This window comes from Pseudomonas sp. KH_046_2 (genome assembly GCF_057838985.1).
On the sequence record NZ_CM174480.1, the window covers coordinates 2,323,459 to 2,381,129 of the forward strand.

Sequence of the window (57,671 nt, forward strand, 5' to 3'; positions counted from 1 at the left end):
CTGACACTTTGCGCCGACTGCAAGGCCAGTTGCGCCATGTCCAGTTGCTTGTTCAACGTCGCCACGCGGGCGCGCTCGAGCCAGGCTGAACGCTGGATACGCAGTGAGCCGGATTGTTGGCCGAACCGTTCAAGTTTCACCAATAACCGCAGCCAGGTCTCCCGCTCTCCACGCGCCAGCGCAAGACGCGCCGTCAGCACATGGCTGGTGATAAGGGTGTCAGGCGCGCTGGCCAGACTGAGTTCGGTCGGTACGCCTGCCAGCAGTCGTGCGGCCTGATTCAGTTCATCGCGTTCATGGCGCTCAAGGGTGTCGAGCATATCGGTGACCCCGCTAAATCCAGTCACGATCCTCGGTTTTCCACCGGCCGGCGAGGAGCAAAATCGCGAGACTCAGGGTCCTTCCACCGTACGTTCTTTCGGACGTCATTCGCTTGCTCCGTGAGTTCATACCTTCGACCGTCGATTCAAAGGCGGGCTGCTCATAGCATTGGAAAAGCAGTTCCGAACGTCATCTTCATTCAAGGTAAATCACGCAATGAACCGTCGTATTTCCGCATTGACTGGAACAAGTCGAAGGCTTGATGGTGGCGTCATGTTCGGCAACACACCGCGCTCGCGCTGGTCTGACTGGATCAGTCCCGATCATGAAAACCAGATCCGGCTTGCGTCGCGTGCCTTATTGGTGCAAGAGGGCCAGAAGAACATTCTGGTACTGGCGGGCAGTGAAGCGCTCCTGGCGCCATTGCCAAGAACCTGCCGCTGCCAACAACTCACCAAGGGCTTGCTTGATTCGTTGGCCCAGTACGGTTTGGGCGAGGACGATATTCACGTCGTGGTGCTCGTTCACCTGCATGCGCGGCTGTCGTCGCAACCGCGCAGTGCCATCGCGAACGGCGAAACGCCTCGCCTGTTGTTTCCCAATGCCCGTTACCTCGTGGGCGAGCGTCACTGGGATCGCGCCCGTCATCCGCATCCGCGTGACCGGGCATTGTTCATCTCGGCAATCCTCAATCGGCTGGAAGACAGTGATCGCCTGGTGTTGCTCAAGGGCTCCGGTAGCGATCTGCTCGGCAGTGGTTGGCAATTTCATCTCAGCGACGGTTATACCCCCGGGCAATTGCTGCCGGAAATCGCCATGCCGGGCGGGCCAGTGCTGTTCGCCGGTGACCTGATCCCGGGAAGCCATTGGCTGGAGCTGGCCATGACCAGCGGCTATGACCGCAATCCCGAATGCCTGATTGGCGAGAAAGAACGCTTGCTCGACCATCTGGTGAGCGAACGTGGCCGAATTTTTTTCAGCCGCGATCCGGACGTGGCAATGGTCAAGGTGATGCGAGACAGGCAGTCGCGCTACCTGGCGTTCGACCTGTATCGCGCACTCAGTCAATTCGACAATTGAGGCACTACCACCCACCCGACGTGGGGAGTACTGCGTGCGACGCGAACATCCGAGCATGGTTCAAACGCTCCCTGACAGGACCCTTGCATGACTTCCATGACTGATTCGCCCTATGCCGCCTGGATCGGGCGTAGCGAGCAAACCACTGAGCAGTTGAGTGCCAGCCTGGCCAAACGAATCGCCGCGACACTGGGAGAAACCGCTCCCGCTGCGGGGCAGGCATTACCTGCGCTGTGGCACTGGGCGGCCTTTCAGCCCGCGGTAGCGCAGGAGAACCTTGGCGAAGATGGCCACCCGGCCAGGGGCGGCATCCTGCCTCCTGCGCAGAATCGCAACCGGATGTGGGCGGGGGGGCGCGTGGAGTTTCATGAAGACTTGCGCGTCGACGCTGAAGTCACCCGCACCACGACGGTCCTGAAGATCGAGGAAAAAAACGGGCGTACCGGTTCGCTGCTGTTTGCGACCCTGCGCCACGACTATGTGCAGGACGGGCGCCTGGCGATTCGTGAAGAGCAGGACATTGTCTACCGTGAACCTTCGCCGCCCAGACTCGGCAGCGGCGATGCGTTGCCGCTTGCCGGTTGGCAGGAATCGATCACGCCCAGCCCGGTCTTGTTGTTTCGTTACAGCGCCGTGACCTTCAACGGCCATCGCATCCATTACGACTGGCCTTACGCCACCGAAGCGGAAGGCTACCCCGGCCTGGTGGTGCATGGCCCGCTGATTGCCACCCTCAACCTGCGCGCTTTCTGCCGGGCCAATCCACAGGCGAAGGTGCGTCGCTTTGAATACCGAGGGCTGCGACCGCTGATTTCGCCGCAGCCCTTCATTGTTGGTGGACGCCTCTACGCCCCCGGCAGGGCTGAACTCTGGGCGGGTAACGACGCCGGGGTGGCCCAGCGCGCCGAAGTGATTTTCGACTGATTTTTTCCTGGCCCTCCCATAACAAGAATCGAGGACGACCGATGAACCCCAACAGTGACGAACTCAATGCCATCCGCGAAGGTGTGCGGGCATTGTGCGCCGAATTCGATGTCGCTTACTGGCGTAAAGTCGACGAAGAAAAAGGCTTTCCGGAAACCTTCGTCAAGGCCCTGACCGACGCCGGCTGGCTGGCAGCGATGATTCCTGTCGAATATGGCGGCTCCGGCCTCGGGCTGGCCGAAGCCTCAGTGATCCTGGAAGAAGTCAATCGTTGCGGCGGCAACTCCGGTACCGTCCACGGGCAGATGTACAACATGTTCACCCTGCTGCGAAACGGTAGCGAGGCACAGAAAAACCATTACCTGCCGAAATTGGCCAGTGGCGAGTTGCGCCTGCAATCGATGGGGGTGACCGAGCCGACAACGGGCACCGACACCACCAAGATCAAGACCAGCGCCGTGCGCAAGGGCGACAAGTACGTGATCAACGGGCAGAAAGTATGGATCTCGCGCATCCAGCATTCGGACCTGATGATCCTGTTGGCGCGCACGACGCCATTGGCCGACGTGAAGAAAAAATCCGAGGGTATGTCGATCTTCCTCGTCGACCTGCGCGAGGCCATTGGCAACGGCCTGACCGTGCAGCCGATTGCCAACATGGTCAATCACGAGACCAACGAGCTGTTCTTCGACAACCTGGAGATCCCCGCCGACAGCCTGATCGGCGAGGAGGGCAAGGGCTTCAAGTACATCCTTGATGGCCTGAATGCCGAGCGCACCCTGATTGCCGCCGAGTGCATCGGTGACGGGCGCTGGTTCATTGAAAAAGCGAGTGCCTATGCCCGCGACCGGGTGGTGTTCGGCCGCCCCATTGGCCAGAACCAGGGCGTTCAGTTCCCGATTGCCGAGGCGCATATCGAAATCGAAGCCGCCGACCTGATGCGCTGGCGCGCCTGCGAAGAATACGACAGCGGCATCAACGCCGGGGCCAGCGCCAACATGTCCAAATATCTTGCCGCCAAGGCCTCCTGGGAAGCGGCCAATGCCTGCCTGCAAACCCACGGTGGTTTTGGTTTCGCCTGCGAATACGACGTGGAACGAAAATTCCGCGAGACGCGGCTGTACCAGGTCGCCCCGATCTCCACCAACCTGATCCTGTCCTATGTGGCCGAGCACCTGCTCGAGCTGCCTCGCAGTTTCTAAGGGAAAAAGTCGATGAGTCATACCCATGCACTGGCGGCATTTCTGGCCCGTTTGAGCCTTGCCGACCTGCCGGAACCGGTACTTTCTCGCAGTGAAGATCTTTTCCTGGACTGGTTGGGTTCCGCGCTGGCCAGCCAGGGCGCGCATCCGATTCCGCTGTTCGAACGCTATGCGACGACGATGGGCCCTGGCAGCGGCCCGTCGACCATGCTGGTCAATGGCCAGGGCACTTCGGCGTACTTTGCCGCGCTGGTCAATGGCGCCTCTTCGCATCTGGTCGAGCAGGACGACTTGCACAACAGCTCAGTATTGCACCCGGCCACCGTGGTGTTTCCCGCCGTGCTGGCAGCCGCGCAGGACCTGGGCAAGTCTGGCGCTGAACTGCTGCTGGCGTCGGTGGCCGGGTACGAAGCCGGCATCCGCATCGGTGAATTCCTCGGCCGTTCGCATTACCGGACTTTCCATACCACCGCAACGGTCGGCACTCTGGCCGCTGCCGTGGCGGTCGGTAAGTTGATGAACTTCGATGAAGAGCAGTTCATCAATTTGCTGGGCAGTGCCGGGACACAAGCGGCCGGACTGTGGGAATTCCTGCGCGATGCGGCAGACTCCAAACAGCTGCACACCGCCAAAGCTGCCGCCGATGGGTTGTTGGCGGCGTACCTGACCGCCGATGGTTTGACCGGTGCACGCAACATCCTCGAGGGCGAGCAGGGCATGGCTGCCGGCATGTCCAGCGACGCCCGGCCACGCTGCCTGTCCGATCGCCTCGGCAGCCGATGGGCACTGCTGGAAACCTCCTTCAAGTTCCACGCTTCATGCCGCCATACCCATCCCGCCGCCGATGCTTTGTTGGCGTTGATGCAGCGCGAGCACCTGCAGCATCAGCAGATCGCCAGAGTGATCACTCGTGTGCATCAGAGCGCCATCGATGTATTGGGACGGGTCACGGTGCCGCAGAGCGTGCATCAGGCGAAGTTCTCCATGGGCACGGTACTCGGCCTCATCGCCGTGCACGGCAAGGCCGGCCTGCCCGAATTTCAGCACCTGGCCATGACCGACCCGGCTGTCGCCGAGTTTCGCGACAAGGTGTTGATGCAACTGGATGCCGAAGTCGATTGCGCTTATCCGCAGCGTTGGCTGGGCCGTATTGAAGTGCAGACCACCGACGGGCGCCTGTTACGCGGGGCAATCGATTCGCCCAAGGGTGATCCGGACAACACGCTTTCTCGCCCAGAACTGGAGGACAAATTCCGACGGTTGTTGGCGTTTTCTGGCGCCGTTAATGGCGATCAGGCCGGCGTATTGATCGAGCGCGTCTGGCGTCTGCGTGATGCAGCCCACCTCAACGGTTTGATGGAGATCGACGATGCACAGTGAAAACCTGAACCTGCGTCCGTTGGACGGGATTACCGTGGTCAGCCTTGAGCACGCCATCGCCGCGCCATTCTGCACACGACAACTGGCTGACCTGGGAGCGCGAGTGATCAAGGTCGAGCGTCCCGGCAGCGGCGACTTCGCCCGTGGGTATGACCAGCGCGTGCGCGGCATGGCCTCGCATTTCGTCTGGACCAATCGCTCCAAGGAAAGCATCGCGCTTGATCTCAAGCAGCAGGAAGCCCGGGTCATCCTCGAACAGCTCTTGCTGCAAGCGGACGTGCTGGTGCAAAACCTTGCGCCGGGTGCCGCCGCGCGGATGGGCCTGTCGTTCGAAGCGTTGCACAAGGATTTTCCGCAACTGATTGTCTGCGACATTTCCGGTTATGGTGAAGGTGGTGCCTACGAAGACAAAAAAGCCTACGACCTGCTGATCCAGAGCGAAAGCGGCTTTCTGTCCGTGACCGGTAACGCTGCGGAGGGGGGCATGGCGAAGGCTGGTTGTTCGATCGCCGACATTTCCGCCGGGATGTACGCCTACACCGGAATTCTCTCGGCTTTGCTGCTGCGGGACAGGACCGGGCAGGGTAGTCGTGTTGAGATTTCCATGCTGGAAAGCCTGGTAGAGTGGATGGGCTTTCCGATGTACTACGCCTTTGAGGACGCCACGCCACCGCAACGCACTGGGGCCTCTCACGCGACGATTTATCCCTATGGCCCGTTCCCGTCAGGCGACGGCGGCACCGTCATGATCGGGCTGCAAAACGAGCGTGAATGGGTGCAGTTCTGCGAGCGGGTGCTGCAACGTCCCGAGTTGATCGACGACGAGCGCTTTAGCGCCAACTTTAAACGCTCGGACAACCGTCAGGCTTTGTACGCAATCATTGTCGAGGTGTTCGCACAACTGGATGCCGCGACCGTCGTCGAAAGGCTGGATGCAGCGCAAATCGCCAATGCCCAGGTCAACGACATGTCTGGTGTCTGGGAGCATCCGCAACTGAAGGCGCGAGACCGCTGGACACAAGTCACCAGCCCGGTAGGCACATTGCCGACACTGTTGCCGCCCGCCACCAGTAATGCTTTTGCACCGCGCATGGCCGCAGTACCGGGGCTAGGCCAGCACAGTCGCAGCGTCCTCGCCGAGCTGGGATACAGCGCTGTGGACATTCAACGCCTGAATGAAGCAGGCATCGTTCAGAACGGCTGACAGAGGCAGAAAAATGACCCATTCACTTATTCGCTCGGCGTTGTTCGTGCCGGGCAACCGCCCTGAACGTTTCGCCAAGGCGCTGGCCAGTGGCGCCGATGCGGTCATCATCGATCTTGAGGATGCCGTAGCGCCGGCTGATAAAGCGACGGCCCGCAAGCATCTCGCCGAGTTCATCATGTGGCAAAGGGATGTGCGGTTGCTGGTGCGCATCAATGCCGCCGGCACTGCTGAGCATCAAGCCGATCTGGACCTCTGTCGCCAGCATCCCGATGTCGCCGCGATTATGTTGCCCAAGGCGGAATCCGCGGCTCAGGTCGATCATGTTGCCGGGAGTGGAAAACCCGTCTGGCCGATCATTGAAAGCGCGCAGGGAATGCTTTCGGTCGCAGAGATAGCGGCTTGCGCTGGAGTGCAGGGCCTGACCTTTGGTGCGCTTGATCTGGCGCTCGATCTGGGCATGAAAGCCGGCGGCAGTGCCGCCGACCGTATCTTCGATCAGATCCGTTTCGCCTTGCTCCTGCATTCGCGGGTCAATGGGCTGCAGCCGCCGCTGAATAGCGTTTACCCGGCCTTCACCGACGATTCGGGGCTGACCCATGCGATGCTGCGAGGGCGTGACATGGGCATGGCTGGCGCGTTGTGCATTCATCCGCGCCAGGTGTCCGTGATTCATGCCGTGCTGGCGCCGAGCGCTGAAGAACTGGCGTGGGCGCAGCGTGTATTGAAAGCGGCAGAGTGCGGGGACGCGGCGTTGAAGGTCGATGGAGAAATGGTTGACGCCCCGGTGCTTGGCCGGGCGCGGCGACTGCTGGCATTCGAAACTGTTCGAACTGCCATTTAGCCGAAAATCCGACGGAACGTGGATTTCATGCTGAATGTGTTCGCAGCATGGACCTGGGGGATCACCATGGCGATCATGAAAGCCACTGTCTTCTTCGAAAAAAACGCATCGTGCTGGATGACAAACCCATACCGGAAGTGGGCCTGCTCGACGCACTGGTTTGGTTCACCACCATCTGCGCACGGTTGCTGCACAGGAGCGCCACCCGGTCGCCCTTGCGCAGGCCCAAATTGCCAAGGTCCTTGGCCAGGCGATTGCAACGCTGATTGGTCTGACTGAAGGTAAATGACGCGCAACAGCGTGTAGTTGTTGAAGGTGCTGCTTTGCACCGGGATAAAACCGGCCGGCACTTCCTCTTGGTAGCCCGGGGACAACATTCGGTAACGCGCACCTTGCCCTGATACTCGCCCCGGCTCCCGCTAGATTCAGCCGGCATCGTTGGCGGTCAGCGAATTGAGTTCTTTGGTGGTGATTTTGGCCATAAAATGGGTTACCCCTACTTTTACCCCCACAAATCTTCTGGCTCTCAGTGGAATTCTCACTGAGTCGATGTCTTTTTTGGCTGTCTCCACAATCAGTAAGGCCGTAAGAATATTACGTTTTTTTTTACAGTGGTCTGTTTTGCTCGCAACGATACTGGCCGGCAAAATTGACAGTGCTTATGGCAGTTTCACTTAAGTCCCCAACGGCCTTGAAATCTCACGGAGTGCGTTTTCAGCCCTCAACATTCGAGATGTCGAACGTGAGCGAAACAGGGACTCATGCAACTGTAGAATCCCATCGCAAAACGTCAGCCATGGGATTGCTCGTAGCAGCTGTTGGGATGGTGTACGGAGATACTGGCACCAGTCCGCTGTATACCCTTACCGTACCGGCCATAAATTCATCAGATAGAATGCGAAACGTGCGACCTAGAGAGCGTGGAAGTAATTTACTGAAGTGGGGACGAAACAATCGTTTCAACGATTTACTTCCGAAAATTTCAAAGTTTTACTTCCGAGCGCTTTTTTTATGCACGTTCCTGGGGGTGCTACAGCAAAGCTCGTCACGTTTCAAAACGGGCGCATGGTCACACGCTATCGCGACCGACTGATCGCTCAGGGCGTGGTGGTGGCGAAAGTCACCGGCACCCGTGTGTCGTGCAACTGGAGTGGCGGATTGCTGGACCCGAATTAGTGGCGACCATAAGGGCGGGGTGAAGGCCTACGACGAACCAGCACCGGGTTTGAGGCAAGCCGCTCAATGCCCGGTGTTCCCGCGCCTCAGGCTCTGTGAAATTACTCGCTGGCCTGGACACAATCGCTCGCCGCGCGACGTTCGCAGAGCCGGTAGCGCAAGCGTTCGGCCCAGTAGCGTCCGGCCTCGTTGACATCGCTCCAGGAATCGTAGGTGCTACTCTCGAACAGACCGATGATCGGCCGTCGCGAGCCGACCCGTCGATCGATCTCGGCGGCGATCACTTCTCCGGTTTTGGCGTCGTCTATTTTTCCTTCGATGGTCACTTGCCCGGAAAACGGTGGCTTGCCAGTGGTGTGGGTGATCGTCTGCATTGTCGCAGCCTTGACCCCTGGCACACCGAGCGGGATCGGGATGTAGGAGGCCGCTTTCAACGATGCATCCGCCGCTTCCGCATCGACGATCGCCACCGACACTTGCAGGGTGTCCGGCCCCGGTTGATCGACGATCTGATAGTCCTTGCCCAGTTGTTCGGTCAATTGCTGGTGGAAGCCTTGAACGATGGCGGCGGTGTCGGTCGCGGGCGCATCGTGCAGCTTGGACTTGGGCCCGGCGTACAACTTGATCGGGTCAATGAGCACCTTGTTGTAGCGAGTAAAACTGGCAGCGGAAGCGAATTTCGGGTTGCGGTACAAGCGCAACGCTTCCTTGTCTTCGCCTTCTTTCATTTTCGGGTAGATGTCCCCCAGAAAACCGGAGCCTGTCACGTTCTCCGCAAGGCTGGTGTGCCTGCCTGGCTGCGAGGTCGAAGAACAACCGGCCAGCGTGATCAGGGCGACAGTGAGGGTCAATGTACTCAAGCGTGATTTCATGCAGTTCTTCCTTAATTGCATCATGGTCGACCCGACGGGGTAAAACCCAAGACTCAGGGTAGTCCATCGAATGACCTATGCATTGTGCCCGTCGGGATTTTTCGGGCAACGCTCACCTTTGCACATTGTCGGCACAGGTTTACTACGCTGGCAGCATCTGATGGAAAGTTGGCGCGAAATGCAAAAACCGGATTGCCGAGGTGCATCAAGCTGGCCATGGGTCTGCGTGATCCGAAATTCCAATAACAATTGTCAGAGCAACTGCCTTGAGCACGTTGCAAGGATCTCGTATGACGAAAACAACAATGCCCGTTGGCGCGGGCGGCCAAACCCCGCCGATTCCTGGTTCGGTGTTCATCACCGGGGCCAATGGTTTTATTGGCAAGGCGTTGCTGCGGCGCTACAAGGCGCTGGGCGCGCAAGTACGGGGCATGGATCTGCTTGCCGACCCGGACAACGATGTCGTTGCCGGGGACCTGACCCGGCCACAGATCTGGGCCGAGCATGCCAAGGGTTGCGATTTGTTCATCAATACGGCGGCGGTCGTATCGCTGGCTGCGCCGTGGAAGCGCTATCGAGAAGTGTCGGTACAGGGCGTTCGCAATTGCCTGAATGTCGCGATTGCCGGCGGTGCAACGCGTTTCGTACACATTTCTTCAATTGCGGCGCTGGGCTGGAACTACCCGCAAATGGCCGACGAATCCTGCGATGTGGTGATTGGCAATCAGTATCGCTATGGCGTGGCCAAAGGCGCGAGCGAGCACGTGGTGCTGGCCAGCCATGCGGCCGGTGAGATCGATTGCACGGTGGTACGCCCAGGGGATGTGTACGGTCCGGGCTCGCGCGCCTGGTTGATCGAGCCGCTGAAAATGGCCAAGGCCGGCGCATTGATTTTGCCCAACGGCGGCAAGGGGGTTTTCACGCCGGTGTACGTCGATGATTTGCTCGACGGCATCATGCTGGCGGCGGGCCTGGACCAGGCACGCGGGCATATCTTCCATCTGAGCAGTGCCAGTCCTACAACCTGTAAGGCTTTTTTCGCCAATCACTGGCGCTGGGCCGGGCGCAGCGGCGCGCCGCGCACGCTGCCACTGAGCCTGGCGACAGCGCTGACCCACCTCATCTGGTGGGTGAACGGTTTGTTCAACATCAACAGTGAAGTCACCCCGGATGCGATGTACATGCTGGCCCGCAGCGGCGATATCTCGATCGCCAAGGCGCGGCGCTTACTGGGGTATGAACCGAAGGTTTCGCTGGAAGAAGGCTTGCGCCGCTCCGAGGACTGGTTGCGGGTAAATGGCCAGATCATATCCTGACCGGTTGCTTACTTGAGTGAGCCAAAGGGCAGCCAATGGCTGCCCTTTTTGCATTCATCCACTTCAGCGAGTGTGTTTGTTGAACACCAGCATCGAAGCCAGCGCCGGCATCAACAGCAACGCACCCACCATGTTCCACAGGAACAACAGCACCAGCAACAGCCCCATATCCGCCTGGAATTTAAGGACGGAGAACGACCAGGTCGCAACGCCCAATGCCAGGGTGATGCCGGTAAAGGCCACCGAAGTGCCGGTGGTTTTCAGCGCTTCGAAGAAAGCCGCCTGGAACTTCAATCCCTGGTGCAGAAAGCCTTCAATGCGGCTGTACAGATAGATGCCGTAGTCCACGCCAATGCCCACGCCCAAGGCAATCACCGGCAGCGTGGCGATTTTCACCCCCAAGCCCATTTTCGCCATGACCGCTTCACACAGCACGGTCGACAGGTACAGCGGCGCCATCAAGGCGAAGGTCACCTTCAGCGAACGGAACTCCCAGAGCACCACCAGGCTGATGATCACGAACACCAGGATCAGCATGGTTTTTTCCGATTGCTGGATGGTAATGTTGGTCGCCGCTTCGATCCCGGCGTTGCCGGCGGCTTGCAGGATTTCGAATTCGCCTGTGTCGTAACGGGCGGTGAAGGCATTCACGGCATCGACCACCCGAGTGAGGGTTTCAGCCTTGTGGTCGGCCAGGTACAGGCTGATCGGCGCCACACTGCAGTTGGGGTCGACGAATTCGCCGGGGACATTGGAGCGGGCATTGTTCATGACGAACTGGTCACGGGAAAACTCGGCCCATTTCGGATTGCCTTCGTTGCGCGCCAGAATGTTGAAGCGCATGGCGTTGTACAGCGATTGCACCGACTCCACACCCGGCACGTCGCGCAGTTGCTGTTCGAACTGGTTGGCCAGGTCGGCGGCGGCATACCGTGAACATTGTTCTACCGGGGTCTTGAACATCACCACGAAAACATCGGTGCTGGTGGTGTAGTGATCGAGCAGGTAGGCGTTGTCCTGGTTGTAGCGCGACTCCGGGCGGAACTCCGGGGCGCCTTTGTCGAGGTCGCCGATCTTCAGGTCCTGACGCGCGTAATAGCCGATGCCGAGCAGGATCAGGCTGATCACGATCAGCGCCGTGGCGCGACGCGGCTGAACGATGCTCGCCACCCGGCGAAACACCGGCCACGACGATCGACTGCGCTTGAGTTGTTGACGCAAGCCCCGTGAGCTGACGCCGACATAAGACATCAACACCGGCAATAGGAACATCTTGGTGAAAATCGCCACGAACACGCCGATGCTGGCGGTGATCGCCAATTGCTGGATCACCCCGATGTCGATCACCAGCAAGGTGATGAAACCGACGGCGTCCGCCAGCAGCGCGGTGGTGCCGGGAATGAACAGCGCACGGAAGGTCCGCCGCGACGCTTCGATGGGCGTCACCCCCTGGCTCATCTCGCTCATCATCAGGTTGATGTTCTGCACCGCGTGACTGATGCCGATGGCGAAGATCAGGAACGGCACCAGGATCGAATATGGGTCGAGGCCCAAGCCCAGCAGGCTGAGCAGGCCCAACTGACAGACCACCGTCAGCAGGCAGGTCAACACCGTCACCGCCGTGCTACGCCAGCAACGGCAATACCCATAAAGCAGCGCGCTGATCAGGCCGACGGTCAAGGCGAAGAACAGGGCAATGTCGCTGGCGGCGGCAAGCAGGTCGCCAATGATCTGGGCGAAGCCGATCACCCGAATCGTCACGCCTTGCGCCGCGAAGTGTTCGCGAACCTGGGTTTCCAGCGCCTGGGTGAGGGCGCCGTAGTCCAGCGGCTTGCCGGTTTCCGGGTCGCGTTCGAGCAACGGCACGCGGATGATCGCCGAGCGGAAATCATTGGCCACGAAGCTGCCGATCATGTTGGCGCGCTGGATATTACGTCGCACCTGCTCCAGCGCTTGCGGGCTGCCGTCGTAGGTGTCGGGAATCACCCGGCCGGCGCGCAGGCCTTCGGTGGTCACTTCGGACCACAGGGCATTGGGCGTCCACAAAGACTTCAGATTGCTGCGGTCTACACCGGGGATGTAGAAAATCTTGTCATTGACCTCGCGCAGGGTTTCCAGAAACTCCCTGGTGATGATGTGGCCCTTGGGGTTCTGCACCAGCACCCGCAGGACGTTGCTTTGCGGGCGCAACACGTCTTCGAACTGCAGATAGTTGGCAATGAATGGATGCCCGGTGGGAATCATCCGCGTGAAACTGGCGTCCGGTCGCAACGACAGCGCGGCGATGCCCAGCACCACCGATGCGATCGCGAAAAAAGCCAATACCAGCAGGCGATGACCGAACAGCAGGCGCTCGGTGAAGCCCACGGCACGTTGCATGGCGCCGATCTTGATCGGGTCCTGATGGAGGGGGGCGTTCATTGGGCGTGTTCCTTGAAGGGGATCATGGGCAGCACTTGCAGGCCCGCAGCGCCGACCAGCAACAGTTGCCCGGAGCGGGTCTCACTGACATTCAGTAACGCTGCCTTGCTCGGCGCGCGCCATTGCTCGAAGGTCTTGCCATCGGCGCTGTACAGCAACACACCACCTTGCCCCGCCAGTACCACGGCACCGGAAGACAACTGCTTGACCCCGTACAGGCTGGCTTTGACCGGCAAATCACGAGGCGTCCAACTGACGCCGTGATCATCGCTGACCAGCAGCGTACCGCCGAAACCTGCTGCCAATACCTGGCCGCTGGACAGTTTGGCCAAGGTGTACAGCGAGGCATCGGTCGGCTGTTGCGTGGGTTGCCAGTGCTCGCCGCCATCGGCAGAGCGATAGAGACGGCCACCTTCGCCAGCGACCAGCAAGCTGCCATCGACCAGGCCAAGAATGCTGTTCAGGTGCAGGCGATCAGGGTTATCCAGACCATTGGCCACCTGCCACGAAGCACCGCCGTCGACAGTCTTGAGGAAGATGCCGTAGGCGCCGACCACCCAGCCTTCGCGGGCATTGCGAAACCACAGGCCCAGCAGTGGACGAGAAGGGCCAGCGTCACTGGCCGCCTGCGCGTCATCCAATGCAAACCGGGCATTGTCCAGTTCGGTGGCAAGGTGTTGGTTATCCGGCGCTGCGCTGGAAGCCTGTTGCGCACGGGCCATTTGATTTTCGGCAGCCTCGAGCAGCAACGGGTTGATGGCGCGGCCATCGAGTTGCTTGTTCCAGGAGCGGCCGCTATCGCCACTGTGCAGGACCACACCGTCGTGGCCCACGGCCCAGCCATTTTGTCCATCGACGAATTGCACGGCGGTCAACAGCAGATCGACCGGCACCTTGGCTTGTTGCACCCGGCCGCTGGCATCGCGCAGCAGAATATGACCCGCCGCACCGACCATCACTTGTTGCTCACCGGCAGGCTGGACATCGCTCAACAGCGATTGAGTGGCAAACGCGGTTGCCTGCGACGGGCGCTCCAGGCGGTCGTTCAACGTTGCAGCATTTGCAGCCGTACCACCCAGGCAAAGCAGCAGGGCGAAAGCGGGATGTAGGGGGAACTTGAGTGTCATGGCGCACCCTGTTTTTTTTGGGGGGGGGACGTAAAACGGGCGGCCAGCCTGTGCCAACCGCCCGGCAAGCGAAGTAGGGACTAGCGGCCGCTGCGACGCAGGGCGGCAGTGCTGAAGTCCTTGAGATCGGCCTTGATGCCGAACTGCGCGCGCTTCTCTTCGTTTTCCAGGCCCGAAACGATGTATCGCCGCGCCTGCAAGTCATACGAGACGTCGCTGATGTGAATCGCCGAGAGCACGTCATAGCGCTGCAGGCTATGGGCTTCCTGCACACGCCACAACTCGCCGCGACCGTCATACAAGTCCGCCGCCAGAATCGCCCAGCTGTCTTCGTCGATGTAGAACACGCGCTTGCCATAGATATGACGCTGGCCAGGCTTGAGCGTGGCTTCTACCACCCAGACACGGTGCGGCTCGTAGCGAATCAGGTCCTGATTGAGGTGGTCGGGCTGGATGATGTCACCGTACTTGAGGGTGTGGGAGGCCAGTTTGTAGGTGTTGTAGGCCACCAGCATGTCTTTCTTGCCGACCAGCTTCCAGTCATAGCGGTCAGGCGCGCCGTTGAACATGTCGATCATGTCGTTGGTGCGCAAGCCTTCGGACGTCGCCACCGGCGAGTCGTAGGAAATTTCCGGGGCGCGCAACACACGGCGCTGGCCGGGGTTGTAGGTCCAGGCGAGGCGGGTTTCAGTGGTCTGGTCGATGGGCTCATGCACAAGGTTCTGGCTGCCCGCGACGCTTTCCGGGGAGGTGACCTTGCCCAGGTAATAGTAGAGACGGTTCGGTTCCGGGTTGCCCATGGCCGAGGCCATCATCACCGAGACGTCACGGCGCACCGGGGTGAACTTGCCGTTGGCCTGCACCACCATCTCGGTCGGGTAGTAGTGATAGCCGCCGGCACGGTAGCGGACCATGTGGTTATAGATGGCTTCCAGCCCGGTCTTGGGGATCGGGAACGGCACAGAAGTGCTCTGGTAATTGAGCATGCCGTTGCCATTGTCGGCCAGCGACACTGTAGCCGCTTCCTTGCGGATTTCGGCGTACTCGCTTTGCGGCAGGGCCGCCGTGCGATGGCTCGGATAGACCTGTATCTTGAAGGTCGGGTACTTCTGCAACATGGCCTGATAGCCCGGCGTCAGCTCGGCTTTGTATTGGGCCATGTTGGCCGCTGTCACGGTGTAAAGCGGTTTTTCACTGGCGTACGGGTCGACATAATCCTGGGCCGGGTTGTAACCAGCCGGGGCAGTGCTCAGGCCGCCGCTCCACGCCGGGATGGTGCCGCTGGCATTGCCGGCTTTTTCCGCACCGACCGGGGTCAGATCAGTGCCAAGGCGGGCGATGTCCTTGGTGTCCAGTGCGGCCAGCGCCTGGGCGCTGGCGACACTGATCATGGCACCGAGAAGGGTGAGGCGAAGCAGTTTTTTAGGGTTCATGGTGAAGTCTCGAACTAGAAGCCCATGCGCAGGCTGAGAGAGATGAAGTCCTTGTCGGTGGGAGCGAAAGGAGTGTTGCCGGTGCCCGACCAGGACACCTCGGCGGAGTAGTCCTGCAAGTAGTCGGCGCGCAGGCCGACCGAGCCCAGCAGACGGTCTTCGACGAAGTTGCCGTCGTAGGACCAGCCCTTGACGTCCTGACCGAATGCCATGAACGGCGACAGGTTGACCCCGGCGAACACGCCCGGGTAATTCAACTGGGCACGCAGGCGATAACCCCAGGAGAACTGGCTGGTGTAACCATCCCTGGAGCAGGCGTACTGCTTGTATTGCTGCACGGTGACGCCGGCGGCGCAGCCGGCCGCGCTGCCGGAGGCCAGGTCGCTGCCGTATATTTCCGACTTGTTGTAGCGCCGGTCCGACTGATCAGGCAGGTCGTGCATGTATTTCATGGCGGCTTCGCCCATCAGATTCAGGCTGTCGGCACCGAGTACCTGCGGGATGGACTTGATGAAGCCCAGAGAAAACTGGGAAATCTCCAGACGGTCGTAGCCGTTGTAGACCGAACCCGGAGTGGCACGCAGGGCATCATTGCCCAGGGTCAACGGCTGGCCGATAGCGGCGCCAGTCGCTGCGGCGTTGCCGGCGAAGGCCGGAATCAGGTCGCCGGTGGCCAGTTGCACAGGCTGGTTGGGGCGATAGCTGTACTCACCGAATACCGAGGTGCCCCACAGGTTGGTGGAGAAACTCAAGCCGAAGATACGGATGTCCTCGGGGAAATCGGCAAAGTACGTGGCGTTTCTGGCCGCGTTGCCCGGGGCCAGGTTGGGATCACGCCAACCGGCACCCGCCGGACCGTAAAGGTCGGTGTTGATGCTGGCGTATGGCGAGCGCGAGTGAATGTTCATGGCGTAGGCGCCAAACTCGGTGTCGATGGTGTCGGCGAAGTAGCGCAAGGACACACCGAACTGGCCGCTGTCACGGGGATCGTTGTCCGGAGCACGACCGATGTATTGGCCGGCGGCATAGGAGGCCGGGTCATTGGCGCCCGCGCGCGGAACGCCGTAGCAGCCGTCGGTGATGTAGTCGTTGCTGGAGAAATACGTGCCGCAGCCTTCCAGGGTCGAGGCTTTCCATTGCAGTTGATAGAAGGCTTCCAGGCTCAGGTTGTCAGTCAGGCCGAGGTTGCCGTACAGCATCGGCACCGGCACCAGCGCTTCCTTGAGTTGCGCGCCGGGACGACGCAGGGCCGCGGTATCGACCGGGTTGATGGCGTTGATGCCGTTCTGGAAGAACAGGCCTTCACCCCAGTTGATCACCTGATTACCAGCCCGGGCATTGAGGGGGTGACCGGCAAGGTCAAAGTCGCCGAACACGTAGGCATCGAGCAACTCGATACCCTGGAACTGCGCGAGATCGTCGAAGTGGCTGTCATTGAGCGTGCTGTTGGCTTTGTAGCCGTTGGAAGAATGGCCGAAGTCAACGTTGTGGTGGTTGAGGGTGTAGTCGTACCAGGTCTTGGCGCGGATGAACGCGCCGTAGTTGCGCCAGTTCAGCTCCATTTCACCGAGCACGGTCACAGGGGACGACACCAGGTCGCCCTTGCCCCAGTTCAGGCGGCTGTCATCGACGTTGCGCGCACTGTTGGGGTTGTACTTTCCGGCGTTGCCGCGACCGATGCTGTCGGCGTTGCCCTGGAAGATGTAATTGCTGTTGGGGTTTTCAGCGCTCCACACTGAGCCCACGCTGATACTGCCATTGGCCCGGCCACTGACTTCTCCCCATTGAAACTCAGCCGCGTGCACGGTCTGCATGACCGCCAATGACAGCGGAGTGAGGGCTAGAGCGGTACGGGCCAGCAAGGTGCGACCACGGATTGGGATCATAAGAATGCCCTTCTGATTTTTATTGTCGGGGGCTTGAAACAGGCGCGGTTTACCTGGGGCCTCGGGCCTCTGCATTACGCAGGGGCGACAAGGTGAACAAGCTCGCAGAGATGATGGATAGCGGGGAGGGGGAATTCAGTGCAGATCACGCCAGTGATTTACCAAATGCTGTCAGCGTCACTCTTTGACGCACACACAAGACCTGTGGGAGCGAGCTTGCTCGCGATGAGGCCGGCACACCCAACATGGATGTCGACTGACACTCCGCCATCGCGAGCAATCTCGCTCCCACAGGGTTATTCGTTGAGTGACAGAAATCGGTCAGGACCGCACCTTCTGCTGCTTCAGCCACTGACGTGGGCTGACCCCGAACCAGCGCTGAAAGGCCCGGCTGAAAGCACTCTGGTTGGCATAACCCAGCACCTCGGTGAGTTGCATCAGGGTCATGTCCGACTCTTCCAGATAACGCAAAGTCATGGACTGCCGGGTGTCGTCGAGCAAAGTCTGGAATGAGGTGCCTTGCTCGGCAAGGTGGCGTTGCAGGGAGCGCGGGCTCAGGCGCATGAAGTCGGCGATGTAATCGATGGTCACGCGGCCGCTGGGCAGGAAACTGCGCAGCAGTCGCTGGATGTGGCCGGGCAATTGGTTGCTGTGCAGGCGGCTGATGTTATCCAGGTGCTGTTGCATGAGGCGGTGCAGCGCCGGGTCGGCATCGCTCAACGAAAGGTTCAACAAACGGCTGTCGAACATCCACGCATCGAAGGCACTGTTGAACCGAGGTACCACGCCAAGTAAACGACGATAGCGTACGGGATTGACCGCCGGCGAGTGCTGGAACATCGCCACCGCCGGTTGCCAGCGGTTGCCGAGCAGGGTGCGCATCAACTGGTGCCCGACCCCGACCACCAGTTCACTGACATGGCGGCTGCCGGGCAGGTTTTGCGCCTCGCTGGCGTAGTAGAGTAGGGCATGTTCTTCGGCCTGATGGACCACGACATCGCCATAGTTATCGTGCACATGAAAGTAACGCCCGAGGTCGCTCAGGGCGTCGCCGACGCTTCTGGCATTGCGCACCAGGTACAGCAGCGAGCCGAAGATGCCCACGCCCTGATAGAGACCGAATTCCAGCCCGAATATCGGGTTGGCGCTGGCTTTGCTCGCCAGTTCGAGCACCAGGGCGAAGCGGTGAAAGGAAATCAGCGCGTCCGGATTTTCCAGGACATCATGAGGCAGGCCCGCTTCGCGCAACAGCGCGTCGGAGTTGATGTTCTGGCTGCGGGCGAAGTCGTTGAAACCATGGAGGGATGACGCGCGGGTGAGGTAAGTCATGTTGATTAGCTTGCCTGTGTAGCGGGCCGCGCCGCGGCGCGGCCCTCGGTTGAATCAGAAACGCCAGGTCACGCCGCCGCCGATGATATGCAGTGCGCTGTTGGGGTACTGCCCCGACAGGGTTTCGCCTGAACGTTTGCTCTGCTGCACATCCATGTCGCCGAGCCAGACCAGCGTGTAATTGACATTGACATCCATGTCTTCGGCGAGTTGATAGTGCAGGCCAGTGGCCAGGCGCCAGGTCTCGTTCATCGGGTTGTCGACGGTGCGGTCCTTGTCCTTGACCGCCGAACTGTCGTAGGCCACGCCCATGTTCCAGCGCAGTTTCGGACTGAGCTGGTTCTGCGCGCCGAAGGACAGGTGCCAGGTGTCCTGGTACTGACGGCTCACCGTGCGCGAGGTCGTGCCGGCGACGCTGTCGACGGTGACGCCGATATCACCGAAGTCACTCCAGTCTTGCCAGTTCGCCGAACCGAGCAGGGTCCATTGCTCGTTGAGTTGGTGGCCCACGCTCAGGGTCAACGTCTGCGGGATGTTTATGTCGAGTTCCAGGTTGTCCACGTCCAGACCGGACAGCGCCTGTTTGAGCAACGGATTCTGGATACCCTTGGCGTGTGGCGAATCGTCGAAGTCGAGTTTGACCTTGCTGGTGTAAGCCAAACCCAAGGTCGTGCGCGCATCCAGTTGGTAACGCAACCCCAGATTCAGCCCGACACCCGTGGTGGTGTCCTTGTACTGCAACTGACCATCCTGCTTGAAAGGACTGATCGGCAGCAGCGCATTGTTGTCCACGGCCATTTCGGTGTTGTAGTAACCCACCACCAGGCGTGGACCGATGCCAACCGACAGATCGTCGTTGATCTTGTAGGCGAAGGTCGGTTGCATCGAGATGCCCAGCAGGGTCGATTTCTGGGTGAAGTAACGACCGGCCCAGTCATCGTCGTAGTTCACGCTCAGGCCGAAATTACCGTACAGGCCGAAACCGATGGTGGCGCGGTCGTCGATTTGATGGCTCATGAAGAAACTGCTGCCCGGCAGGATCGGCAGCGGGTTGCCGCCTTCGTTGCCTGAAAAGTCATTGCCGCTGTCGCGTTGGAAACCGAGGTCACCGAATACGGCCTGGCCGTTGAGACTGACCTGAGTGCCCTTGAGGGCGGCGATGCCGGCGGGGTTGGTCATCAGCACGCTCGGGTCGCTGGCCAGCGTCGCCGAGCCGGCATTGGCCAGTCCCGCGCCTTCCTGGCCGACCTCGTAGAGCTGGATGCCGCCCGCCAGCACCTGATTGGTGCCGCCAGCCAGGGCAAGGAGGATCAACGAGTGAATGGACTTCATCAGTTTTTACCCATCACCAATGGCGGTGGCGTCCAGTCACCCTTGATCAGCGCCGCTGACGGGCCGTAGGCGCGGATGGTCAGGGCAAATGCCTGTTCCGGCGCGGGCAGCCAGTTGCCCACTTTGTCTTCCGCCGGGCGCTGGTGCTGGATGTACAGGGTCAGCGAGCCGTCGGCGTTGTATTTCAGGTCTTTGTTTTTGGTGCCGGTCGAGTAACGCTTGATCTCGTTGGCGGCGAAGAAATGCAACTGGTCATACAGGGTCAGCGACCAGAAGCCCGACACCGGCGGCGTCTGCCCGGCCGCGAAAGTCAGGGTGTAGTTGCGTTCGCCAGTGAGTCGCTGGCCGTCGCCGTCCTCTTCGCGGAACAGGTAGGTGGTTTCGTTGACGTGGTTTTCGAAGATGTTGGATTTGGCAATCGCCAGGCGTGTCAGGTAATCGGTGCCGAACGCAGCATTGTTGAACGGACGATTCCAGCCATTGGCGATGCGCACGCCGTTACTGCTCAGGTAGAACAACGGATCGACCAGCTCTTTTTCGCTTTGCTGCGCTGTGTCTTGCAGCACCTTGGCGATGGCCGGATTCGCCTCGCCGGCGGCGATCAGCGCACGGAACTGCGCATACAGCGATTCTTCGCCCGGCAGTGGCGGTACTTCGGCCAGCACACGCTTCAACTGCGCGAAGAATCGTTCTGGCGTCACCCATTTGGTTTCGCCGGCCGGCTTGTCAGCGGCGGCCTTGGGCATCGGCAGCTTCGGCAGCTGTTTCCAGTCGATGGTCTTGACCTTGCCGTCGAACGCCGACAACGGGTACATGGCGATCTGATTGAGCACCGGCTGAATCGCGTCACGATCCTGGGCGGTGTCTGCCATGAATACGCGCGGGATCACCACGCCGGTATTGGTTGGCGAGCGCAACACGGCTTCGACACCTGCGGGTTTATCGCCTTTCCAGTCCGGGCCGACGATCAGGTAGAAACCCGGTTTGCTGCCGTAGATTTTCGCCACCTGGGCAAAGCTGTCGGTGCGCTGGTCGGCCAGTTCGAACATCCAGAAGCGCTCGCCGAAATCCGGGACTTGCAGGATCACCGGGGCTTTGTCCAGCGCCAGTACGCCGAAACCGTAGACCACGTCCTGGTTGGGGTGGGCGACGATGCGGATATTGGGGTCGATGTAGTCCGACAGCATCGCCAACTGATTGACCGGCGCGACCGGTGTCGGGCCGAGCAGGCCGATGGTCGGCACCTGTTCGTACATCATGCGCCGGGTTTGCAGGTTCACCAGCGGCCACCCCCAGGCGTAGGCCATTTGCGCCACGGCGCGGGCGTAACCGGGCGTCATCACGGTGTTGGCCACCGGGCCCTGGGGCATGAGCGTGCCCGTCGCGGTGGCCGGCAGGGCAACCAACAAGCTGCTGATGGCCATGGCGGTCAAGGTCATGCGCATGAATTTTGGTGTGCTGAGCTTATTCAATGGTTTCCACCTGCGGTAGTTCGTAGTTGCCCTCCAGGACTTCGCCCTTGGGTTGGTAGAGCCTGAGAATCATGTAGAACGGTCCCTTGGGAGCCGGCAGCCAGTTGGCGGCGAACTCACCATCGGGTTTTTCGGCTTGTAACGGCACCTCGAACGAGCCGTCGGCACGGACCTTCAAACCCTGGGTATCGGAGCCGAGCTTGTAGCGGGCGATGGGGTTGTCCACCAGCATCTTGTCCACGGCGTTGTAGATCGTCAGCGACCAGAAGGCATCCACCGGCGGCGCACTCTTGAAGCGCAACACGTAACGCTTGGCACCACTGAGCTGCTGGCCTTTGGCGTCGGTGGATCGCAGTGGATACATCGCTTCTTTCTCGCCCTGGCCGCCCAGGTAAGGACCACTGACCAACGCGCGCAGCGGATAGTTGGTGCCGAAGTGATCGAGCCCCGTGGCCCAGGCCCAACCGTTACGCTGAGTCGCCGCCGTGGCCAGCGCCGACACCGCGACTTTCGGGCCGTCGGCCAGTGCGCGCAGCAATCCGGCCTTCTGAGGCGGCGAGAGCCGCGATGGATCGAAGCCCTTGGCGGTCAGGCCGAAACGGGCGAACTGGGCAAACAGCGCCTCGTCGCGCGGGCCCACCGGGTTGTCCTTGAGCGCCGCCGCCAGTTCGCGGAAGAAGTCCAGGCCATCGTCGCTGGCCACCGGTAGCGACGGCAGTGATTGAGGCTTGGGCTGATAGTCGCGGTTGTCGCGTTGCGACAGCGGGCGCAAGGTGAACTGCTGTTGCAGGGCATGCAGCGGTGCGAAGTCTTCGCCGTCCTTGACGTGCAAACGCCCCCAGAGCCAGACCTTTTTGGTGCTGACATCCAGGCGTTTCAATCCCTCGGGCAGGGTGCCTTGCCAGCCCGGTGGGACAAGCACGTAATCGCCTGCGGCGGTGCCGGTGGTACGGCGACCGACGTAGTGCTCCAGCTCCTGCCACATGTTGAACACATCGACCACGTAGTAACGGTCGGCGGTGTCCGGAACGTGCAATACGTAAGGCTCATCCAGTTGCACCACCGAACTGAGGTACAGCGTGTCGTTGTTCGCCGTCGGCATGTCCTTGGCCGCAGGCGTCGCCAGCGATTGCGCCCAGCCCAACTGGTTGAGCGGGGCACGATAACTGGTGGCCGGGCGTGGGCTCGGCACCGAGGTGTAGTCGCGCATCACGCGCTCCATGCGTACCAGCGGATAACCCCAGACGTAGGCGTTGATGCCGTTGGCGTACGCATCCGCTTCCAGCCCGGCAACGATGTTTTCCTGGCTGGTCGGCATGCTCAACAGGATATCGGGCGTGCCCTGGGCGAATGCTGCGCTACTCATCAATCCGCTGCCCAGCAGGATCGTCGCGATGGCGCAGCCTAGCGATATGGATTTTTTCGACATGAAAACACTCCCATGCGCTCGGCGGACGCCCCGAAGGGGCGCCCGGTTTCGCATGTGCTGATAGTGAGAAAAGGTGTTAAGCAGGGTGTCGCGTCAGTTCGACATAGAGGCCATGCCGATACCACCCGCGCCTTTCTGCGACGGCGGGAAGTCCTTCATGCTCTTGGCAAAGGCCTGCATGTAGGGTGCGATGATCGGAATGATCCAGCTGCGCTGCTGCTGCCAGCGGAAATGGTCGCCGGCCTCCGGGGAGCGCTCGTATGGGTCGACCTTGATGTCGATGACCAAACCGCCCGGAATGTTTTTCGCTTCCTCCATCCATTTGTCTTTGATGGCGGTGTGGACTTTCCACTGATCGACCCGCACGGCGTTCATGTGGGTTTCGCCAAAGAAGAAGAACTCGTGGCGGTTCGACTTGCCCTCGGAGTTGGTCAGCATGTCCAACTGGTTGTAGCCGTCCAGATGGTTCTTGAAGGTCTTGTCATCGACTTGCAGGCCGGTGAGCAGTTTCTCTTTGACATCTGCTTGGCCAACGGCGGCCATTAGCGTCGGCACCCAGTCCTCGGAGGTCATGAACTCGCCGGTCCAGGTGTTGGGCTTGATGTTGCCGGGCCAGCGAACCAGCATCGGCACGCGGAAACCGCCGTCCCAGGTCAGGCCTTTTTCACCGCGGAACGAAGCCGCGCCCGAGTCCGGCCAGTGGGACAGGTTGACCCCGTTGTCGGAGGTGAACAGCACGATGGTGTTCTTCGCCAGGCCCTGGTCATCCAGGGTTTTCAGCAATTTGCCCACCAGGAAATCGAGCTGCATGATCGCGTCGGTGTATTCGGTATGGCCGCTTTTGCCCAGCCACTCGTCACTGACGTGGATTTTCTGGTGCATGCGCGACGGGTTGTACCAAAGGAAGAACGGCTTGTCGGCGGCTTTCTGCTTCTTGATCCAGTCAATCGACAGGTCGGTGAACTGGTCGTCGACGCTCTTCATGCGCTCGATGGTCAACGGACCTTCATCGGTGATCTTCTGCTTGCCGACACGACCCCAGCGCGGGTCGACAGTAGCGTCGTCGACGGTGGTGGCCACGGAGTGGATCATGTTGCGCGGGATGCCCGGGAAGTTCGGGTCTTTGGGGAAGTTGGTCATCTCGGCGATTTCCATCACGTTCAAGTGATAGAGGAAGCCGAAGAACTCATCGAAGCCATGGACGGTCGGCAGGTATTCGTTGCGATCGCCGATGTGCGACTTGCCGAACATGCCGGTGGCGTAACCCTGGGCCTTGAGTAGTTGCGCCAGGGTCACATCGCTGTCCTGGATACCGACTTTCGCCCCTGGCTGGCCGACAGCGGTCAGACCGGTGCGAATCGGATACTGACCGGTGATGAACGCCGCGCGGCCGGCAGTGCAGCTCGGTTGCGCGTAGTAGTCCGAGACCATCATGCCTTCCTGGGCGAGGCGGTCGATGTTGGGTGTGGTGACGGCACCGAGCCCACGGTTGTAGGCCGAGACATCCATGGGCGCCATGTCGTCGACCATGATCACGACGATGTTGGGTTTTTCGGCAGCCTGGGTAACGCCCATTGCCGCGAGGCTCAAGCCGATGCCCAGCAGGGCATTTCGAAGTAAGTGCATTTTGAATTCCTGTTCATGCGGGGACGGCAAGCCAGAGCCAGTGTGGTTCAGGTATGGCCGTTGCGCAAAAATGAGCGGCGTGGGTTTAACGCCTGACAAGAGGCCTCAACGCCGCAGTAGGCTGCCGTGTTTGGCATGGCCGACGTAAAACGCCGGCCGGGTGCCAGGAAACAGCCAGAACGGCGTCATTTCGGACGATGGAAAGATGTTCGGGAAACGCGGGTCGCGCTTCGATGGCCCGGCCACGGTGGCTTCCTGAACCATGGAGATGTACTGGTCGACGGCGTTTTCCAGGGTGTTGCCGTTGATGATCACTTCGGTGCCGATCATCCGCGCGTAATCGGCCACGCCGCTGGCACTGGATAGGTGAGGCGCATAGGCATCGACGCTGACGCCGTTTTCGCTGGTCACCCACAGGCCTTCGTCGGTGTGCACGACGATCGAGTGATTGCCTTCGGTGTGTCCCGGCGTATGCATCAGCGCCACGCCGTCACCGAGCATGATCGAGCCGTCGAAACAGATCACCTTGTCTTCCGGTACGCCGGCGATACCGCTCGGGCAATACCAGTCGGCCTGGTAGGGGTTGAGGTCTTTGGTCGACTCCCACTCGCGCCAGTGAACCAGCAATTTGGCGTTGGGGAACAACGCCGGTTCTTTATCGGTGCCCAGCCAGCGGCGGATGTCCTGAGTGTGCAGGTGATCGTAGGTGATGTAGTCGATGTCTTCGGGGCGCAGGCCGAGGCGGGCGAGGATCTGCGGCACGCTGTTCTGGCGGTTGATGATCAGCTTGGTCAGCCAATTGGCCGTGCGGTCCTGAAGGCGCCGGAAGAACGGCGTTTCACCGTTGCGCTCATGGTCCGAAGGGGACACCAGCAACGTCTTGACCCCTGCAGGGGTGTCGAACTGCACGACAAACAGGCGATTCTGGATGTGCATGTACTCGACAAAGCGTTCCCGCGAAAACGCATTGCGCAGGCCATAGCGAACCGGGTAGGGCACTTTGACCAGATTGAACGATTCAAAGTAGCGGGCCTTGGGGCCATTCAACATGTCCTCGCGAAACTGCAGGGCGGCCAAGCGGGTGTCTTCGACGCGCGCCTGCTGGCCGGCAGCGGCACGGGAATCTTCGAAGTGACGGATTTGTTCAAATGCACTCATGTTGCAGAATCCTGTGGGTGATAGGGGGGCGGATCAGTCGTTGAGCTCGGCGCAGTTACCGCGCAGGCGCTTTGCCAGATTGCGGTCGACGATCCAGCGTTGCAGCGAGGTGCATTTGCGCGCCAGTGCACGGATCAGCCTGGCCTTGAACCCAGGCGTGATCATGAATTGCCGGCGCTGAATGCCGCGCAGGATCCCGGCCACGGCCTGATCGACCGTCAGCACCCCGGCGACCGCGTTGAGCGAACGGGTAACCGGGCTGCCGTGTTGGCGCTCGTAATCGAGCAGCGGCGTCTGGATTTCGCCGGGGCAGACCACCGACACGTCGATGCCGCAGAGTTTCTGTTCGGCACGCAGCACTTCGGCCAGACCGACCACGCCGAATTTGGAGGCGGCGTAGGCCGACTGGGTGTAGCTGCCGACAATCCCGGCCAGGGACGCCATGAACACCAGATGCCCCTGAGGCGAAAGGTGCTTGAGGGCACTGGCGGCGAAGTTGCGGCTGCCGATCAGGTTGACATTGATCACCTGCTGGAAGGTCTCAAAGGACAGTTCGGTAAACAGCGCATTGCGCATCAGTCCGGCGCAGTTAAACGCCAGATCCGCGGGGCCCTGCAGGTCATGGGCATTGGCCATGGCCGTGTCGACCAGCACCGGGTCGGTGATGTTCACCTGATAGAAACCCACCGACTGACCCGGTGCGGTACAGGCCGTTTTCAGGCGGACCAGTACCTGCTCGGATATCTGCAGGTCGAAGATCGCGACGCTCGAACCTTGTGCAATCAACGCCCGGGCAAAGCCCAGTCCGATGCCGCTGCCCGCACCGGAAAGGTAGGCAACCCGGGGAACGCGATACTTCCAATTCGTCATGACTCGACCTGCAGAGTAGGAGTTGAGGTTGCCCGGCACAGCCGCATCGGGCGTCAATTCATTGGCCACCAAGTTATCTTTTCGCGCCGTGAACAACTTGATAAATGGCGAATGAAAGTTGATATTTTACGAACGTGCTTGATGCGCTGCCGAAAGCTGCCGCGCCACGGGCGTGGCCGACATGAGCCCGACCCTCCAGTCATTGCCACTCGGTTGCTGATACAGACTCAAGCCGAACTCCGGCAGCACTGCCAGCAGATAGTCGAAAATGTCAGCCTGGATGCGCTCGTAGTCGTCCCATTCGGTGGTGCGGGTAAAGCAGTAGATTTCCAGCGGCACGCCCTGCGCCGTCGTTTGCATCTGGCGAACCATGCACGTCATGTGCGGCGCAATGTCAGGGTGGTTTTTCAGGTACTCCAGGGCATAGGCGCGAAAGGTGCCGATGTTGGTCATCCGCCGGCGGTTGGCGGACAGCGCCGGCACATTGCCCTGGGCTTCATTCCAATGCTTGAGCTCGGATTGCTTGCGGCCCATGTAGTCGCTGAGCAAGCGCACCTGGTTGAGGTTCTGCTCTTCGTCCTTACCCAGGAAGCGCACGCCACCGGCGTCGATGAACAGGCTGCGCTTGATCCGGCGTCCGCCGCTGGCCTGCATGCCGCGCCAGTTCTTGAACGAGTCGGCCATCAGTCGCCAGGTCGGTATCGAGACGATCGTCTTGTCGAAGTTCTGCACTTTGACCGTGTGCAAGGTGATGTCGACGACGTCGCCGTCCGCGCCCAATTGCGGCATTTCGATCCAGTCGCCGACCCGCAGCATGTCGTTGTTGGTCAGTTGCACACTGGCGACGAACGACAGCAGGGTGTCTTTGTAAACCAACACGATCACCGCCGACATAGCGCCAAGACCGGACAGCAGCAACAGCGGCGAGCGGTTGATCAGCGTGGCGACGATGATGATCGCGCCGAGCACGAACAGCACCATTTTCGCCAGTTGCACGTAGCCTTTGATCGAACGGGTACGGGCGTGCGGGGTGCGGGCGTAAATCACCAGTAGGGTATCGAGCACGGCGTTGATGGCCAGCACCAGAAACAGCAGGGTGAACGCCAGCGCGACATTGCCCAGGAAGTTCTGCGCCTTGTCACTCAGCCCCGGTACCACGTTCAACCCGAACTGGACCAGCAGCGAAGGGGTGATCTGCGCGAGGCGATGGAAGACCTTGTTATCGGCCAGGTCATTGATCCAGCGCATCGACGGCTGGCGACCCAGCAACCGCGCACCGTGCAACACCAGATAACGGGCGACCCGTCCAAGCACGAGGGCAACGAATACCAATGCCAGCAGCGTCAGGCTGGCGTACACATGCGGGTGTTTGTCGAGCGAGCTCCAGAAGGTCTGAAGGTTGAGCCAAAGCTGTGGGAAGTTCATATCTGATCGATTCCTTTGCGGCTGGGAAATGGCGCAGCAGTCAGAAGTGGTATTTCAAACCGACCTGGGCGCTGACATCGCGGTAGTCGTCTTCACCGCTCTGCACGCCGACCTGGCCCCAGGTGCTCCAGTGCTTGCCCAGCACCAGTTGTGCGCCGGTCTTGAACTCGTACCGATTCTTCGGATCGCCGCCCTGCATGACGCTGTCATTGAAGGCCACGGCGTTGTCCTGGCTGTTGTGGTACCAGTTGACGGTGGCGTACGGCTGAACCTTCATGCCGCTGTCCAGATCGATCTGGCCGTAGACACGCACACCGGTGCGCGTGGTTACGCCACCGGCCTGGTCGGATTTGACTTCTGTGCCATTGGTTTCCTGATGGTCGTCATTGTCGTAGTGGGTCGCAGTCACCTGCACCTGAGGTTGCACGTAAACCCGTGAAGTCTCGTTGGAGAACACGCTCAACGAGTAACCCGCTTCGAGGGAGCCGGCCAACGTGCGCGAGTCATAGTTCTCCTTGTCCAGCCCTTCGCCTTGCACGCTGTTGTCGTAGCGACCGTATTGCAGCCAACTGTCCAGGTACAAACCCGTTGCCGCGTTGGGGTCGGCGAACCAGGTGGCGTAGACACCGACCGCCGTGCCATCGACTTCACCCTTGGAGCTGTAGCCGGTCAGGTTAGAACGGGTGGTGTTTTCATTGCTGCCGGTGCCGACCATCACGCCCATCAGGCCACGGCTGTTTTCACCCCAGTGCACCAGGTCCGTACCGATCTGCAACACTGAGGTGTCGCTGTCGACGTCCAGTTGATCCTGGCCCCCAGTGTAGTCGGCGTCGTTGCGGCTGACTCGCACCCACAGACTGCCGAGACGATTGTCATCGATGCGTTGCGGGTCCAGCTCTGGCGTGCCCAAGCGATCGTGCATCGACAACTGGAACATGTTCACTGCGGCTGCCTGGTTGCCCAGGTAGCTGCCCACTTCGGGGCGATAAACCGGCACCGAAGGCGAGGTCGGATCTGTCGGGTCGCTCGGCAGTTCGGAGCGCAAGTACCAGTCACCGTCATTCGGGTCGGTGTAGCTGCCTTGATAAAGGAAGTACTCGTTGGTACCACCCACGGCCCGGCCGGCCAGGGAAAACTCGGCATTGGACTCACCGTCGACCTGGATCAGTTCAATGCCATCGGTGGTGCCGGTTCCCATGCCGCCGACATTGTTGACATGCACATACGCCTGGCCGGATGTGTCACCTTCGACGTGCAGCATGTCGGTCCCGGAGTCGTCGCCGTTCAACTCGCTGTTCATGAACAGCACGCCGCCGTCGCTGCTGAAGTCGCCGCTGACGGTGAGGGTTTTGTAGTCGCCGTTGGTGGGGCGGGCGAAGACCACGGCGCTGTGGTCCAGGCTTAATTGGCCGACGGTGGAATCGCCCGTCATGGTCCATTCACTGCCGCCACTGAGTAACAGTTGGTCGACAGCCCCGTTGGTCGAACCTTGCCAGCTCGACAGGTGATCCATCGACAGGTCGGTGGTGGCCGTTATTTGGCCGTCACCGTTGCTGTCCACACCATTGATGTCACCTTGGGCACGAACCCGGTGATCCATGGACAGGTTGACTTGCGAACTTTCATCGTTGACCTGGACGAACACGCCATTGCCACCGCTGGCCTTTGCGCCATTGTTCAGGTTGATCGTGGTCGCTGCATTGCCTGCCGCATTGACCTCGATTGCACTGTCTTTAGCGCTGGACAGCGAACCGCCATCAACTGTTAGCGTGCCGCCACTCAGTTGCGCGGCGGACGAGCCATTGCCTTGGGCATTCACGGCGCTATTGGTCAGCGAAACGCTACTGCCGTCACCCGAAACCGCAACGGCGGCGGCATTGTTGCCAGTGCTGGTGACCTCGGAAGTGCTGGCCTGGATCACGCCGCCATCCTCGGCAACCAGGCCAACGGAATTGTCACCGGTCGTGGTAACCCGACTGCCACTGATGAACACGGTGCTGCGCACGCCAGCGCTATTGATGCCGGCTGAAACGACGCCCGCGGAATTCTGTCCGGTAGTGTTCACCGTCGCATCCGTCAGGCTGGCAACGTGACCATTGCCGACTATCAGCCCAATGCTCTGGTCGCCATGGGTGGCGATGCCGCCGCCGGTCATATTGAAGCTGGTATGGATGGAGTCATTGATCACATTGACGCCATTGGCGCCGGTGCCAGAGGTGGTCACCGTGCTGTTTTGGCTGGTCACACTGCTGCCGTCGCTGACCACGATGCCGATGCTGCCGTCGCCGCTGGTGCTGATGGTCGAATCCGTGAGGCCGACCCGACCGCCGCCCTGGGCGATCACGCCCGCAGCGTTGTTGCCGGCGGTATTGACCGTGCTGTCAGTCAGCGTGATGACCGGGGCTGATCGCCCGTCATTGACCTGGCCACCGGCAACCACGCCAGCCGAGTTTTCCCCTTTGGTCGTGACGCTCACATGGTCTGCGTCGATACGGCTGTCGCTGTCGGCAGCGGCCATGCCCACGGCATTGTCGCCTTGAGTCGTCACCTGGCTGTCGCTGATCTTGACGGTCGTGCCGGTTCCGTTGACGCCATTGGCCAATACCCCGACCGCACCGGTTCCAGTGGTGGTCACGGTCACGTCATTGGCTTGCAGGTCGCCGCCGTTGCGCGCCACTAACGCGCTTTCGCCGGCCCCAGTGGTGTCGTAGTCACCCGGCGCGACGAGCAGACCGGTGCCGTCCGCGATCTGGGACTGCGCCATGGCGCTCACAGGGAGCAGCAAAGCCACCAACAGCGGGCCGGCAAGACGTGCGGCACCAGTACCGGTGCGTTTGCCGGCAAGTTCCGAGGCCACGACAAATCGACGGACAGCGCGATTCCAGATCACGCGATAAAGCTTGTTCATGGAAGGGATCCTTTTGCCCGCCCGAACGAGTGCACGCATGGACAACGACTGGCTCATGCAGCAGCAGATTCAGGATTGAATGACTCTGCGCAAGGGCAGATCGAGGAAGGTCGAGACAGGAGTAAAAGCGCCCTGGAACCTCAGGTGAAACCATTCAGCCAGGCGTGCAAGTTTACGCAGGTTGAGTTTTTTCGACTTGACATTAGGCGAATAAAAATTGATCTATTACGAACCAAGAAGAGCAAGGATGACGCATGTTCCTGTTACGCAGTGGTGCAATCGAGGGTTACAGCACCCTCGTGTCCCAGCTTGGGCAGAACCCGGTGAACCTGCTGCAGGACGCCGGGATGGTCGTTGCCCAGCTGCGTCAGCCCAACAACTATGTGTCTTACGAAAAGACCGCGGATTTGCTCGATGAAACCGCGCGTCAATGCCGGGAGCCGTTGTTCGGCTTGCGTCTGGCTTCTCGCCAGAACCTGTTGGTGATCGGTGAAGTGGCGCTGTCGGGCAGCCGGCAGCCAACGGTAGGCGATGCACTGACCTTCGCCCGGCAGTACCTGTATTTGCATGCCAGCGGATTGCACCTGGAGATAAGCAAGCGGGGAGAGCGTGCCGAGGTTCGCCTGAGTTTCGATTTTACCAATGACAGTGGTTTGCAAAACATCAGTCAACTCAGCGCGGCGCAGCTGTTTAATGCGGTGAAAATCCTCACCGGCGCCGATAGCCCGCAGATTCGCCTGCACCTACAACAAGGCGCGGCGAAAAGCCCCGGCTGGCAAGCCGCCAGTGCCTACGGCAGGGTGCGATTCGACAGCGCATTCGACGGCATCAGTTTTCCATTCGAATACCTGAAGCGCTCGCCGCTGGCCGATGAGGAGTTGATGCGTGAACACTGGTTGCATCGCATGCAACTGCTCAAGACCCAGTACCCGGACAACCTCAAGGCGCAGGTCTGCCATTTGATCGGCAGCCTGCTGCACACGGGGGAATGCGGTATTGAAGCCGTCAGCAATTCACTGGGCCTGCAACCTCGGGTCTTGCAGAAGCGCCTGAAAGCCGAAGGCAGCAGTTTCAGCCAGTTGCTTCAGGAAACCCGGCTGGAAATTGCCAAACAGAACCTGCTGCGGGACAAAACCAGCATTACCGATCTGGCGCTGAATCTGGGCTATGCCGACGTTTCCGTGTTCAGTCGGCACTTCAAACAATGGACGGGGCTCTCTCCAAGAGCCTGGCGCTCGCAACAAGGGCCGGCAGCGCAAATCTGACAACCGTTCATCGCTCAACTACGCTGTGATGCGAACCCTGATCTGAATTTTGTGAAGCAAAAAATGACGCATGCTGAGCAGGTTGCTCGCTGTATTGTTGACTGTTTTTGGGTTGTGCTGGGTGTGGACCTCAAGGCGTCGGCCCGGGAACTGGAGGCGGTGTGCGGGCCGATTATTATTTTTGTGGTGGCAGGGTAGTGAATGTGGGTAATTTGCGCGCGACTTGAGTTTCGTTTTCAGAACCCACTTTCCCGCATAAACACCGCCAGCAAATGCGTCGCGCCGTCGGCCAGCAGGCTGCGCCGCTCACCCTCGACTTTCAGATGATCACGGGTTTCCCGCAGGCTCGGCAGCGAACTTGCTTGAAAGAGCGGGCATGCATCTCGGCATGTTGAAGACTTGGCAGCAGATGAGTTACACGACGCAGCCACCTTGATCGGGGTACTCCATCATCTCGATGGGGATGATGCCAAGCGACAAATTTTACGATCCATTCGGGTTCGTCTGAAACCGGGGTCTCCGCTGACCCTCCGCATTCCGAAGCGGCGGTACAAAAACTTTTGCATGACACCGGATTTGGGGACACCACTCGTTTCTTCAGCAGCCTTTTCTGGGGTGCTTGGTTGACGTGCAAAGCGGCCTGAAGATAGAAGCGGATGACTGCTCTTGGCCGATTCTGTTGAAAAAGTAGCTCCCCCGTCTGGCCAGCGGCAAAATCCTCGCATCGGCCAGCAGGGAAGCACGCAGCATGATGGGACAGTTATCGAGTGGGCAGGAACGGCTGTTTTACTCGTTCAATCTTGAAGATCACATTCCCTCCAATCACCTTCTGCGCAGCATTGATCAGTGTCTCGATCTGAGTGACCTGTGCCATTACCTCGCCGATTTCTACAGCCCGATCGGGCGCCCGTCGATTGATCCTGAACTGATGATCCGCATGCGGATCGTGGGCTACCGCTATGGCATCCGCTCTGAGCGGCGACTGTGCGAAGAGGCCCATTTGAACCTGGCGTATCGCTGGTTCTGCCGGTTGAGCCTTGAAGATGAAATCCCTAACCACTCGACCTTTTCCAAAAATCGACACGGCCGTTTTCGGGACAGCGATCTGTTTCGTTGGTTGTTCAACGAGGTACTGCGTCGTTGCATGGACGCAGCTCTGGTCAAGGGCGAAGGATTTGCTGTGGACGCCAGCATCATTAAAGCGGACGCTAGCCGGCAACGCGGCGTACCGGGTGATGAACCGGTCAACTGGAGCGATCCGGCCCTGAGCACGCGCGCCGTGCGTGAGTACCTTGAGGCACTTGATGAAGAGACTTTGGCCGAAACGCTGCCGAAGCGTTTATCACTGACTGATCCTCAGGCTCGCTGGACAGCTGCTCCAGGTGGCCCAGCGTTCTACGCTTACTCCACGAATTATCTGATCGATACCGAGCACGGCGTGATCATGGATGTGGAACCCACACCGGCTCATTGAACCGCAGAAGTCGAGAGCACCAAGACGATGATCGATCGGGTCGAAGCGCAGTTCGACATCAAGCCGGAACGCCTTATTGGCGACACCGCTTATCTGGATGCTGAAACGAACCCGTTTCGTCGCGCACAACTGGCGCTGGCTTTATCAATTTGAATTCTTCAGGCATGACTTCGTCCTTGCCGCTATAGCGGCTGACTTTGAAGGGGGAGGGAGTTACGGGTAGTTCTTGCTGATGCGCTTGGCGATAGCTTCGAGTTGTTTGGCCATACCCCACATGTCGTTGTTGTCGCGGCGCGAAGCGTGCCAGCTTGACCCGCAGGAAATTGGTGCTGTGTCGGTGGACTTCCTTGCCTACTCCGCCTACGTCCTTTTGGGAGGCCTGTGGTTGCAGGCCGCTGTTCGCGCCGATGCAGTCTTTCAGCTTTGCCACTACCGCCCAGATACCCTGTGAAGCAGTCTCTGCCAGACGCCTGGCTAGCCTGTGTCGTGAGCGGGAAGCTCGGACGGTGTTGATCGTCACCGATCCCGGTGTTGCACACCTGGGGTTGTTCGATGAACTGATGCCCGGCTTTGCAGTGGAGAAAATCCGAGTTGCCGTCTATGCCCGAGTGCTGGCCGATCCGCCACAGCACTGTGTGCTGGAGGCGGTGCAGCAAGCGCGAGAAATATCAGCCCTCACTGCATTCGCGTGAATTGATGCCTTATCTGGCAGTCTTCTTATGGGTATGGCGGCGGAAAATTTACGTTTTTTTTACGATGGCTTTTGTTACTCGCAACGATACTGGCCGGCAAAATTGACATTGCCTTTATGCCTTGCAGCGCTTCATCTGAATTTGATGGCAGTTTCACTGAAGTCCACCGGCCTTGAAATCTCACGGAATGCGTTTTCGGCCCTCAATACTCGAGACGTAGAAAGTGAGCGAAACGGCGACCCATGCAATTGAAAAAAACCATCGCAAATCTTCAGCGGTGGGACTGCTTATCGCTGCTGTCGGCGTGGTGTACGGAGATATCGGCACCAGCCCCCTGTACACGCTGAAGGAAGTGTTTGCCGGTCACTACGGTGTCCAGGCCAACCACGATGGCGTGCTGGGCATTCTGTCGTTGATCTTTTGGTCACTGATCTGGGTGGTCTCGATCAAATACGTGTTGTTTATCCTGCGGGCCAACAATCAGGGCGAAGGCGGCATCATGGCGTTGACGGCGTTAGCCCGCCGCTCGGCATTACCTTATCCGCGCATGAGCAAGGCACTGGTGCTGCTCGGCCTGTTTGGTGCGGCACTTTTTTACGGGGACAGCATGATTACCCCGGCTATTTCGGTGCTCTCTGCGGTTGAAGGGCTACAGCTGGCGTTTGACGGAATCGAGCACTGGGTAGTGCCCTTGTCAGTGATCGTGCTGGTGGCGCTGTTCTTGATACAAAAACATGGCACGGCTCGCATCGGCATCCTGTTTGGTCCAGTGATGGTGCTGTGGTTTGTAGTGCTGGGTGCGCTGGGGATCTACGGGATTTTGCAGCGGCCGGAAGTACTGCAAGCGCTCAATCCATACTGGGGGGCGCATTTTTTTATCGCTCATCCGGGAGTCGGTGTGGCCATCCTTGGTGCAGTGGTACTCGCGCTGACGGGCGCCGAAGCACTGTATGCCGACATGGGGCACTTCGGTCGTAAACCCATTGCCCGTGCGTGGTTCATTTTGGTTTTACCAGGACTGGTACTCAATTATTTTGGCCAAGGTGCCTTGATCCTCGAGAATCCGGAGGCGGTGCGCAATCCATTTTATTTGCTCGCGCCGGGCTGGGCCCTGCTGCCGATGGTCGCACTCTCCACACTGGCGACCATCATCGCTTCTCAAGCCGTGATCTCCGGCGCATTTTCCCTGACTCACCAGGCCATCCAGCTTGGGTATGTCCCCCGCATGTTTATCCAGCACACCTCCAGTCAGGAGCAGGGACAGATTTACATTGGCACGGTTAACTGGGCATTGATGGTCGGTGTTGTGCTGCTGGTCATCGGTTTCGAGTCGTCCAGTGCGTTGGCCGCAGCCTATGGTGTCGCGGTGACGGGGACCATGTTGATCACAACAATCTTGTCCTCGGCGGTGGTCCTGCTGCTATGGAAAACTCCGCGCTGGTTGGCCATTCCAATGTTGCTGGGATTTTTGCTGGTCGATGGCCTGTACTTCGCGGCCAACGCGCCGAAGATTTTCCAGGGCGGTGCGTTCCCGGTGATTGCCGGCATTGGTCTATTCATTTTGATGACGACCTGGAAGCGGGGCAGGAAGATTATTGTCGAGCGGTTGGATGAAACCGCACTGCCTCTACCGCTGTTCATCGGTAGCATCCGTACGCAACCTCCTCATCGCGTACAAGGCACGGCAGTGTTTCTAACGGCCAGGGCCGATGCCGTTCCGCATGCGCTGCTGCACAACCTGCTGCATAACCAGGTTTTGCATGAGCAAGTGGTATTGCTCACTGTGGTGTCTGAAGACAGCCCTCGCGTTAGCGCTGAACGGCGGTTCGAGGTTGAGGCCTATGGTGAAGGGTTCTTCCGGGTCAGTCTGCACTTTGGCTTTATCGAGGAGCCCGATGTCCCCTTGGCGTTGAGTCTCTGTCACTTGACCGAGCTGGACTTCAGTCCAATGCGCACGACCTATTTCCTCAGCCGGGAAACGGTGATCCCGACCAAGCGCATCGGTATGGCCCGTTGGCGAGAAGGCCTGTTTGCCTTTTTGCTGAAGAACGCCAATAGCAACCTGAGGTACTTCAAGTTGCCGTTGAATCGGGTGATTGAGCTGGGCACACAGGTTGAGATGTAAGGAGTCATCGAGTATCCGAGGGGGTAGGGGGGCCGCGGTGCGAGAAGTTCGAAGCCGCCGCACTGTCTGTGCAGCACCTCAAGCGTTCAATGTGGGCCATTCATGCTGGATGAACCACGCGTCAGACGCTTGAGCGCGAGGACCATCAGGCCCCCAGCAACCAGCATTCCCGTGAGAAAAAGCGGATAGGCAACCCACCAGGGGACGGCGGAAGTCATCATGCTGAACTCGGACATGCCACCAATGCTGGCGATCAGGTTGAGAGGCAGGAAGACCACATTGATCAACGTCAGTTTGCGCAGCAGGTTGTTCATGGTGTTGTTCATCAAATTACCCCGTGCATCGATCAAGCCGGCAAACACCCGAGAGTAGATTTCCGCCTGTTTGTTGCACTGGGTGTTCTCGATGATCAGATCGTCGATAAGCGCGATCGCCTCGACGCTGAAGTGCTCTTTTTCTGCATGGTTGCGCAGCCGGGTCAGGACAGCACCATTGCTGTGAATCGCGTTGATGTAATAGATCAGGCTTTCGCTGAGGTTAAACATCTGGATCAGATGTCGATTCTCCATCGAGGCGTTGAATTTCTGCTGCAACTCGCGAGCCACCATCTTGATTACTTTGAGGTGCCCCAGGTAGTGGTGGAGATTGTTGAACAGTATGTCCAGCAGCACATCCTGCGGTGTGTGCAAGAGGTGCCGCTCCCCCAGACCATTTAACTGGGAGTCGTCAGTCGCGATTATCAGCAAGCGTGTTTTAGAGAACAGCAAGCCGAACGACGAGACCTCGAAGGCCAAGCTCTCTCCGCCCGAGTAACTTTCCGGACGTTTCCAGATCAAGAACAGATTGTCCGGGTGGAATTCGATGCGTGAGACTTCGTCCGGATCCAGTGCCGAAGCCAGCGCGTGATCGTCCAGTTTGAAATCGCTGCGCAACAGATCCCGTTCTGCCACATCGGGATCGCTGAACAACATCACATCGGCATCGAGGTGTTCAACCGATACCAGCGCCCCATTGGCGAGTTGAAAACTCTTGATCACGTCTGACCCATGGCGTTATCGACTTGGAATAATCAGTGTCATGCAAGCTGGTATCGGAGCATGCGTTTACCACGCCTGACCACGACGTTTCAGCTCGAGACGGCGAATGAACTCTTCCAGAACCAGGGAATACAGGTCGTCCTGCAAGTAAGCGTCTTCGATGCCCGCGTCCATGTTCGGGTTGTCGTTAACCTCGATTACCACCACCTTATCCCCCGACTGTTTCAGGTCGACCCCGTACAAACCATCACCAATGAGATTCGCGGTCTTCACCGCCAGTTCGACCACCGCTCTTGGTGCCTCGTGGACCGCCAGGGTGCGGCATTCCCCATTGATGTCCTGGCCCTTGGCCTTGTGGTTGTAGATCTGCCAGTGACCTTTGGACATGAAGTACTGGCAGGCGAAAATCGGTTTACGGTTGAGCACGCCAATGCGCCAGTCGTACTCGGTGTAAAAGAACTCCTGAGCCAATAGCAATACCGAGTGTTCGAAGAGTTCAGCGGTGGCTTCCAGCAGTGCCTGTTGGCTTTCGACCTTGATCACTCCACGGGAAAAACAGCCATCGGGAATCTTCAACACTAACGGAAAGCCCAGGCGTTCACCCACTCGCTCGAAGTCTTCCGGTCGTTCCTTGTAGAGAATCTCGGTTGCCGGCATACCCAATTGATGGCTTTTGAGTAGGTCGGTCAGGTACACCTTGTTGGTACAGCGCAGGATTGAAGCGGGATCGTCCATCACCACCAGACCTTCGCTTTCCGCCTTCTTGGCGAAGCGATAGGTGTGGTTATCCACGCTGGTGGTTTCGCGAATCAACAGGGCGTCATACTCAGCTATTCGTGAATAGTCTTTCTTTTCGATCAGGTCGACATCAATACCCAAACCTTTGCCGACCCGGATAAAACTCTCCAGTGCTTTGGCATTGGAAGGCGGCAGCGCTTCTAGCGGGTCATGCAAAATGGCCAGGTCGTAGCGGGCCACGCGGGGTGAACGTGGCATTCGCCATATCTTGCGGCTGAAGCTGTCCAGCGAGTTGGCAAACTGATCTTCCTGGTCTTCGCGTAACTTTTGCAAGACGCCGGACTTTATTCCGTCGATGCGCCAACTATTACTTTTACGGAACTCTACCAGGAGGATCGGGCATGGGAAAAATTCAAAAATTTGCCGTGCCAGATCCTGTAATGGTTCAAGGTTGGTTTTACCGAAGTACAGGGTGAGCGTGAATCCTTCGGTATTATTGTAAATATGGTTGTTCAGTGCTTTGTCCAGGGTTTTGCCGAGATCATCCAGCGCTAGGCCATACAGTGATTTTTTGGTAAGTTCGCTGATAGTGCGCACGGACGGAATAACTTTATGGCCGCGTGCTTCTGCCAGCAGTGAACAGTAATACCCGTGCCCCAGATACTTGTAGCTTCGGCACAGATTAATAACCTGGACGCGCTTGCCGGCTTCGATCTCAAGAGGCTGTTCCAGATACTCCTGCGCACTCATCACATCCTCCGAGGGGAAGTAAGAGGCCCAGTCTTCTTTTCGTTCAACAATAATAATCACCTGGCTTGATCTTCCCGGCGCTTCCGGTAAATAAGTCGGATTTGATATTGCCGTTAACCGATTTTGCTCTGATACTTCACGCAAGCCACCCTGTACCGCTGACATATGAAAAGGTCCGTTGGAGAACAAGTCCTTATCTATTAAGCACGATACTTTTAAAAAGTCTCGTTTCGTTACGCAACTTTTACGGTGGGGCTATGAGCCTGTTATTTCGCAATGCTACACACGATGATCTGAAGTCTCTGCTGGAACTGGAGAACCAATGCTTTACCTCTGATCGACTGACTCCGCGCAGTTTTCAGTGGATGATCAGCCGAGCCAATGCCAGCCTGATCATTGCGCAAGACGGGAATCAACTGATGGGCTACTGTCTGGTCCTGTTTCACCGTGGCACCTCTCTGGCCCGACTGTATTCAATCGCTATCGCCACCCACAGTCGCGGCCTCGGTCTTGGAAAGCAGCTATTGGATCAGGCGGAGGATTGCGCTCGCGCACACGACTGCGCCTACCTGCGACTGGAAGTGCGGGCGGATAATCCCGTCGCTATCAGTCTTTATGAGCGTAACGGTTACCGACGCTTCGCTGTGGTTCACAACTACTACGAAGACCATGCGCTTGCGTTGCGTTTGGAGAAGCGCATTCTGCAACATCGGGAAAGCCGTGAAGTCCAGGTGCCTTACTACCAACAAACCACTGAGTTTACCTGCGGCCCGGCTTGCCTCCTGATGGCCATGAGGGCATTGCAACCCGAGCGCTTGATCGAGCGCCGGGACGAACTGCAAATCTGGCGTGAAGCCACGACGGTGTTCATGACTTCGGGGCACGGCGGGTGCAGCCCCCAAGGACTGGCATTGGCGGCCTGGCGCCGAGGGTTTCGAGTACGCCTGCAAGTGAGTATCGCCGGTCCGCTATTTCTCGACGGGGTGCGCGACGAACATAAAAAGGAGGTCATTCGCCTGGTACACGAAGAGTTCTGCACGGAACTTCAACACAGTGATGTGGAGCATGTCAGCAGCAACCAGCTGGATCTGGCTCTAACGCTGAAGGCCGGTGGTCAACCCTTGGTGTTGATCAGCAGTTACCGTCTGACTCGCTCCAAAGCCCCGCACTGGGTCATTGTCACCGACTACGATGAAGACTTCGTCTACCTGCATGACCCGGACATTGATCACAGTCAGCACCGTCAGGCACTCGACTGCCAGCATCTTCCCGTCAGTCACAAGGCGTTCGACAAGATGTGTGCTTTCGGCGGCAACAAGCTGCGCGCCTCAGTGACGCTTTACGCACGCGAGCAGTCCAGCGACGGAGTGCCATGAGCCTCCAGCACAGTAGCTTTGTACTATTGGTGCCTCGTAATTAAAAATTTTACTCCCGTAAATACAGGCTCAAGGAATGAAGCGATACCCAACCCCGGTTTCGGTGATGAGGTGTCGCGGCTGGGAAGGGTCTGCCTCGACTTTTTTACGCAGGCCTCCCATGAATACTCGATGTCACGCCGAGGAACACGATTGTCAGGGCGACCAATAAAATTGACAGGGCGATTTCATTCGGGGTCTTTTGTCGTTTGGCGTTCTCGACCATGGCGATCATTCGGTCGACGAAGGTTTCGCCGGGATTGGTGGTCACGCGCACGACAATCCAGTCCGACAGAACCCGAGTCCCGCCGGTCACCGCCGAGAAATCGCCGCCACACTCGCGGATTACCGGGGCCGACTCACCGGTGATCGCGGACTCATCTACCGAGGCAGCGCCTTCGATCACTTCGCCGTCGGCGGGGATCACCGAGTCAGCCAAGTCGCCGGCTTCAACCACCACGATGTCGCCCTTGCACAGGTCGCTCGACTGAGCCAGTTGCCACTCGGCGCCGTAATGGGGCTCGCGCAGCTTCTTGGCCCAGGTTTCCTTTTTCAGATCACGCAGGGACGCGGCCTGAGCCTTGCTTCGGCCTTCGGCCAGCGCCTCGGCAAAATTGGCGAACAACACGGTGAACCAGAGCCATAGGGCAATCGCGAGAATGAACCCGGAGCCGGCCTCACCCTTGCCGCCAAGCGCTTGTGCCCACAGAACGGTGGTGATGATTGCGCCGATGTAGACGACGAACATCACTGGGTTGCGCCACTGGATCCTGGGACTGAGCTTGCGCAAGGATTCAACCATGGCAGGTCGTATGAGTCTGGGGTCGAACAAGGAGAACGCTTTGCGTGTCATGTTCGTGATCTCACTTGATCATGATGAAGTGTTCAACGATGGGACCCAGCGCGAGCGACGGTACGTAGCTCAACAAGCCGACCAGCAACACGGTACCCATCAGCAGCACCACGAACAGCATGCCGTGGGTGGGCATCGTGCCTCCAGTAACCGCCAGGCGTTTCTTGGCCGCCAGGCTACCGGCGACCGCAAGCACGGGCACGATGACGCCGAACCGGCCAAACCAGGTCATGATGGCCAGCATCAAATTGCAGCTTTGAATGTGGGGTTCATGGAGCGGTTACAAAACAGCGCTCCGAGTACTAAAAAGATGAAGTCCATGGCATTCCCTCCGGCAATGAAGGAAGCCTAGTTTGATGCCTGATAAATTGTTAAAAGGATTGGGGGCGAAAGAATAAAAATCTTATAAGGATCTTGGATGGTGTGGCTGGATCAAGGCAGGTTGTTTAATAAGGGGCGTTTTTCTTTGTTGATGTTCTATGATGTGTTTCTGTTTTTTGATTCTGGTTGATTGGTTGTTGCTCAAGTACTCAAAAGCAAAAGATGCAAATCCGAATAGGCCAATAATTGAAATGACCATAATGCCCAAGTCCGAGCTGTTCATAATATCCTCCCGTTGAATTTGTTTCGGAGAATAAAATATCTGCTGCGGAACTCAAGGCGTTCTACGATTTATTTACGGTTCTTTTGGTTAATTATACGACCCCATACGTTCGAGTAAACGTGACGCTGAACGGGCGAGCCGCGGCTGTTTAGGCTGCCGGCTTTTTTAGTTACCTGAGGGCGCACTATGGATACCGGCATGCCCCGATGCTCAAGTTCACTGGTCATGACTTCCAGATCCCGCGCCGGTGTCGTCATCCGACCTACCTGGGTGGCAGCCGCGCAGAGGGCGGTCGTTTCCTTGAATGAGCGCAACGGCGTTAGCAGACTTCGAATTCGTCTGATGGCAATCCTTAAATCGTGTAACGCCTCTTGTTACCGCCAGATTGCGGTCTGTCGTAAAGGGGGGGGCGTGTAGTGGATCAACTGATCCCGGACACGGCGTTAAGTTTTTCTTCGGCCCGAGCTGGACTTCAGTCCAATGCGCACGACCTATTTCTTCAGCCGGGAAACGGTGATCCCGACCAAACGCATCGGTATGGCCCGTTGGCGAGAAAGCCTGTTCGCGTTTTTGCTGAAGAATGCCAATAGCAATCTGAAGTACTTCAAGTTGCCGTTGAATCGGGTGATCGAGCTGGGCACGCAGGTTGGGATGTAAAGAGTCATTGAGTATGCCTTCGAGCGACCCTGCAGTCGCTCGAAGGCGCTACGGTTACTTCAGGTTGCCGCTGAGGAATTGCTGCAGGCGCTCGCTTTTGGGGTTGCCCAATACGTCCTCGGGCGCACCCTGTTCTTCGACCCGCCCCTGGTGCAGGAACAGCACCTGGTTCGACACTTTGCGCGCAAAGCTCATTTCATGAGTCACCATGATCATGGTGCGGCCTTCTTCGGCCAGCCCCTGGATCACCTTGAGCACTTCTCCCACCAGTTCCGGGTCCAGGGCCGAAGTCGGCTCGTCGAACAGCATGATCTCCGGTTCCATGCTCAGGGCACGGGCAATGGCGACCCGTTGCTGCTGACCACCCGAGAGAAACGCGGGGTATTGATCGGCCACCCGTGCCGGCAAACCGACCTTGTCCAGGTAGCGCCGGGCGCGATCCTCTGCGTCCTTCTTGCTGACGCCCAGCACCCGGCGTGGGGCCATGGTGATGTTCTCGAGCACGGTCATGTGGCTCCACAGGTTGAAGTGCTGGAACACCATCGCCAGGCGAGTGCGCAGGCGTTGCAGTTCATTGGCGTCGGCCACGCGCATGCCGTGGCGGTCATGGACCATTTGAATCGGCTGGTTGTCCAGGCTCATGGCGCCGTCGTTGGGCGTTTCCAGGAAGTTGATGCAACGCAGAAAGGTGCTCTTGCCCGAACCACTGGCGCCAATCAGGCTGATCACATCGCCGGTCTTGGCGTTTAGCGAAACGCCCTTGAGGACTTCATGGTTGCCATAACTTTTGTGCAGGTTTTCAACGGTCAGTTTGTACATGAACAAGCATCCTGAATTAGTGAGCCGGGCCGAGGAAAGACAACCAACGGCGTTCAGCCAGGCGGAACAGGCCGACCAGCGCAAAAGTGACTGCCAGGTAGATCAACGCGGCGATGCCGAACGACTGGAAGGTCAGGAAGGTCGCCGAGTTGGCGTCCCGCGCGACTTTCAGGATGTCCGGGATGGTCGCGGTGAAGGCCACGGTGGTCGAGTGCAGCATCAGGATCACTTCGTTGCTGTAGTACGGCAGCGAGCGACGCAAGGCCGATGGCATGATCACGTAGGCATACAGTTTCCAGCCAGTCAGGCCGTAAGCCTTGGCCGCTTCGACTTCGCCGTGGTTCATGCTGCGAATGGCCCCGGCGAAGATCTCCGTGGTATAGGCGCAGGTGTTCAGGGCGAAGGCCAGGATCGTGCAGTTCATCGCATCGCGAAAGAACGCATCCAGCACGGGCTGAGCACGCACCGCGGCCAGGCTGTAAATGCCGGTGTAACAGATCAGCAGCTGAATATAGAGTGGCGTACCGCGGAACAGGTAGGTGTAGAACTGCACCGGCCAGCGCACCCAGACATTGTCCGAGACCCGGGCAATCGACAGCGGGATCGACATCACGAAGCCGAAGAAGATCGAGGCGCTGAGCAGCCAGAGGGTCATGGCCAGCCCGGTGATGTGATTGCCGTCCTGGAACAGGAAAGGTTTCCAGTACTCCTGTAGAAGTTCGATCATCGCACGGCCTCCCGGGTGCCTGCGGCGTAGAAGATTTCCATCCGGCGCAAGACGTAGTTTGAAACGGTGGTTATCACCAGATAGATCAAGGCGGCCAGAATCAGGAAGAAGAACAGCTGATAGGAGCTCTTGCCCGCGTCCTGGGCCACCTTGACCAGGTCGGCCAGGCCAATGATCGACACCAGCGCCGTGGCCTTGAGGATCACCATCCAGTTGTTACCGATACCCGGCAGGGCAAAACGCATCATTTGCGGGAACACCACCAGGCGAAAGCGCTGAGCGCGGGTCAGGCCGTAGGCGGTAGCCGCTTCCATCTGCCCTCGCGGTACGGCAAGGATGGCGCCACGGAAGGTTTCGGTGAAGTAAGCCCCGTAGATGAAGCCCAGGGTGATGACCCCGGCACTGAACGGGTTGATCTCGATGTATTCCCATTCCATGAAATCGGTAAACGAGGTCAGCCAGGTTTGCAGGCTGTAGAAGATCAGCAGCATCAGGACCAGGTCCGGAACGCCGCGGATCAGCGTGGTGTAGGCCTGCGCAGGGACGCGCAGCAGTGCCGATTTCGAAAGCTTGGCGCTGGCGCCGATCAGGCCCAGGCCAACACTCACCAGCAAGCACAGAAAGGATAATTTGACAGTCATCCAGGAGCCTTGCAGCAACAGCGGGCCGAAGCCCTTAAGGCTAAAGCCTGACAGCCCAAGAATCTGCAATAGGTTTTCTAGCATTGAGCAGCCCTACGTCAATCAAAAAAGTGCCCATCCGAAAATGGGCGCAGGGTCATTATTTGCCGCTGTAGAGATTCAGATCGCCAAAGTGCTTCTGCTGGACGGCCGCATAGGTGCCATTGTCGTGCAGTGCCTGGATACCTTTGTTCAACAAGGACTGGAGCTCGGCGTTGCCTTTGCTGAGACCCACGGCGGTTTTGGCTGGCAGCAGGGGGCTTTCGATCGGCTCGCTGACCTGGAAGTCGGCGCCTGGCGGCGACTTCAGGAAGCCCAGTTCGGCTTGCAGCATGTCCTGGATCGAGGCATCGAGGCGTCCGGAGACCAGGTCAGCGTACACCTGGTCCTGATTGGCGTAGGCCTGGGTCTCTACCCCGGCCTTGTCCAGCACGGCCTTGGCGTAGGCTTCCTGGATGGTGCCTTGCTCGTAGCCGACTTTCTTGCCCTTGAGGGAGGCCGGATCGGTGCCGATGGCCACGCCTTTCTTGAATACCAGCGCGGTCGGGCCAGAGAACAGCTCGTTTGAGAAATCGATGACTTTCTCGCGCGCTGGCGTGGCGGTCATGGAAGAGATCACACCGTCGAACTTGTTGGCCTTGAGGCCGGGAATCATGCCGTCGAAATCGCTTTCGACCCACTTGCACTTGACCTTCAGCTCTGCGCAGATCGCGTTACCCAGGTCGATATCGAAGCCCACCAGGCTGCCATCGGCGGCCTTGGATTCGAATGGCGCATAAGAGGGGTCGACGCCAAAACGCAACTCCTTGTACTCCTTGGCCAACGCAGAACCGGCAGCCACACACAAAGCTAATGCAGAAAGGGTGAGAAATGCTTTTTTCATTATTTTATTCCCTGGGACCATCGAAAGCGCTTGTGACGCAGAGCACGCGTACTGCTTGGCAACATGTCTTATGCACACGCAGATACTTGTACAGACAAGCATATGCAATCACCCGGCCAATTCGCGGATCGGGCGTTTGAGAAAACGCGTGCAGCGCTCTGGGATGGGCTTGGCAGGCAAGTGAGCGCAGGGAGGGAGGCCGCCTGCGAGGCTGTTACCGAAGCAGGTTTTTACACCCGGCTGGGGTATGCGGTAACAAAGTGTGAGATTAGGGGCGCCGACTTTCCTGGCTCAATCCTTGATGCTCCAGCAGCATCGACGGTCAGAACGACGGGGTTTTTGCTGCATCGCCCAAGAACCTGGCCGACGCGGTGAAAATGGTTGATGAATCGGTGCTGATCTACAACGCGCAGCGGCCACATCTGGCCAATGCAGAGATTTTGCCGCAGGCCAGACAGGGGAGCTACTTTTTCAACAGAATCGGCCGTTTTCTGCCTGTCGCGAAGGGCTGAAAACGGCCACTCCCTTGTAGTTGCTCGCTTATCTGACCGGCGATTGAGTTGCTCGGCTTTTTTACCGGAGGTCCCGAGTTCAATCGGATCCGCTATTTAGAACAAGCAGGCAGGTATGCAGGGTGAGGTTCAATCTGCCTGTACCGATCAACAATGATTTCTAGAAATGGATTTCAGCGGTCTTGAGGCCCAAGTCTCGAAGCTCGGCGATCAGGTCATCCAGATGTCCGAAAGACTCGACTTCCTCGTTGTCATCAACCAGGAAATAACTTCTCCCGGCGTCCTTCTTGAAGAACACGATCCACTCCTTGGGGTTGGTCGGATTTGCGATCACATGGGTGTCAAAGGTCACGCCTTCGGCGTGTTTGCTTTTCACGGCTTTACGATTCATGTCAGTCACCGCGCTACACGCGCTCTCAAGATTCTCTATTTGCAGTGCATGCCCGCCCAGCTCCATCTGAACTTTCACGATAAACATCTCCAGCCGCACGAAGCGGTGGATCAAGGGCATTTAAATTATCACTGTATGTTAATATTATGCACATGCATCCACTGAGGAGCTAGCCATGATTGCGATAGGTGAGGCATGGAAGGCGGGGTTGTTGGGGCGAGAGCATTGGCTGCGCAATTTGGTGTCTGGCGTGATCGTCGGGGTCGTGGCGCTCCCCCTTGCAATGGCGTTTGCCATTGCATCTGGCGTCAAGCCTGAGCAAGGCGTCTACACCGCAATCATCGGTGGTCTGCTGGTTTCACTCTTTGGCGGAAGCCGCTTGCAGATTGCCGGGCCGACAGGTGCGTTCATCGTGATTTTGGCGGGGGTCACCGCCAAGCATGGTGTTGACGGTTTGCAAATCGCCACGATGATGGCGGGGGCCATGTTGTTATTGCTGGGGATGGCCCGCCTTGGTGCAATCATCAAGTTTATCCCTGACCCGGTGATCGTCGGATTCACCGCAGGCATCGGCGTGATCATCTGGGTCGGACAGTGGAAAGACTTTTTCGGTTTACCGAAGATCAGTGGAGAACACTTCCATGAAAAATTCTGGCATTTGCTCCAGGCGCTCCCGGATCTTCACATGGCCACGACCCTGCTGGCGGTACTTGGTCTTTTCCTGGTCATCACCGCATCCAGAATTCCCGGACTCAAACGGGTACCTGGCCCATTAGTCGCAATGGCGGTAGCTACAGCGATACAGTCAACCTTTCATTTCGAGGGGGTAGCCACGATTGGCAGCGCATTTGGGGGAATACCTCAAGGCCTTCCAGCGTTGAGCCTGCCTGAAATCACGCTGTCTCGCGTCATCGATTTGATCGGTCCGGCGTTCACTATCGCCATGCTTGGAGCGATCGAATCGCTGCTGTCCGCAATGGTGGCCGATGGCATGGCAGGCACCAAGCACGATTCCAATCAGGAGCTGATCGGTCAGGGAGTGGCTAATCTGGTCACGCCATTGTTTGGCGGTTTCGCAGCGACCGGAGCCATTGCCCGTACTGCAACCAATATCCGTAACGGCGGCACGAGCCCGCTGGCTGGCATTACGCACGCGGTCACCTTGGTGCTTATTATTTTGTTTCTGGCACCTCTGGCCTCAAACATTCCACTGTGCTCCCTGGCCGCCATTCTTTTCGTGGTCGCGTACAACATGAGCGAGTTGAAGCACTTCAAACGCATGGTCCAGCGGGCCCCACGCGCAGACGTAGCTATCCTGCTCATCACTTTCAGCCTCACAGTGTTCAGTGACTTGGTGATCGCCGTGAATATAGGCGTCATTCTTGCGATGCTGCACTTCATGCGCCGCATGGCCTCATCTGTGGAGGTGCAACAGGTAATCGAGCACGAACTTGAAGAAGAGCTGAGGGCCAATGGGCACACTCGCCTGCCGCCAGGAACATTGATTTATACGATTGAAGGGCCATTGTTCTTTGGCGCGGCAGAGACCTTCGAGCGTGTCTTGGCACAGACCCATACCGATCCACGTCTACTGATTATTCGCTTGAAGCGTGTACCGTTTATGGATATCACGGGCTTGCAGGTGCTGGAGGAGGTCATTCAGCAACTGCACAAGCGCAATATCGTGGTGAAACTCTGCGAAGCGAACGCGAAGGTGCTCCACAAGCTCGATAGGGTGGGTATCTTGCAAGAAATCGGCACGGAGCATTACCACGCCGACTTCAACACCGCGCTGGCTAAAGCGGTCAGTATTGCAGAGGGTCCGTCGCCCCTCTAGAGGCTTAGCGCCCGTGTCAGGTTATGACTTGGTGCTGGCGGCATGCTTACTCTTGGTCGAATAGCTGGCACCGTGGGTGTCCAGGTAGTCACGAATCAGTTGGCGGACAACCTGCGAAGACGTCAGGTCTTGTGCCGCACAGAGTTCCTCGAAAGCTTTTTTCTTGACGGGATCAATGAGCACAGTGAGGCGCGCAGTCTTGCTTTCCATGGGGTATTCAATCGCTCAAGTCGCTAGATGTTAATCAAATTGTAATTGCCTTGTCCGGTACTGTCACTGTGCTGCTCGTTACTTCGACTTTACCCACAAGAAAAGATTTGCCTCTCACGGTGGGTGATGAGTCGGATCTGCTTCGACTCAGCGTCAAACGTGGCAGCAGTATGGCGACGCCAGTGGAGGGATGCTGAACGAAGCTGGTCGATTTCATCCTCACTCCAACCTTCACTCTCGATACGTTGCAGTGCCCTGGAGGCGCGATCTTACATGTCGATCCGACAGTCCAGCGCACCCTTCAAGCGTCGAAATCAACGGTGTTTTTCTTGTGGTGAGGGTAGGGGAGACAGCTCCAATGATCGGCGATAACGCGCGAGATACATCTTGAATGTACTCGTCCCGCACACCGATCTTGGCCGCTTGTTGCCTTTGTCGACGACGTGAAACCACCCGTTTGCCAAGCGCAGCGAGCAGCTAACGCCAAAACAACAAGGTATACGGTTTGCGGCCACCGCCGGCCTTTGGGTAATCAAAGCGGACGTCAGGGCCTCTGCGAAACCCTGACGCCCCGGTTCAGCGGCGGCACGCCAGCGCCGTCCGCTGCAACCGGTCGTTAGGTGCTCAATTGATTTTGACGATCGCGGGTGGACTCCACGTGCCTTTGCCAGGAGGCAGGACGGAAGGGTTTTCCGTCTTTGGCCAATACAGGCGCATCACCATGTAGATCAGATCATTCGGTGCGGGCAGCCAGTTGCTTTCCTTGTCCGCGCCGGGTGAGTCCTTCTGGACGTAGAGCGTCAGCGAGCCGTCTGCATTCTTCTTCATCTCGGGTAGCATCGGCGAGTTGATGAGGTAGCGATTGATCGGATTCTTGATCAGCAGTTGCGACTTGCCGTCGTACATCGTCACCGACCAGAAGGCATTGACCGGTGGGAGCTGTCCAGCGGGAAAGGTGATGGTGTAGTTGTGTTTGCTGCCGTCAAGCGGCGTACCATCGGACAGGATCTTGGCCATCGGATACGTGGCCTCTTCGGCGTCGTTGGCATAGATGCCCGCTTGTGCGATGGCGGCACGCTTTAGCCAGTCACTACCGTAGAACGCGGCATCACCGCCGGAACCCACGATGTTCCAACCATTGACCTGCGTGCCGAGATGATTGGCCGCAGCCCGGACCTTCGTCTGCCCAGCCTGCATGCCCTCAACCACTGCGGCCTTTTGCTCGGCGGAGAGATCCTGGAAGTTGAAGTCCTTGCCGGCGCCAATGCCCATACGGGCCAGCTTCGCGCGGATCGCCACTTCTTCCGGTGTGGCCGGGGCAAACTGTAACGCAAAGCCCAGGTACTTGAAGAAGTCAGTCTTCACGAGGTCCTTGTCGAACTTCGGAAAGTCGATCGCTGGCGCGGCAGGCGGCGCAGGTTGCTTGAGAAAAGCCGATAACGGCTGGGTCGCATAACCGGACTGGATCTTTTCGACGTTCGGCATGTCCGCCGGATTGAAGAGCTGGGTGCGAAAGATCACGAAGAGGAGTTGTGTTTGGGAACGAAACACTTTCTTGATGCCTGGCGGGGTCACGCCCTTCCAGTCTGGACCGACCACCATGTAATCGCCGGCTTCGCTGCCGGTGGTACGGCTGCCGATGTAACCGAAGTTGTTGGTGTTGTTATCGATGAGCTGCACCGAGTAGTACCGCGGTTTCTCCACCGTCGGTACCGAGAGCACGATCGGCTCGCTACGCAGGTCCATGAACATCAAGGAATACGGCGTGTCGCTGTTCGGCGAGACGATGGCCGTGTCCTTGTAGCTAAAGACTTTGTGCATGTTGTAAATGTGGTTGAACGGCGCCTTGTACTGGCTGGAGCTTTTGTCCACGGCATAGTCGTACATGGTCGCGTAGTTCATCACGATGGGCAGACCGTAGATGTAGCCTTCCTCGGCGATGGCTTTCGTCTCAGCGGGAGTGATGTCCGCTGCCTGGGCGTGCGTAAACCCAAAGGACGCGAGCAATACCATCGTACAGCCAAATATTCTCGGTAGTGTGGTTATCATGAACTTGAAACTCCATTTTTCGCATTAGATGATTGAGTCGGCCAGTTAACTGCTGATCAGGCGATATTCAATGTCGCGTTTGCTCACGACCTGATATCTCGTAACGCTCCGTTTCTTGCTGTAAGTCTTTGTTTTACCTGATGTTGGTCGGCGCGAGCGCGACACTGGTCGAGGAGAAACACGACGGATGGCAAGCCCAGACTGCTCGGTCAGTATAGGTAGCAAATCAAACAACGCTGCTGACATGACAGCAACGTGTCCTCTGACTTCTGGCCGGTAGTGAGTTTTCGTGCCAGCCAGCATGGCTAGACACTGATGTGCCCTCTAAGGCAGGAATCCTGATGATCTTGATTCATATCTATCCTCATCAAAGGGGGGAAACTTCTCGAGTTTCACCGAGTCGTAGGCGCTCAACCATTCGAGCGCTAAAAGTGAATCTTACGGATAGTTTCATTTAGGAAAGAGTAGTGTGTACGCCACCCGAAAGCCCCAACCGTGTGCACCATCTTCAGGACTGTCCGCCCAGTATCGCGGCCCCACCTGAAGGCTCATGGGCTGCTTGCCGACTTTGAACAATTGCGTCACGAACAGGTTGATCGGCACATTCCATTCCCTGGCTTCCCAGTCGTAAGTGGATTCTGTATTAATGCCAATACTGGTGTACGACGCTGTGGTATAGACCAGAAAGGGTTGCAGATATGTCTGATTGACCTTCTCCCTGTCATTGGCCGGGTTGTTGTCCAGCGACCAGATGTGGTTCGCCAGAATACCGTTCGTCCAACCGTTGGCCTGCTTCAACGCCACCGCTGTCGGTCCAATCCCCCATTGTTCGCTACTCAGTAACTCATCACTACCGGTCGGTAACAACAGCGCGGGGCCTGCGCCCCAGATCCAGCCGTCCTCGGTTGGTTCTTTGGGAGAGAAAAAGAAGCTTTGCGAGGTGTCGCCCACTCCGCTTTTATCGGCGATACCCCTCGGTGCCAATCCGTGCTGATCAATGATCGGGAGAATCGTGCGAGAGATCAGATTCCAATCGTCATTGAGTGAGAAGGGTAAAACCGGCTGGATATTGGTGACACTCTGGATTCCATCACCGGAGGGCCCCATTTTCTGATTCCAGTTGTATTGGATGGGCAAGCTGTACAGTGCCGCGACTGGATTCAATGACTGTTTAGCCAGTTCCGCCTGATCGTCAGCCTGACTGGAAACCGACATACTGAAAATCAAAGATGATAGCAGCAGTCGTTCAATGTTCTTGTTCATGTCGAATTCCTTGGATGCGGATCGCCGCGGCTCCTCGACGACCAACGGGAGCCTGCTAACGACAAACAGAAGCTACTTGAATGCCTCGAACTCAGGGGGGGCGTAATTAACTGAAGCTGATGCTGAAGTTACTTACTTCACAAGTTCAACTTCCACCCTCAGCCAAGTGTTGTCGGGTCCGGGTAGGAGGGGGCGTAAAGTTTACCGTTGCAGTGACGATTACTTGAGTAGTCTCTACATCTCGTTGACCATGCCTCGAATGGGCGCGACGCTTTTTGTAGGAGCGAGCTTGCTCGCGATGGTCGTCAACGAAAACGCGTGTTTACAGAACAAACGCAGCTATCTTGAATCCATCGCGAGCAAACTCGCTTCCACAAAATTCGTACAGGAGGCAGGTACGGTGTTTTACGAATCCGAACAGTCAGCCTTAACTGCCTTGCGGCACAACGCGGGCATCATTGCCTGAGCCCTGGATATACACCTTCGAGCCTTTAGTCAGGGACGGATTGATCGGTTGGGTCACCGATACCAGCACGCCACTGTTGACCCGCACGATGATCTGTTGCGCCTCGACCGGTTGGTCATACTTTTTCTTCTCGGCGTAGTTACCGCCCGCGGCACCGGCGAGTGCGCCGGCAACCATGGCGACGTCACGCCCGGTGCCCCCCCCGATCAAGCTACCAACCGCCAAGCCGCCAAGGCCGCCGAGTACGGCGCCGACACCACTGTCGTGGTTGGTCTGCATCTGCGTCAGCGATATCTGCTCGATCTTCCCTGAGCGAATCTCGATTTCACCGGCGCCGCCATCGGTTGACCCGACGGCGGAACAGGCACTTATCAGCACCGTCATCAACGTGACTGACAGCCAGGACAGGATTACTTTCATTGCGGTGCACCTCGTTATTGGTATTTGATTGCAATGCCTTTCAGCTTGCGTCCTTGAATCGTTTCTATGTCCCGGCTCCACAGAGAACCTGTGACATTGGCCGCGACAGGTTGAATCCGGTCGTAAACGACAACCACGACGTCTGCGCCAAGTTTGGCGCCTTCTTCACGCAGTTCTTGTTCGACCTGGACTTCGCTGGGCAAGGTCGGCGCGGGATGTTCGCCCCCGACATATGCGGTTGTCTGTGCGTCTACCGATGCGCAGGCGCCTAACGCCAGCACACTGGCAACGAGAGCCGCAAAGAGTAATGGCCGCTGCAATCTTGAGAGTCGAAGCGATGAAGAGGGAGGCATGTCAGCATCCTCTGCTGGAAGTGTAATGAGCCAACGTCTGTTGGCAGTTCAATCAAGGCTCAACTGCGAATGAATGCCCAGAGATCGACGTTCAACTTGTCGATCGCCGCTTTGAAGTCCTGGGCGGTGATCTTCTGGCTTTCGTTTTCCAGCGTTGTACCAAACACCTTGCGTACAACCTTGGCTACCGTCTGGTTGGTTCTCGCATCGATAATCTCGGCCTCGATGAACAAAGTGCTGTCCTGATCGCGGTGGCCGGTGGCGGCCTGTGTTGCTCCGACCACGGCGGCGATCGGCACCACTTCGTACCATTTCATCCCTTCGTTTTCGGCATTCACCCCGGTGATCGCCGCACGCATCAGCAGGGGGTTGGAGCCCGCCGGCGCGGCGCTGGCATTGGAAACCACACGGTATTTCTGACCCAGGGTGCCTTTGGCCTTACTGGTCATGTAGTTCTGAATATCCGTCAGCGTTTGCTGGTTGACCCGCTCATCGGGCTTGGGCGCGGGATAAAGCTCCAGCTTGTTGAACACCGCCGTGTCATAGGCATTCGGGTTCCACGACGGACTGACCCAGCGCATTGTTGTGCCGCCGCTTGCCGTTTTGACTTCCTGCAAGTTGTTGTAGTTGGACAGGTAGCCCGAGTATTGCTCGGTTTCAGTGACTTTCGATACGCAGCCGGTCAACAACAAGCTGCTCAGTGCGGCACCCGTAATCCATTTGTGCGGAAAGTTCATATAACGGTACTCCTTGAGGGATGGGTTCCTGAATGTCTTTTATTCAAGGCCAGACCCTGCGGCCTCATTCCTTTCGGCAATAAGGCCCGCTGGATCTCTGCCTGAGCAATCGAACGACTGCTTGCCAACTGCAAGCAGTCGCAAGCGTCGCTTTACTTTGATGCCACCACTGCCGGCGGCTGCCAGCTGCCGCTGCCTGCGGGAAGAATCGAAGGCGCCGTGGTCTTCGGCCAGTAGAGGCGCATCACCAGATAGACCGTGTCGTCGGGCGCCGGCAACCAGTTGGCTTCCTTGGCCTTGCCCGGCGAATCCTTCTGGACGTACAGGGTCAGCGAACCGTCTGCGTTTTTCTTCATGGCCGACAGCATCGGTGAATTGATCAGGTAACGGTTGAGCGGATTCTTGATCAGCAGCTGGCTCTTGCCGTCGTACATGGTCACCGACCAGAAGGCATTGACCGGTGGCAGCTTGCCGGCGGGGAAGGTCAGCGTGTAGTTGCGCTTGCTGGTATCGAGCGTCTGGCCGGTGCCGTCGGTACGCGTGTAGGGGTACGTCGCCTCGGCGGCGTCGTTGCCGTACAGACCGCCCTTCGCGGCGCCAGCCCGCATCAGCCAGTCGCCTTTGTAGAACGCCTGGTCACCGAAGAACGCGCCGACGTTCCAGCCATTGATGTTCTTCATTCCGCTCGCGAGAAACCTGTCGACCTTCTCGTCGCCGGCCTTCATCCCGAGCAGGACCACGGCCTTGTGTTCGAGCGAGAGGTCTTTGAATTCGAAGCTGCGACCGGGGCCTACGCCGATGCTGGCCAGCCTGGCACGGATCGCCTTGTCCTCAGCCGATGGCGGCACATACTCCAACGCGGCCGACAGGTACTCGAAGAAGTTGGCCTTGATGCCCTCCGTGGTGGCCGGCACGAAAGCAATCTTCGGCGCAGCGGGCGGCGCGGGTTGATGGAGGAAGGCGGACAGCGGCTGGACCTTGTAAGCCGCCTGCAGCTTCTCGACATTCGGCATGTCGGCTGGATTGAACAACTGGGTGCGGATCAACGTCAGTGCGAAAGGGGTCGTGGAGCTGAACACCTTGTCGATGCCAGGGGGTGTCGCACCCTTCCAGTCGGGGCCTGCAATCAGATAGCTCCCGGGGGCGCTGGCCGTTGCCCGGCTGCCGATGTAGCCGTAGTTATAGGTGTTGCCGTCGATCAGCTGCACCGAGTAGTAGCGCTTTTTGGACACGGCCGGCACAGTGATTACGAGAGGCTCTGCGCGCAGGTCGGCCCAGAGTATCGAGTACGGGGTGTCGCTGTTGGGTGTAATGACGGCCTTATCGGCGGGAGTAGAAACCCGATGCTCGTTGTGCAGTTGGTTGAAGGGGGCCTTGAACTGGCTGGACCTGGAGTCCACCGCGAATTCGTTCATCACGGCGTAGTTCATGACCAGCGGCAAGCCGTAGATAAAGCCTTCCTCGGCGATCGCCTTGGTTTGCTCCAGACTCGGCGCGGGAACGCCCTTGGTCGCATCCGCCTTGTCTGCCTGTGTAATCGGATCGAGCTTGCTCGTACAACCGGTGAAAAGTGTTGAACCTACGACGACGAGCGCCGCAGCCATTGTCCAGCCACTGTGAGACTTCCTGTTCATTTCCACCTCGTTGGTTTTGTGCAAGTTGGCGTCGTGAGTGTTCATGTCCACGGTTAAATACCAGGCATGACACTTGAAGCACTCTTGGATTTTTCTCAGTAGCGCCAAGTCATGTTGGCGGTCAGGGCTTGAATCCAGGCGTTGTCGAACTCGCCTGATACACGATTGCCAGACAGAGATTTTTGCTGATCGACTGGCATGTCCCCCATCCACACCGTGACCCAACTGAAATTCACGTCTGTCTCTTTATTCAGCGAATAAGTAAAGCCAGTGGCGAAGCGCCAGGCGGCGCCCATGGGTACGGTGAACGTACGATTACCGTCGGACACAGCGGACGTGTCATAGGCGACACCGAAATCCCAGACCCAGTCCTGGTTCATCTGGTATTGGGCGCCAAGCGCCAATTGATACGTGTCTTTGTTATGCGCATCGATTGAGGTGGCCCGTGAACCGGTTCTGGAAGTGTCTACGTCAATGCCGATGTCGCCGAATTTCGACCAATCCTGCCAATTGACTGTGGCCAGAATAGACCATTGCGTATCCAGTTGCTGGTACAGGCTGAGGGTCGCCGTTTGCGGGACTTTCAGGTCGATTTTGGTGTTGAGGCTGTTGAGGCGGCTCACCAACGGAGCACTGCTCTCCACATCCAGGCGATCCTCGAAGTCGAGGTCAACCTGACTGGTGTAAGCCAGGCCAATCCGGGTGCCGGGCTTTGGGGCATAAATCACGCCTGCGTTGGCGCCGTAACCCCATGTGCTGTCCCGGTATTTGTATTGGCCGTCACCCCGTTGTGTCAGTCCGAGCGGCGTCTGATCGATGGCGGCTTCGCTCTTCAGCGTCCCGTACATGGCTTTCAGTCCGACGCCGACGGACCATTGATCGTTGAAGCGATAGGCGACACTGGGTACCAGTGACAGTCCCGCAATGCTCGCGTTCTGCACGAAATAACGGCCGGACCAGTCGTTGTCGTAGTTTTCAGCGAGGCCGAAATCGCCATAGGAGCCAAAACCGACGGACCACCGATCATCCAGTTGATGGCTGATGAAGAAACTGCCACCCGGTATGGGATTGAGCGCGTTACCACTGTCGGTGCCCGGTGTATTGGTTTCACTGTCTTTATCGAACGATAAGTCACCAAAAAGAACCTGAGCGCCAGCGGAAATCTGTGTTCCGCTGAGGTAGCTCAAGCCTGCGGGGTTGCTGGCGATGGTCGAAGGGCCTTGTGCCCGGGCCGCTGCACCGGCATTGGCCAGTCCGACGTTGTCGGTAGCGATTTCGTACAACATCAGGCCACCGGCAACACTGCGGCCACTGGTAAAGAGTGTCAGCGCACCAAGAACAGTAATCGACAACAGACTTTTATTTAATGGCATGAAATCCCTCTCAATCAGATCACTCAATCGATATCGCTTGGATCGCCCCAAGGCCAGGGCATGGTCTTTTACTCGTGCGGCCTTCTTGAGTGTCTGCGCGGAACTCCACCCGCAGGCGCAACTAATCGCCAGCCTCATGAACAGCACAAAAAGCCGAAGATCAGCTTTGCAACCAGCCTGTTGTTGCGTTCACTTTACGGCAATCATCAGAAAGGCACCTTGCATTTTCGGACAGTGCGCGCGGTATCGCGGGGGGATGGAAATTGTTGAGTCAACCCTCAAGGGAGGCTACCTCAGTCCATCTCTCCAATGCTGTGGTGACGTATTTGTCCACGTTTTGAATGCACGGGAGAAGGCGTTTGGATCCTGGTATTGAAGGGTCTGAGAGATTGTGGATATCGGCAAATCCGTATCTTTCAAGAGCTGCCGCGCGAAGTTGCTTCTGGAATCGGTGATCAGTTCTTTAAGGTGAAAACCTTCCGCGTCCAGCCGGCGTCGCAGCGTTCTTTCATTCAATGAGAATTGACTGGCGATGTGCTTGGAGTTTGCCTGGCCTTTCAATAACAGAGCGTATGCCTGGCTCTTTATTTGTTCTGAAATCGTCAAAGGTGACGTGGCAGTCGAAATAGCCAGTTTAAGCAGATGGTGTAAGCGTGGATTCGCCGTACATTGAATCTGCCGGAGTTGCTGATTGTTTATTACAAGCCCTGAGATGCTTGTGTTGAACTGAATGTTACAGCGAAATTTTTTGACGTACGGGGTGATATCTGATGGCTTGCGATATGAAAACTGCACACGAACGGGCGTCCAGCTAGCGCCTAACAATGTCCGCAACATTTGGAGGCCAACCATGACGGCAGTGTCAACAAGTAATGATTGATTGGGCAGGTCGTGGCGATAAATGACATATCCCAACAAACTATGTTGGCCCGCCAAGGGAAGAAGGAGTGGGGTCGCGCCACGATCATAGAG

General features: G+C 58.3%; 46 protein-coding genes and 10 pseudogenes (2 of these 56 only partly in view). 19 read left to right on the forward strand and 37 right to left on the reverse strand.

Translation table 11 applies throughout. The features are described 5' to 3' along the window. Positions 1 to 347, reverse strand: partial view of a LuxR C-terminal-related transcriptional regulator gene (locus AC3IX1_RS10525; protein WP_489388110.1) — the 5' portion only. It extends 643 nt beyond the left edge of the window; the window shows 347 of its 990 coding nt (coding positions 1-347); the start codon lies at positions 345 to 347; the stop codon falls past the left edge of the window. Positions 348 to 537: 190 nt separating this feature from the next. On the opposite strand from AC3IX1_RS10525, the gene AC3IX1_RS10530 reads away from it, so the two are divergent. From AC3IX1_RS10530 to AC3IX1_RS10560, 7 genes and pseudogenes are all read left to right on the forward strand, one after another. After that, positions 538 to 1,401 (forward strand): MBL fold metallo-hydrolase, encoded by an 864-nt coding sequence (locus tag AC3IX1_RS10530; protein ID WP_489388111.1) that lies wholly within the window; start codon positions 538 to 540, stop codon positions 1,399 to 1,401. Between the two features lie 96 nt (positions 1,402 to 1,497). After that, a complete protein-coding gene (locus tag AC3IX1_RS10535) occupies positions 1,498 to 2,325 on the forward strand; it encodes an HTD2 family dehydratase (RefSeq protein ID WP_489388714.1) in 828 nt (275 codons plus the stop codon). Between the two features lie 41 nt (positions 2,326 to 2,366). Continuing rightward, positions 2,367 to 3,527, forward strand: a complete 1,161-nt coding sequence (locus AC3IX1_RS10540) for an acyl-CoA dehydrogenase family protein (protein ID WP_489388112.1) — start codon at positions 2,367 to 2,369, stop codon at positions 3,525 to 3,527. A 12-nt stretch (positions 3,528 to 3,539) separates the two neighbouring features. Further along, on the forward strand, positions 3,540 to 4,907 hold the full coding sequence (locus tag AC3IX1_RS10545) for an MmgE/PrpD family protein (RefSeq protein WP_489388113.1): 1,368 nt from the start codon (positions 3,540 to 3,542) through the stop codon (positions 4,905 to 4,907). Then, complete coding sequence (locus AC3IX1_RS10550) at positions 4,897 to 6,111, forward strand: CaiB/BaiF CoA transferase family protein (protein WP_489388114.1); 1,215 nt, start codon at positions 4,897 to 4,899, stop codon at positions 6,109 to 6,111. Before AC3IX1_RS10545 ends, AC3IX1_RS10550 begins: the two co-directional genes overlap by 11 nt. 13 nt (positions 6,112 to 6,124) lie before the next feature. Further along, a complete protein-coding gene (locus AC3IX1_RS10555) occupies positions 6,125 to 6,955 on the forward strand; it encodes an HpcH/HpaI aldolase/citrate lyase family protein (protein ID WP_489388115.1) in 831 nt (276 codons plus the stop codon). A gap of 66 nt (positions 6,956 to 7,021) precedes the next feature. Further along, a pseudogene (locus tag AC3IX1_RS10560) lies at positions 7,022 to 7,149 on the forward strand (NAD(P)-dependent alcohol dehydrogenase); the annotation flags it as partial. Positions 7,150 to 7,181: 32 nt separating this feature from the next. On the opposite strand, the pseudogene AC3IX1_RS10565 reads toward AC3IX1_RS10560, so the two are convergent. Further along, positions 7,182 to 7,391, reverse strand: a pseudogene (locus AC3IX1_RS10565) (hypothetical protein); the annotation flags it as partial. A gap of 617 nt (positions 7,392 to 8,008) precedes the next feature. On the opposite strand from AC3IX1_RS10565, the pseudogene AC3IX1_RS10570 reads away from it, so the two are divergent. Beyond that, positions 8,009 to 8,131, forward strand: a pseudogene (locus tag AC3IX1_RS10570) (succinylglutamate desuccinylase); the annotation flags it as partial. A gap of 101 nt (positions 8,132 to 8,232) precedes the next feature. Here the strand turns inward: AC3IX1_RS10570 and AC3IX1_RS10575 are convergent. After that, on the reverse strand, positions 8,233 to 9,003 hold the full coding sequence (locus tag AC3IX1_RS10575; protein WP_489388116.1) for a DUF3313 domain-containing protein: 771 nt from the start codon (positions 9,001 to 9,003) through the stop codon (positions 8,233 to 8,235). A 290-nt stretch (positions 9,004 to 9,293) separates the two neighbouring features. Here AC3IX1_RS10575 and AC3IX1_RS10580 point away from each other — a divergent pair, with 290 nt between their 5' ends. Next, the gene (locus AC3IX1_RS10580) at positions 9,294 to 10,319 is read left to right on the forward strand and encodes an NAD-dependent epimerase/dehydratase family protein (protein WP_489388117.1); all 1,026 of its coding nucleotides are present in this window, start codon (positions 9,294 to 9,296) and stop codon (positions 10,317 to 10,319) included. A gap of 63 nt (positions 10,320 to 10,382) precedes the next feature. Here AC3IX1_RS10580 and AC3IX1_RS10585 read toward each other — a convergent pair whose 3' ends face one another. The 13 genes from AC3IX1_RS10585 to AC3IX1_RS10645 form a co-directional block, all read right to left on the reverse strand. Then, positions 10,383 to 12,740 carry an efflux RND transporter permease subunit gene (locus AC3IX1_RS10585; RefSeq protein ID WP_489388118.1) on the reverse strand — a complete coding sequence of 786 codons (2,358 nt, stop codon included), beginning with the start codon at positions 12,738 to 12,740 and terminating at the stop codon, positions 10,383 to 10,385. Then, positions 12,737 to 13,867 carry a WD40/YVTN/BNR-like repeat-containing protein gene (locus AC3IX1_RS10590; protein ID WP_489388119.1) on the reverse strand — a complete coding sequence of 377 codons (1,131 nt, stop codon included), beginning with the start codon at positions 13,865 to 13,867 and terminating at the stop codon, positions 12,737 to 12,739. Before AC3IX1_RS10590 ends, AC3IX1_RS10585 begins: the two co-directional genes overlap by 4 nt. Before the next feature lie 80 nt (positions 13,868 to 13,947). Continuing rightward, entirely contained in the window at positions 13,948 to 15,300 is a 1,353-nt protein-coding gene (locus AC3IX1_RS10595; RefSeq protein ID WP_489388120.1) for a DUF1329 domain-containing protein, read from the reverse strand. 14 nt (positions 15,301 to 15,314) lie between these two features. Continuing rightward, on the reverse strand, positions 15,315 to 17,186 hold the full coding sequence (locus AC3IX1_RS10600; protein WP_489388121.1) for a DUF1302 domain-containing protein: 1,872 nt from the start codon (positions 17,184 to 17,186) through the stop codon (positions 15,315 to 15,317). Positions 17,187 to 17,507: 321 nt separating this feature from the next. After that, positions 17,508 to 18,515 carry an AraC family transcriptional regulator gene (locus AC3IX1_RS10605; RefSeq protein WP_489388122.1) on the reverse strand — a complete coding sequence of 336 codons (1,008 nt, stop codon included), beginning with the start codon at positions 18,513 to 18,515 and terminating at the stop codon, positions 17,508 to 17,510. A 54-nt stretch (positions 18,516 to 18,569) separates the two neighbouring features. After that, positions 18,570 to 19,847: an OmpP1/FadL family transporter gene (locus AC3IX1_RS10610; RefSeq protein ID WP_489388123.1), complete on the reverse strand. Its 1,278-nt coding sequence runs from the start codon at positions 19,845 to 19,847 to the stop codon at positions 18,570 to 18,572. Beyond that, complete coding sequence (locus AC3IX1_RS10615) at positions 19,847 to 21,319, reverse strand: DUF1254 domain-containing protein (RefSeq protein ID WP_489388124.1); 1,473 nt, start codon at positions 21,317 to 21,319, stop codon at positions 19,847 to 19,849. The genes AC3IX1_RS10610 and AC3IX1_RS10615 overlap by 1 nt, the downstream gene beginning before the upstream one ends. After that, positions 21,312 to 22,748: a DUF1254 domain-containing protein gene (locus tag AC3IX1_RS10620; protein ID WP_489388125.1), complete on the reverse strand. Its 1,437-nt coding sequence runs from the start codon at positions 22,746 to 22,748 to the stop codon at positions 21,312 to 21,314. Before AC3IX1_RS10620 ends, AC3IX1_RS10615 begins: the two co-directional genes overlap by 8 nt. A gap of 93 nt (positions 22,749 to 22,841) precedes the next feature. Next, on the reverse strand, positions 22,842 to 24,374 hold the full coding sequence (locus AC3IX1_RS10625) for an arylsulfatase (protein WP_489388126.1): 1,533 nt from the start codon (positions 24,372 to 24,374) through the stop codon (positions 22,842 to 22,844). A 105-nt stretch (positions 24,375 to 24,479) separates the two neighbouring features. Next, positions 24,480 to 25,532, reverse strand: coding sequence for an MBL fold metallo-hydrolase (locus AC3IX1_RS10630; RefSeq protein WP_489388127.1), 1,053 nt, complete (start codon positions 25,530 to 25,532; stop codon positions 24,480 to 24,482). A 33-nt stretch (positions 25,533 to 25,565) separates the two neighbouring features. After that, entirely contained in the window at positions 25,566 to 26,402 is an 837-nt protein-coding gene (locus tag AC3IX1_RS10635) for an SDR family NAD(P)-dependent oxidoreductase (RefSeq protein ID WP_489388128.1), read from the reverse strand. Between the two features lie 126 nt (positions 26,403 to 26,528). Next, positions 26,529 to 27,827, reverse strand: a complete 1,299-nt coding sequence (locus AC3IX1_RS10640) for a mechanosensitive ion channel family protein (protein WP_489388129.1) — start codon at positions 27,825 to 27,827, stop codon at positions 26,529 to 26,531. Positions 27,828 to 27,867: 40 nt separating this feature from the next. Beyond that, positions 27,868 to 30,735, reverse strand: a complete 2,868-nt coding sequence (locus AC3IX1_RS10645; RefSeq protein WP_489388130.1) for an autotransporter outer membrane beta-barrel domain-containing protein — start codon at positions 30,733 to 30,735, stop codon at positions 27,868 to 27,870. A 254-nt stretch (positions 30,736 to 30,989) separates the two neighbouring features. On the opposite strand from AC3IX1_RS10645, the gene AC3IX1_RS10650 reads away from it, so the two are divergent. From AC3IX1_RS10650 to AC3IX1_RS10675, 6 genes and pseudogenes are all read left to right on the forward strand, one after another. Then, a complete protein-coding gene (locus tag AC3IX1_RS10650) occupies positions 30,990 to 32,000 on the forward strand; it encodes a helix-turn-helix transcriptional regulator (RefSeq protein ID WP_489388131.1) in 1,011 nt (336 codons plus the stop codon). A gap of 349 nt (positions 32,001 to 32,349) precedes the next feature. Then, positions 32,350 to 32,644, forward strand: a pseudogene (locus tag AC3IX1_RS10655) (SAM-dependent methyltransferase); the annotation flags it as partial. A gap of 104 nt (positions 32,645 to 32,748) precedes the next feature. Continuing rightward, positions 32,749 to 33,567 (forward strand): annotated as a pseudogene (locus AC3IX1_RS10660) (transposase); the annotation flags it as partial. A gap of 202 nt (positions 33,568 to 33,769) precedes the next feature. Continuing rightward, positions 33,770 to 33,880 (forward strand): annotated as a pseudogene (locus AC3IX1_RS10665) (hypothetical protein); the annotation flags it as partial. Between the two features lies 1 nt (position 33,881). Next, positions 33,882 to 34,148, forward strand: a pseudogene (locus AC3IX1_RS10670) (iron-containing alcohol dehydrogenase); the annotation flags it as partial. Positions 34,149 to 34,389: 241 nt separating this feature from the next. After that, complete coding sequence (locus tag AC3IX1_RS10675; protein ID WP_489388132.1) at positions 34,390 to 36,291, forward strand: potassium transporter Kup; 1,902 nt, start codon at positions 34,390 to 34,392, stop codon at positions 36,289 to 36,291. Positions 36,292 to 36,377: 86 nt separating this feature from the next. Here the strand turns inward: AC3IX1_RS10675 and AC3IX1_RS10680 are convergent, their stop codons facing one another. Further along, complete coding sequence (locus tag AC3IX1_RS10680) at positions 36,378 to 37,328, reverse strand: magnesium transporter CorA family protein (protein ID WP_489388133.1); 951 nt, start codon at positions 37,326 to 37,328, stop codon at positions 36,378 to 36,380. Between the two features lie 66 nt (positions 37,329 to 37,394). After that, complete coding sequence (locus tag AC3IX1_RS10685) at positions 37,395 to 38,981, reverse strand: RimK family ATP-grasp domain-containing protein (RefSeq protein WP_489388134.1); 1,587 nt, start codon at positions 38,979 to 38,981, stop codon at positions 37,395 to 37,397. 92 nt (positions 38,982 to 39,073) lie between these two features. Between AC3IX1_RS10685 and rimI the strand changes: the two genes are divergently transcribed. Further along, positions 39,074 to 40,192 (forward strand): ribosomal protein S18-alanine N-acetyltransferase, encoded by a 1,119-nt coding sequence (gene rimI, locus AC3IX1_RS10690; RefSeq protein WP_489388135.1) that lies wholly within the window; start codon positions 39,074 to 39,076, stop codon positions 40,190 to 40,192. A 69-nt stretch (positions 40,193 to 40,261) separates the two neighbouring features. Here the strand turns inward: rimI and AC3IX1_RS10695 are convergent, their stop codons facing one another. The 4 genes and pseudogenes from AC3IX1_RS10695 to AC3IX1_RS10710 all read right to left on the reverse strand — a co-directional run bounded on the left by AC3IX1_RS10695 (position 40,262) and on the right by AC3IX1_RS10710 (position 42,002). Beyond that, positions 40,262 to 40,354: a hypothetical protein gene (locus AC3IX1_RS10695; protein WP_489388136.1), complete on the reverse strand. Its 93-nt coding sequence runs from the start codon at positions 40,352 to 40,354 to the stop codon at positions 40,262 to 40,264. A gap of 1 nt (position 40,355) precedes the next feature. After that, a pseudogene (locus AC3IX1_RS10700) lies at positions 40,356 to 41,084 on the reverse strand (P-type ATPase actuator domain-containing protein); the annotation flags it as partial. Between the two features lie 10 nt (positions 41,085 to 41,094). Then, entirely contained in the window at positions 41,095 to 41,328 is a 234-nt protein-coding gene (locus AC3IX1_RS10705) for a potassium-transporting ATPase subunit KdpA (RefSeq protein WP_489388137.1), read from the reverse strand. Between the two features lie 428 nt (positions 41,329 to 41,756). Then, positions 41,757 to 42,002 carry a hypothetical protein gene (locus tag AC3IX1_RS10710; RefSeq protein WP_489388138.1) on the reverse strand — a complete coding sequence of 82 codons (246 nt, stop codon included), beginning with the start codon at positions 42,000 to 42,002 and terminating at the stop codon, positions 41,757 to 41,759. 148 nt (positions 42,003 to 42,150) lie between these two features. Here AC3IX1_RS10710 and AC3IX1_RS10715 point away from each other — a divergent pair. After that, positions 42,151 to 42,345, forward strand: a pseudogene (locus AC3IX1_RS10715) (KUP/HAK/KT family potassium transporter); the annotation flags it as partial. A gap of 54 nt (positions 42,346 to 42,399) precedes the next feature. On the opposite strand, the gene AC3IX1_RS10720 reads toward AC3IX1_RS10715, so the two are convergent. The 4 genes from AC3IX1_RS10720 to AC3IX1_RS10735 are packed head-to-tail and all read right to left on the reverse strand — an operon-like array spanning position 42,400 to position 45,454. After that, positions 42,400 to 43,164, reverse strand: a complete 765-nt coding sequence (locus tag AC3IX1_RS10720) for an ABC transporter ATP-binding protein (RefSeq protein WP_489388139.1) — start codon at positions 43,162 to 43,164, stop codon at positions 42,400 to 42,402. 16 nt (positions 43,165 to 43,180) lie between these two features. Beyond that, positions 43,181 to 43,891: an ABC transporter permease gene (locus AC3IX1_RS10725; protein ID WP_489388140.1), complete on the reverse strand. Its 711-nt coding sequence runs from the start codon at positions 43,889 to 43,891 to the stop codon at positions 43,181 to 43,183. After that, on the reverse strand, positions 43,888 to 44,616 hold the full coding sequence (locus AC3IX1_RS10730) for an ABC transporter permease (protein ID WP_046037968.1): 729 nt from the start codon (positions 44,614 to 44,616) through the stop codon (positions 43,888 to 43,890). Before AC3IX1_RS10730 ends, AC3IX1_RS10725 begins: the two co-directional genes overlap by 4 nt. A gap of 55 nt (positions 44,617 to 44,671) precedes the next feature. Next, positions 44,672 to 45,454, reverse strand: coding sequence for a transporter substrate-binding domain-containing protein (locus tag AC3IX1_RS10735; protein ID WP_489388141.1), 783 nt, complete (start codon positions 45,452 to 45,454; stop codon positions 44,672 to 44,674). 377 nt (positions 45,455 to 45,831) lie between these two features. Here AC3IX1_RS10735 and AC3IX1_RS10740 point away from each other — a divergent pair, with 377 nt between their 5' ends. Next, complete coding sequence (locus AC3IX1_RS10740; protein WP_489388142.1) at positions 45,832 to 45,966, forward strand: hypothetical protein; 135 nt, start codon at positions 45,832 to 45,834, stop codon at positions 45,964 to 45,966. Positions 45,967 to 46,126: 160 nt separating this feature from the next. On the opposite strand, the gene AC3IX1_RS10745 is transcribed toward AC3IX1_RS10740, so the two are convergent. Continuing rightward, the gene (locus AC3IX1_RS10745; RefSeq protein ID WP_032828974.1) at positions 46,127 to 46,357 is read right to left on the reverse strand and encodes a hypothetical protein; all 231 of its coding nucleotides are present in this window, start codon (positions 46,355 to 46,357) and stop codon (positions 46,127 to 46,129) included. A gap of 175 nt (positions 46,358 to 46,532) precedes the next feature. On the opposite strand from AC3IX1_RS10745, the gene AC3IX1_RS10750 reads away from it, so the two are divergent. Beyond that, entirely contained in the window at positions 46,533 to 48,194 is a 1,662-nt protein-coding gene (locus AC3IX1_RS10750) for a SulP family inorganic anion transporter (protein ID WP_489388143.1), read from the forward strand. Positions 48,195 to 48,215: 21 nt separating this feature from the next. On the opposite strand, the gene AC3IX1_RS10755 is transcribed toward AC3IX1_RS10750, so the two are convergent. From AC3IX1_RS10755 to AC3IX1_RS10800, 10 genes and pseudogenes are all read right to left on the reverse strand, one after another. Beyond that, positions 48,216 to 48,404, reverse strand: a complete 189-nt coding sequence (locus tag AC3IX1_RS10755; protein WP_095077032.1) for a ribbon-helix-helix protein, CopG family — start codon at positions 48,402 to 48,404, stop codon at positions 48,216 to 48,218. Between the two features lie 131 nt (positions 48,405 to 48,535). Continuing rightward, a pseudogene (locus AC3IX1_RS10760) lies at positions 48,536 to 48,868 on the reverse strand (site-specific integrase); the annotation flags it as partial. A gap of 160 nt (positions 48,869 to 49,028) precedes the next feature. After that, entirely contained in the window at positions 49,029 to 50,417 is a 1,389-nt protein-coding gene (locus tag AC3IX1_RS10765; protein ID WP_489388144.1) for a DUF1254 domain-containing protein, read from the reverse strand. 486 nt (positions 50,418 to 50,903) lie between these two features. Beyond that, on the reverse strand, positions 50,904 to 51,716 hold the full coding sequence (locus AC3IX1_RS10770) for a transporter (protein WP_489388145.1): 813 nt from the start codon (positions 51,714 to 51,716) through the stop codon (positions 50,904 to 50,906). A gap of 427 nt (positions 51,717 to 52,143) precedes the next feature. Next, the gene (locus AC3IX1_RS10775) at positions 52,144 to 52,602 is read right to left on the reverse strand and encodes a glycine zipper 2TM domain-containing protein (RefSeq protein WP_489388146.1); all 459 of its coding nucleotides are present in this window, start codon (positions 52,600 to 52,602) and stop codon (positions 52,144 to 52,146) included. 14 nt (positions 52,603 to 52,616) lie between these two features. Continuing rightward, positions 52,617 to 52,955 (reverse strand): hypothetical protein, encoded by a 339-nt coding sequence (locus AC3IX1_RS10780; protein ID WP_489388147.1) that lies wholly within the window; start codon positions 52,953 to 52,955, stop codon positions 52,617 to 52,619. A gap of 59 nt (positions 52,956 to 53,014) precedes the next feature. Then, on the reverse strand, positions 53,015 to 53,692 hold the full coding sequence (locus AC3IX1_RS10785) for a DUF3313 domain-containing protein (RefSeq protein ID WP_489388148.1): 678 nt from the start codon (positions 53,690 to 53,692) through the stop codon (positions 53,015 to 53,017). Positions 53,693 to 53,844: 152 nt separating this feature from the next. Further along, positions 53,845 to 55,326, reverse strand: coding sequence for a DUF1254 domain-containing protein (locus tag AC3IX1_RS10790; RefSeq protein ID WP_489388149.1), 1,482 nt, complete (start codon positions 55,324 to 55,326; stop codon positions 53,845 to 53,847). Positions 55,327 to 55,421: 95 nt separating this feature from the next. Beyond that, the gene (locus tag AC3IX1_RS10795) at positions 55,422 to 56,699 is read right to left on the reverse strand and encodes an OmpP1/FadL family transporter (RefSeq protein WP_489388150.1); all 1,278 of its coding nucleotides are present in this window, start codon (positions 56,697 to 56,699) and stop codon (positions 55,422 to 55,424) included. Positions 56,700 to 56,987: 288 nt separating this feature from the next. Next, positions 56,988 to 57,671: the 3' portion of an AraC family transcriptional regulator gene (locus tag AC3IX1_RS10800; RefSeq protein ID WP_489388151.1), read on the reverse strand. The gene runs 345 nt beyond the window's last position; only the last 684 of its 1,029 coding nucleotides appear in the window; the start codon falls outside the window, past its right edge; its stop codon occupies positions 56,988 to 56,990.

Bases quoted from the DNA above. Each gene is read 5' to 3' on its own strand.
- AC3IX1_RS10530 (WP_489388111.1), top strand. From the start codon at position 538: ATGAACCGTCGTATTTCCGCATTGACTGGAACAAGTCGAAGGCTTGAT.
- AC3IX1_RS10535 (WP_489388714.1), top strand. From the start codon at position 1,498: ATGACTGATTCGCCCTATGCCGCCTGGATCGGGCGTAGCGAGCAAACC.
- AC3IX1_RS10540 (WP_489388112.1), top strand. From the start codon at position 2,367: ATGAACCCCAACAGTGACGAACTCAATGCCATCCGCGAAGGTGTGCGG.
- AC3IX1_RS10545 (WP_489388113.1), top strand. From the start codon at position 3,540: ATGAGTCATACCCATGCACTGGCGGCATTTCTGGCCCGTTTGAGCCTT.
- AC3IX1_RS10550 (WP_489388114.1), top strand. From the start codon at position 4,897: ATGCACAGTGAAAACCTGAACCTGCGTCCGTTGGACGGGATTACCGTG.
- AC3IX1_RS10555 (WP_489388115.1), top strand. From the start codon at position 6,125: ATGACCCATTCACTTATTCGCTCGGCGTTGTTCGTGCCGGGCAACCGC.
- AC3IX1_RS10575 (WP_489388116.1), bottom strand. From the start codon at position 9,003: ATGAAATCACGCTTGAGTACATTGACCCTCACTGTCGCCCTGATCACG.
- AC3IX1_RS10580 (WP_489388117.1), top strand. From the start codon at position 9,294: ATGACGAAAACAACAATGCCCGTTGGCGCGGGCGGCCAAACCCCGCCG.
- AC3IX1_RS10585 (WP_489388118.1), bottom strand. From the start codon at position 12,740: ATGAACGCCCCCCTCCATCAGGACCCGATCAAGATCGGCGCCATGCAA.
- AC3IX1_RS10590 (WP_489388119.1), bottom strand. From the start codon at position 13,867: ATGACACTCAAGTTCCCCCTACATCCCGCTTTCGCCCTGCTGCTTTGC.
- AC3IX1_RS10595 (WP_489388120.1), bottom strand. From the start codon at position 15,300: ATGAACCCTAAAAAACTGCTTCGCCTCACCCTTCTCGGTGCCATGATC.
- AC3IX1_RS10600 (WP_489388121.1), bottom strand. From the start codon at position 17,186: ATGATCCCAATCCGTGGTCGCACCTTGCTGGCCCGTACCGCTCTAGCC.
- AC3IX1_RS10605 (WP_489388122.1), bottom strand. From the start codon at position 18,515: ATGACTTACCTCACCCGCGCGTCATCCCTCCATGGTTTCAACGACTTC.
- AC3IX1_RS10610 (WP_489388123.1), bottom strand. From the start codon at position 19,847: ATGAAGTCCATTCACTCGTTGATCCTCCTTGCCCTGGCTGGCGGCACC.
- AC3IX1_RS10620 (WP_489388125.1), bottom strand. From the start codon at position 22,748: ATGTCGAAAAAATCCATATCGCTAGGCTGCGCCATCGCGACGATCCTG.
- AC3IX1_RS10625 (WP_489388126.1), bottom strand. From the start codon at position 24,374: ATGCACTTACTTCGAAATGCCCTGCTGGGCATCGGCTTGAGCCTCGCG.
- AC3IX1_RS10630 (WP_489388127.1), bottom strand. From the start codon at position 25,532: ATGAGTGCATTTGAACAAATCCGTCACTTCGAAGATTCCCGTGCCGCT.
- AC3IX1_RS10635 (WP_489388128.1), bottom strand. From the start codon at position 26,402: ATGACGAATTGGAAGTATCGCGTTCCCCGGGTTGCCTACCTTTCCGGT.
- AC3IX1_RS10640 (WP_489388129.1), bottom strand. From the start codon at position 27,827: ATGAACTTCCCACAGCTTTGGCTCAACCTTCAGACCTTCTGGAGCTCG.
- AC3IX1_RS10645 (WP_489388130.1), bottom strand. From the start codon at position 30,735: ATGAACAAGCTTTATCGCGTGATCTGGAATCGCGCTGTCCGTCGATTT.
- AC3IX1_RS10650 (WP_489388131.1), top strand. From the start codon at position 30,990: ATGTTCCTGTTACGCAGTGGTGCAATCGAGGGTTACAGCACCCTCGTG.
- AC3IX1_RS10685 (WP_489388134.1), bottom strand. From the start codon at position 38,981: ATGTCAGCGGTACAGGGTGGCTTGCGTGAAGTATCAGAGCAAAATCGG.
- rimI (WP_489388135.1), top strand. From the start codon at position 39,074: ATGAGCCTGTTATTTCGCAATGCTACACACGATGATCTGAAGTCTCTG.
- AC3IX1_RS10695 (WP_489388136.1), bottom strand. From the start codon at position 40,354: ATGGGAGGCCTGCGTAAAAAAGTCGAGGCAGACCCTTCCCAGCCGCGA.
- AC3IX1_RS10705 (WP_489388137.1), bottom strand. From the start codon at position 41,328: ATGCTGGCCATCATGACCTGGTTTGGCCGGTTCGGCGTCATCGTGCCC.
- AC3IX1_RS10720 (WP_489388139.1), bottom strand. From the start codon at position 43,164: ATGTACAAACTGACCGTTGAAAACCTGCACAAAAGTTATGGCAACCAT.
- AC3IX1_RS10725 (WP_489388140.1), bottom strand. From the start codon at position 43,891: ATGATCGAACTTCTACAGGAGTACTGGAAACCTTTCCTGTTCCAGGAC.
- AC3IX1_RS10730 (WP_046037968.1), bottom strand. From the start codon at position 44,616: ATGCTAGAAAACCTATTGCAGATTCTTGGGCTGTCAGGCTTTAGCCTT.
- AC3IX1_RS10735 (WP_489388141.1), bottom strand. From the start codon at position 45,454: ATGAAAAAAGCATTTCTCACCCTTTCTGCATTAGCTTTGTGTGTGGCT.
- AC3IX1_RS10740 (WP_489388142.1), top strand. From the start codon at position 45,832: ATGGTTGATGAATCGGTGCTGATCTACAACGCGCAGCGGCCACATCTG.
- AC3IX1_RS10745 (WP_032828974.1), bottom strand. From the start codon at position 46,357: ATGAATCGTAAAGCCGTGAAAAGCAAACACGCCGAAGGCGTGACCTTT.
- AC3IX1_RS10750 (WP_489388143.1), top strand. From the start codon at position 46,533: ATGATTGCGATAGGTGAGGCATGGAAGGCGGGGTTGTTGGGGCGAGAG.
- AC3IX1_RS10755 (WP_095077032.1), bottom strand. From the start codon at position 48,404: ATGGAAAGCAAGACTGCGCGCCTCACTGTGCTCATTGATCCCGTCAAG.
- AC3IX1_RS10765 (WP_489388144.1), bottom strand. From the start codon at position 50,417: ATGGTATTGCTCGCGTCCTTTGGGTTTACGCACGCCCAGGCAGCGGAC.
- AC3IX1_RS10770 (WP_489388145.1), bottom strand. From the start codon at position 51,716: ATGAACAAGAACATTGAACGACTGCTGCTATCATCTTTGATTTTCAGT.
- AC3IX1_RS10775 (WP_489388146.1), bottom strand. From the start codon at position 52,602: ATGAAAGTAATCCTGTCCTGGCTGTCAGTCACGTTGATGACGGTGCTG.
- AC3IX1_RS10780 (WP_489388147.1), bottom strand. From the start codon at position 52,955: ATGCCTCCCTCTTCATCGCTTCGACTCTCAAGATTGCAGCGGCCATTA.
- AC3IX1_RS10785 (WP_489388148.1), bottom strand. From the start codon at position 53,692: ATGAACTTTCCGCACAAATGGATTACGGGTGCCGCACTGAGCAGCTTG.
- AC3IX1_RS10790 (WP_489388149.1), bottom strand. From the start codon at position 55,326: ATGAACAGGAAGTCTCACAGTGGCTGGACAATGGCTGCGGCGCTCGTC.
- AC3IX1_RS10795 (WP_489388150.1), bottom strand. From the start codon at position 56,699: ATGCCATTAAATAAAAGTCTGTTGTCGATTACTGTTCTTGGTGCGCTG.